Origin of the sequence: Bradyrhizobium sp. BRP19 (assembly GCF_020194195.1) — a bacterium.
Classification (GTDB): domain Bacteria; phylum Pseudomonadota; class Alphaproteobacteria; order Rhizobiales; family Xanthobacteraceae; genus Bradyrhizobium; species Bradyrhizobium yuanmingense.
This window is the reverse complement of record NZ_JADYVZ010000028.1, coordinates 1-57,671: the sequence shown is the minus strand read 5'-3', so window position 1 is coordinate 57,671 and position 57,671 is coordinate 1. Positions and strand designations below refer to the sequence as shown.

At 60.8% G+C, this 57,671-nt stretch carries 38 protein-coding genes and 11 pseudogenes (1 of these 49 running past the window's edge); 38 read left to right on the top strand and 11 right to left on the bottom strand.

Going from position 1 to position 57,671, the window contains the following annotated elements; translation table 11 throughout:
• On the bottom strand, positions 1–130 hold the start of the coding sequence (locus I6F36_RS36395; protein WP_225145746.1) for a hypothetical protein. Its footprint begins 170 nt before the window's first position; the window shows 130 of its 300 coding nt (coding positions 1–130); its start codon is at positions 128–130; its stop codon lies beyond the left edge, outside the window.
• Positions 131–212: 82 nt separating this feature from the next.
• Positions 213–639: pseudogene (locus I6F36_RS36390) on the bottom strand (Ku protein); the annotation flags it as partial.
• Between the two features lie 644 nt (positions 640–1,283).
• Here I6F36_RS36390 and I6F36_RS36385 point away from each other — a divergent pair.
• Entirely contained in the window at positions 1,284–1,652 is a 369-nt protein-coding gene (locus tag I6F36_RS36385; RefSeq protein ID WP_225173099.1) for a hypothetical protein, read from the top strand.
• Between the two features lie 829 nt (positions 1,653–2,481).
• On the opposite strand, the gene I6F36_RS36380 is transcribed toward I6F36_RS36385, so the two are convergent.
• On the bottom strand, positions 2,482–3,282 hold the full coding sequence (locus I6F36_RS36380; protein ID WP_225128634.1) for a glycosyl hydrolase: 801 nt from the start codon (positions 3,280–3,282) through the stop codon (positions 2,482–2,484).
• 1,110 nt (positions 3,283–4,392) lie between these two features.
• Here I6F36_RS36380 and I6F36_RS36375 point away from each other — a divergent pair.
• The 7 genes and pseudogenes from I6F36_RS36375 (at position 4,393) to I6F36_RS36345 (ending at position 15,854) form a co-directional block, all read left to right on the top strand.
• Positions 4,393–5,346, top strand: a complete 954-nt coding sequence (locus I6F36_RS36375; RefSeq protein WP_225145748.1) for an ArdC family protein — start codon at positions 4,393–4,395, stop codon at positions 5,344–5,346.
• A gap of 59 nt (positions 5,347–5,405) precedes the next feature.
• Positions 5,406–7,565, top strand: a pseudogene (locus I6F36_RS36370) (ParB/RepB/Spo0J family partition protein).
• A gap of 179 nt (positions 7,566–7,744) precedes the next feature.
• Positions 7,745–12,061, top strand: coding sequence for a strawberry notch-like NTP hydrolase domain-containing protein (locus I6F36_RS36365; RefSeq protein WP_225173098.1), 4,317 nt, complete (start codon positions 7,745–7,747; stop codon positions 12,059–12,061).
• Complete coding sequence (locus I6F36_RS36360) at positions 12,061–13,122, top strand: toprim domain-containing protein (RefSeq protein WP_225145691.1); 1,062 nt, start codon at positions 12,061–12,063, stop codon at positions 13,120–13,122. The genes I6F36_RS36365 and I6F36_RS36360 overlap by 1 nt, the downstream gene beginning before the upstream one ends.
• Positions 13,123–13,449: 327 nt before the next feature.
• Positions 13,450–14,373, top strand: a complete 924-nt coding sequence (locus I6F36_RS36355) for a DUF2493 domain-containing protein (RefSeq protein WP_225145690.1) — start codon at positions 13,450–13,452, stop codon at positions 14,371–14,373.
• Positions 14,374–14,510: 137 nt separating this feature from the next.
• Complete coding sequence (locus I6F36_RS36350; protein ID WP_225145689.1) at positions 14,511–14,960, top strand: hypothetical protein; 450 nt, start codon at positions 14,511–14,513, stop codon at positions 14,958–14,960.
• A 573-nt stretch (positions 14,961–15,533) separates the two neighbouring features.
• Positions 15,534–15,854, top strand: coding sequence for a DUF736 domain-containing protein (locus I6F36_RS36345; protein WP_128948358.1), 321 nt, complete (start codon positions 15,534–15,536; stop codon positions 15,852–15,854).
• Between the two features lie 66 nt (positions 15,855–15,920).
• On the opposite strand, the pseudogene I6F36_RS36340 reads toward I6F36_RS36345, so the two are convergent.
• Positions 15,921–16,123: pseudogene (locus I6F36_RS36340) on the bottom strand (helix-turn-helix domain-containing protein).
• 209 nt (positions 16,124–16,332) lie between these two features.
• Between I6F36_RS36340 and I6F36_RS36335 the strand changes: the two are divergent.
• From I6F36_RS36335 to I6F36_RS36235, 21 genes and pseudogenes are all read left to right on the top strand, one after another.
• Positions 16,333–16,562: pseudogene (locus I6F36_RS36335) on the top strand (DUF2285 domain-containing protein); the annotation flags it as partial.
• Between the two features lie 296 nt (positions 16,563–16,858).
• Positions 16,859–17,140, top strand: coding sequence for an AlpA family transcriptional regulator (locus I6F36_RS36330; RefSeq protein WP_008561544.1), 282 nt, complete (start codon positions 16,859–16,861; stop codon positions 17,138–17,140).
• Between the two features lie 22 nt (positions 17,141–17,162).
• The gene (locus tag I6F36_RS36325; RefSeq protein ID WP_225128623.1) at positions 17,163–18,044 is read left to right on the top strand and encodes a replication initiator protein A; all 882 of its coding nucleotides are present in this window, start codon (positions 17,163–17,165) and stop codon (positions 18,042–18,044) included.
• A gap of 289 nt (positions 18,045–18,333) precedes the next feature.
• Positions 18,334–18,798 carry a DUF2840 domain-containing protein gene (locus I6F36_RS36320; RefSeq protein ID WP_225145688.1) on the top strand — a complete coding sequence of 155 codons (465 nt, stop codon included), beginning with the start codon at positions 18,334–18,336 and terminating at the stop codon, positions 18,796–18,798.
• A pseudogene (locus tag I6F36_RS36315) lies at positions 18,795–19,298 on the top strand (S26 family signal peptidase); the annotation flags it as partial. The gene I6F36_RS36320 and the pseudogene I6F36_RS36315, both read left to right, overlap by 4 nt.
• Before the next feature lie 160 nt (positions 19,299–19,458).
• Positions 19,459–20,139, top strand: coding sequence for a lytic transglycosylase domain-containing protein (locus I6F36_RS36310; RefSeq protein ID WP_346656704.1), 681 nt, complete (start codon positions 19,459–19,461; stop codon positions 20,137–20,139).
• Positions 20,140–20,524: 385 nt separating this feature from the next.
• Complete coding sequence (locus I6F36_RS36305; RefSeq protein ID WP_225145686.1) at positions 20,525–22,288, top strand: DUF3363 domain-containing protein; 1,764 nt, start codon at positions 20,525–20,527, stop codon at positions 22,286–22,288.
• Between the two features lie 36 nt (positions 22,289–22,324).
• Positions 22,325–24,313 carry a conjugal transfer protein TraG gene (locus tag I6F36_RS36300; RefSeq protein WP_225145685.1) on the top strand — a complete coding sequence of 663 codons (1,989 nt, stop codon included), beginning with the start codon at positions 22,325–22,327 and terminating at the stop codon, positions 24,311–24,313.
• A 5-nt stretch (positions 24,314–24,318) separates the two neighbouring features.
• The gene (locus I6F36_RS36295) at positions 24,319–24,744 is read left to right on the top strand and encodes a CopG family transcriptional regulator (protein WP_225128617.1); all 426 of its coding nucleotides are present in this window, start codon (positions 24,319–24,321) and stop codon (positions 24,742–24,744) included.
• 135 nt (positions 24,745–24,879) lie between these two features.
• The gene (locus I6F36_RS36290; RefSeq protein WP_225128616.1) at positions 24,880–26,214 is read left to right on the top strand and encodes a nitrate/nitrite transporter; all 1,335 of its coding nucleotides are present in this window, start codon (positions 24,880–24,882) and stop codon (positions 26,212–26,214) included.
• Positions 26,215–26,444: 230 nt separating this feature from the next.
• Positions 26,445–27,359 carry a P-type conjugative transfer ATPase TrbB gene (gene trbB, locus I6F36_RS36285; protein WP_225145694.1) on the top strand — a complete coding sequence of 305 codons (915 nt, stop codon included), beginning with the start codon at positions 26,445–26,447 and terminating at the stop codon, positions 27,357–27,359.
• A 1-nt stretch (position 27,360) separates the two neighbouring features.
• On the top strand, positions 27,361–27,684 hold the full coding sequence (locus tag I6F36_RS36280) for a TrbC/VirB2 family protein (RefSeq protein ID WP_225128615.1): 324 nt from the start codon (positions 27,361–27,363) through the stop codon (positions 27,682–27,684).
• On the top strand, positions 27,684–27,947 hold the full coding sequence (locus I6F36_RS36275; protein ID WP_225128614.1) for a VirB3 family type IV secretion system protein: 264 nt from the start codon (positions 27,684–27,686) through the stop codon (positions 27,945–27,947). The genes I6F36_RS36280 and I6F36_RS36275 overlap by 1 nt, the downstream gene beginning before the upstream one ends.
• Positions 27,948–27,957: 10 nt before the next feature.
• Positions 27,958–30,399, top strand: a complete 2,442-nt coding sequence (trbE, locus tag I6F36_RS36270) for a conjugal transfer protein TrbE (RefSeq protein WP_225145684.1) — start codon at positions 27,958–27,960, stop codon at positions 30,397–30,399.
• The gene (gene trbJ, locus I6F36_RS36265; protein WP_225128611.1) at positions 30,396–31,127 is read left to right on the top strand and encodes a P-type conjugative transfer protein TrbJ; all 732 of its coding nucleotides are present in this window, start codon (positions 30,396–30,398) and stop codon (positions 31,125–31,127) included. Before trbE ends, trbJ begins: the two co-directional genes overlap by 4 nt.
• Positions 31,127–31,498, top strand: coding sequence for a putative entry exclusion protein TrbK-alt (gene trbK-alt, locus I6F36_RS36260; protein WP_225145683.1), 372 nt, complete (start codon positions 31,127–31,129; stop codon positions 31,496–31,498). The genes trbJ and trbK-alt overlap by 1 nt, the downstream gene beginning before the upstream one ends.
• Positions 31,495–32,721, top strand: coding sequence for a P-type conjugative transfer protein TrbL (trbL, locus tag I6F36_RS36255; RefSeq protein WP_225145682.1), 1,227 nt, complete (start codon positions 31,495–31,497; stop codon positions 32,719–32,721). The genes trbK-alt and trbL overlap by 4 nt, the downstream gene beginning before the upstream one ends.
• A gap of 92 nt (positions 32,722–32,813) precedes the next feature.
• Positions 32,814–33,494: a conjugal transfer protein TrbF gene (gene trbF, locus I6F36_RS36250; protein ID WP_225145681.1), complete on the top strand. Its 681-nt coding sequence runs from the start codon at positions 32,814–32,816 to the stop codon at positions 33,492–33,494.
• Positions 33,491–34,522, top strand: coding sequence for a P-type conjugative transfer protein TrbG (gene trbG / locus I6F36_RS36245; RefSeq protein WP_225145680.1), 1,032 nt, complete (start codon positions 33,491–33,493; stop codon positions 34,520–34,522). Before trbF ends, trbG begins: the two co-directional genes overlap by 4 nt.
• On the top strand, positions 34,519–35,730 hold the full coding sequence (locus tag I6F36_RS36240; RefSeq protein ID WP_225145679.1) for a TrbI/VirB10 family protein: 1,212 nt from the start codon (positions 34,519–34,521) through the stop codon (positions 35,728–35,730). Before trbG ends, I6F36_RS36240 begins: the two co-directional genes overlap by 4 nt.
• 4 nt (positions 35,731–35,734) lie before the next feature.
• A complete protein-coding gene (locus I6F36_RS36235) occupies positions 35,735–35,977 on the top strand; it encodes a DUF2274 domain-containing protein (RefSeq protein ID WP_128931751.1) in 243 nt (80 codons plus the stop codon).
• Positions 35,978–36,139: 162 nt separating this feature from the next.
• On the opposite strand, the gene I6F36_RS36230 is transcribed toward I6F36_RS36235, so the two are convergent.
• Both I6F36_RS36230 and I6F36_RS36225 read right to left on the bottom strand, forming a co-directional pair.
• Positions 36,140–37,048, bottom strand: coding sequence for a TauD/TfdA family dioxygenase (locus tag I6F36_RS36230; protein ID WP_225145693.1), 909 nt, complete (start codon positions 37,046–37,048; stop codon positions 36,140–36,142).
• Between the two features lie 694 nt (positions 37,049–37,742).
• Positions 37,743–38,178 (bottom strand): annotated as a pseudogene (locus I6F36_RS36225) (FMN-binding negative transcriptional regulator); the annotation flags it as partial.
• Positions 38,179–38,407: 229 nt separating this feature from the next.
• Here I6F36_RS36225 and I6F36_RS36220 point away from each other — a divergent pair.
• The 4 genes and pseudogenes from I6F36_RS36220 to I6F36_RS36205 form a co-directional block, all read left to right on the top strand.
• A pseudogene (locus tag I6F36_RS36220) lies at positions 38,408–38,639 on the top strand (transposase); the annotation flags it as partial.
• 2,572 nt (positions 38,640–41,211) lie between these two features.
• Positions 41,212–41,427 (top strand): cold shock domain-containing protein, encoded by a 216-nt coding sequence (locus I6F36_RS40100; protein WP_225145678.1) that lies wholly within the window; start codon positions 41,212–41,214, stop codon positions 41,425–41,427.
• Positions 41,428–41,859: 432 nt separating this feature from the next.
• Positions 41,860–42,036, top strand: coding sequence for a hypothetical protein (locus I6F36_RS36210; protein WP_225145677.1), 177 nt, complete (start codon positions 41,860–41,862; stop codon positions 42,034–42,036).
• Positions 42,037–43,665: 1,629 nt separating this feature from the next.
• Positions 43,666–44,516 (top strand): annotated as a pseudogene (locus I6F36_RS36205) (efflux RND transporter permease subunit).
• A 418-nt stretch (positions 44,517–44,934) separates the two neighbouring features.
• On the opposite strand, the pseudogene I6F36_RS36200 reads toward I6F36_RS36205, so the two are convergent.
• Positions 44,935–45,197 (bottom strand): annotated as a pseudogene (locus tag I6F36_RS36200) (IS3 family transposase); the annotation flags it as partial.
• Between the two features lie 761 nt (positions 45,198–45,958).
• On the opposite strand from I6F36_RS36200, the pseudogene I6F36_RS36195 reads away from it, so the two are divergent.
• Positions 45,959–46,144, top strand: a pseudogene (locus I6F36_RS36195) (transposase); the annotation flags it as partial.
• 296 nt (positions 46,145–46,440) lie between these two features.
• Here the strand turns inward: I6F36_RS36195 and istB are convergent.
• From istB to I6F36_RS36175, 4 genes are all read right to left on the bottom strand, one after another.
• On the bottom strand, positions 46,441–47,184 hold the full coding sequence (istB, locus tag I6F36_RS36190; RefSeq protein ID WP_158671197.1) for an IS21-like element helper ATPase IstB: 744 nt from the start codon (positions 47,182–47,184) through the stop codon (positions 46,441–46,443).
• An 11-nt stretch (positions 47,185–47,195) separates the two neighbouring features.
• Complete coding sequence (istA, locus tag I6F36_RS36185; RefSeq protein WP_225173101.1) at positions 47,196–48,728, bottom strand: IS21 family transposase; 1,533 nt, start codon at positions 48,726–48,728, stop codon at positions 47,196–47,198.
• Positions 48,729–49,259: 531 nt separating this feature from the next.
• Positions 49,260–50,453 (bottom strand): IS91 family transposase, encoded by a 1,194-nt coding sequence (locus tag I6F36_RS36180; RefSeq protein ID WP_225145750.1) that lies wholly within the window; start codon positions 50,451–50,453, stop codon positions 49,260–49,262.
• 9 nt (positions 50,454–50,462) lie between these two features.
• Positions 50,463–51,323 carry a site-specific integrase gene (locus tag I6F36_RS36175; protein WP_225145751.1) on the bottom strand — a complete coding sequence of 287 codons (861 nt, stop codon included), beginning with the start codon at positions 51,321–51,323 and terminating at the stop codon, positions 50,463–50,465.
• Positions 51,324–52,261: 938 nt separating this feature from the next.
• On the opposite strand from I6F36_RS36175, the gene I6F36_RS40095 reads away from it, so the two are divergent.
• From I6F36_RS40095 to I6F36_RS36160, 4 genes and pseudogenes are all read left to right on the top strand, one after another.
• The gene (locus I6F36_RS40095) at positions 52,262–52,423 is read left to right on the top strand and encodes a pantoate--beta-alanine ligase (protein WP_369424453.1); all 162 of its coding nucleotides are present in this window, start codon (positions 52,262–52,264) and stop codon (positions 52,421–52,423) included.
• Positions 52,420–52,931: pseudogene (locus I6F36_RS36170) on the top strand (pantoate--beta-alanine ligase). The gene I6F36_RS40095 and the pseudogene I6F36_RS36170 overlap by 4 nt, the downstream one beginning before the upstream one ends.
• Before the next feature lie 707 nt (positions 52,932–53,638).
• On the top strand, positions 53,639–56,743 hold the full coding sequence (locus tag I6F36_RS36165) for an efflux RND transporter permease subunit (RefSeq protein ID WP_225145752.1): 3,105 nt from the start codon (positions 53,639–53,641) through the stop codon (positions 56,741–56,743).
• 466 nt (positions 56,744–57,209) lie between these two features.
• Positions 57,210–57,398 carry a hypothetical protein gene (locus tag I6F36_RS36160; protein ID WP_225145753.1) on the top strand — a complete coding sequence of 63 codons (189 nt, stop codon included), beginning with the start codon at positions 57,210–57,212 and terminating at the stop codon, positions 57,396–57,398.
• Positions 57,399–57,671 lie beyond the last annotated feature (273 nt).

The following is a 57,671-nucleotide window of genomic DNA, read 5'->3' as shown; positions in this document are numbered from 1 at the left end:
TATTTCTCTTGAACACGCCGACTGCTTCGCGCACGCCGTTTTCGCTGACGTCGGACAAGAACTCGGCATAGGCGTCGCCCTCGATCCGCGCGAAAATGGCAGCGATGGGATCCGGCTCAAGCTGGGTCATGCCGCCAACCTAATGAGCGGTTGTGCTAGCGCTCTGGGAGCCCGAATTCGTGGCCGCCGCCCTGCAGAGGGGCAAGTCCTTGACGGATCTCGTCGAAGCATTCCAGCTCGCTGCGCACGCCATAGGGTAGCGCAGCAGAGTGCCGACAAGGCCTTTGTCCATCGGCTCGAGCGCAATGATATGCTCGCGGTCGGTCAGCACCACCCGGCCGATGGCGACCTTGTCCATCTCTCGAATGGTCTCGCGGATCACGGCCAAGGCGTCGTGGCCGACCTTGCCGTCCGGGCGCTGGCAGTAGGGGCGGATCAGGTAGCGGGGATCGATGTCGGGCCGGTCGACGAACTCGTCGATCTCGATGGTACGTGTCGATTCGAGCGCGATCTCCTCGAGCTCCTCTTTCGAGACCTAGATGTACTGACCCTTCTCGAGCTCGTAGCCCCGACGATGTCTTCGTTCGGTACCTCGTTGTCGGTGTCGGCGTCGACCTTCACGTACTTGATGCGGTGTCCCGGTCTGGCGGTTGAAGGCGATACTGTGTTTTCCCAAAAAGGCCAGGCCTTCTTCCTCAGCTCGCGAGGCTGCCGTCTGTCGGCGACCGGCCTGCAGAGCGCCAGCAAAGATTGCGTGAGCCAGCCACCACGTATGATTCCACGGCGCGGCCAAAATGAATGCGAGCGACGATAGCCGACCCATACGCTACTCAGAAGGAGGCAATCCGCGCCGCGGTCGATGCCGTCCAAGCGAACGGAAAGGCAGGGCACGACGCTTAGGTTCTCGTTCAAAGGGAGAACCACCAATTTAGAATCGAGTGGACACATGGCCACGACCCATACCCCACCAGCCGGCTAATCGCGGACCACACGAGATCGGCCGACCAATCCTGGTAGGTGCCTTGCAGTCCTTCTCCGCGATAATTGGCAGCACCCTTTGGGAGTTCAGCCTCTCGGGGGCCGAGGTGGCCAGCCTTGCTAACTCCGAGGGCGACGGCTGGTGGTAGGGACAGTGCTTTCGGGGGCGCGAGCGCCGAATCACCCCTGCGCTGGCCGTTTTTCGGAGCGGTAAGCCGCTTGAAGTCCCCGCCTTTCCGCTGAATCTTCACCAACGGTGCGAGCTGGAATCACTGCTTCCAACCACAGTCCAAAGGAAACCTGATATGATCCCTATTGAGCAGTCCTTTATTCGAGCGATAACGTTGCTTGACGGACCAAAACCGACCGAGCAACGGCCTGAAATCGTCGCCCACCTGGATACTATTGTAGACTATGCACGTGACGATGCCGAGGAGCGCCTAGCCCATAGTTTCAAAGCGATGGCCCTGCACCACCTCGACAGTATCGGTCGAGATACGTCGACTATTGTTAAGGAAAAAATGGAGCTGGCTCTGATCGCCACTGAAAAATTGATTATAGCTATCGTCGAGCGCAACTGGCGGGGAATAAGATCCGAGCGATGTCCATGCAGGAACGTTGCAACTAGGCAATACGCCGGCCGCTGGTCGCGATCAGATAAGCATGACCGATGACGACCTCCACCAAAGACATGCACGCAGCGCAGCCCGACGGGAATATAGTGCACTGCGTAAGGCTGCGCTGGTGAGGAGGCGGCTAAGCAGCGAGCGCAGCAATTAGCCGAGACCAACACGGTCGAACTTGGCAGCTCACTTGCAAGATTGCGAGCTATCCGTCGCGCGCGAACTGAGGCGCTTAGTTTGTGCAATTCTCGCCCTTACCCTTTGCCATGGCGTTTGTCCCTCACAGATACGATCCCGTTCGCCCGGCGCCGGCGCGTTCAGGTCTTCCTGGTAAAACTTCACCGCAGTTTAGCAATGCTCCATGCCTCATACTCGGATCGGCGGCTCTGACGCGTTCGTCTCAAATGTAATAAGTCGGCCCCGATTTCTGCGAAACGATAATAGGTCAAGTCATCGCCTCCGACATTGCGCAATGGGAGCCGGAGGCCGAAGCCTCAGGCGTCGCCGCGGATTGATCGCATGGCGTCACCTGCTGCAAAGGTGACCGTCGGCGACACGCTGAAGGGAGGATGGATCCTCTCGTTCTATGCGATGAGGGGAACGCCGGCCCCCCACGGGTGGCGCGCGCCGAAGGCGGAACGGGGCAGTGATGGCGATCGCCGAGAGGCGAGCCCCTTTCCCGAGTGCCGCTACCGGGCGCCCCGATTTACGGGCTTCGATGTTCGACGAAGAAGTCTTTTAACGCGGCAGTTAGGAGCTGGGGCAGCTTGTCAAGCGCATTGCTAGGCATTGCTTCAGTCTCCGCAGCCCATGCGCATGGAATTTAAATCCCGATCGTCGGCCCGGCGGCGTCGGGACCGAGGCGAACAGAACTGGATCTTCACTTTGAGGTCACGGTCCAGTTATTGAACTTGAAGTCCATTCCGCCTGGGGACGAGGTGATCTCGACGCCGTATTGGACGCTACCGACGTTTATGTCGCCGAAGTAGCCTTTCGACTTGATCCACTCTAGGATGCCCTTGATGTCCACTGTCCCGCTATTGCTCTTCGAAGTGGGCACCAGCGAGATGACGTTGTGACCATTGTTCCCTTGAAACACGTTCCAGGTCGTCCCTCCCACCTCGACGTTAGTGTAGACCGGGATCGCCGCCCCGGAGGGATCCTGCCGATAATGATAAGAAATCGGCTTAACGTTGCCGCTACCGTCCGAGTTTCCGGTGTAGTTTGTCCAGATCATGATCTCATGCTGGTTTGAACTGTCCCAAATATCATAGGCGGTGTCCCAAGCGCCGCTGTTAGGAACGTCCTGATTGAAGGTCGAGCTCAAGGTGTTGATTGCACTGAGCGGCTTCCCGATATGGACGGCCTCATGCGGATAGCTCTTGATGCCACCAGTTCGAGGCTGGTTCGACCACACGCTCCACCGGTTCGGTCCATACACTGAAATGGTCTGAGGCCCGGCACCACTGCCCCACACATCGTTGTTCCAGGAGTAGCCATCGCGTGCAAAGTTCCCGTATGGAGCGCTCGAACTCCAAATCGGGGGCTTTGCCGGTACAGCGGCGAGCGGCCGCCCGACGTCGTTTACAGCTTGTCTGAAAAGCTCATGATCCTCCTGTGAGCGGGCGTACCCCGTTGGGAACTCTGGCAAGCCGGCACCGTTTATCCGATTGGAATCCATTATGCTCTCCCTTGCTCCTATGAGAACAAACCCTCTTCGGTTGGCCCTTAAAGATCGGCTTCGAATTCTAGGACGGTTGGCTTTCGAGAAGCTGACTAGTGCGAGAGTGCACGGTGCGCGCCTGTCCGCTACTTTTCCAACCCACGCATGTGGCGCAACAAGGATGCCCTCGCCCTTTCGGTAGGGAGGGTACGTCCACCGATACCCGCACCGTCGCCGTATTCAAGGACGGCCGGGGCTCAGCGCGCCTTGATCTCCAGTGCCCATTGGGCACGGCGAAGCGTCAATCCACATGGTGCGCCGATCACCGCGCTCGGGGAGTGGAACTAGCGCGGTTTGGCGACTCACGTTACCCATCATTTTAAGCCCCTCACTACGCAATGGGAATGAAATGGTTGCAGCTACCCGTGAACCGCCGGCCTCTGGTTACGCACTCGAAGTGGATGGCCGACTCAAAGCCGAATTTGCAACCAGAGACGGCGCCAGGGCAGGTGGAGAAGAACTAAAGAAACGTTTTCCCATGCTTCAAATCAGGATCTATGACGCGCAGACGCCTGCGCGCGAGGAAATCTAGATCTTCAGGCTAGCGGATTTTTCCGCTTTGCGCGTGCGGCTTCCGCCGCACCGGGCTCTCGTGAACCGAGCCGCTTTGCGTCTCGGCCATCCGGCTTCGATCCCTCGCGCAAGGCCTGGGGAGTTCCTCGCCGGGGGCACTCGGGAAAGCGGCTCGCCTACGGCGATCGCTATCACTGCCCCGTTCCCGGGTGCCGCTATTGAACCGGTCTCGTCGCTGCACTCGGACCCGCGTGCCCTTCGGGTCGCTATGCTCACGCTCTCCGGGTGCCTTTTGTGTCAAGGCGATGCGCCCTTGGCGCACGCCTGTGGGGCCTGCGGCCCTAAAGCACCTCGAGGCCATCCCGAAGAATGGAACGAAAGACGGAGCGCGTCTCAGATTTCGCATTCTGTCATTTGTGTGGGTGAGGAGCTCTCGCGTATCGCGCGGCCTCGATTTCGCCTGAAGAAGGTTAAAGTGAGAGTGCCGGCCGGGTTTTGCCGTGACGGGTTACAACCTGCGAGAGAGGCTCGCGGCGCCCGTCGCGGAGATCCGTTATGTCCAGACACTATCTTCGGGCACGCGCCGGCGAGGACCGAACCAGCCTTTATGACAAAATCACCAACAAAATTATCGGCGAGCTTGAAGCCGGCCGCGTCCCGTGGGTGCAGCCTTGGGGTTCGGCGGCGGCGGCGGCGTCATTGGCCATGCCGAAAAGCGCCGCCACTGGCCGTCAATACAGCGGCATCAACGTCCTAATCCTTTGGGGGGCTGCCACCGAACACGCATTCACCAGTCAGAGCTGGCTCACCTTCCGTCAGGCGCTCTCGCTCGGCGGTCACGTCCGCAAGGGCGAGCGCGGCACGAGCGTCGTCTATGCCGACCGCTTTGTGCCGGCCGACGAAAAGCGGCGCGCCAGCGAAACAGGTGACGAAGCGCAGGCCATCCCGTTCCTCAAGCGGTTCACGGTCTTCAATATCGATCAGTGCGAGGGCTTGCCTTCGGAGATCGCAACGACGCCACCTCCGCCGCCTGGCCTGATCGAGCCAAAGATTGAATACCTGATCAAGGCGACCGGGATCGACTTCCGCATTGGCGGCAACCGCGCCTTCTACATGCCGGCAGAAGATTATGTGCAGGTACCGCCACCACAAGCCTATTTCGAGCCGATCAACTGGCATCGGACGGCCTTTCACGAGCTGGCGCATGCTAGCGGCCATACATCGCGTCTGAATCGCGATTTGTCGGGAAGCTACGGAAGCAAGAAGTATGCCTTTGAGGAATTGATCGCGGAGATATCATCCGCATTCGGATGCGCCTCGCTCGGCATCGTGCCGACGGTGCGACATGCCGATTATATCGGCTCCTGGCTTGAGGTGCTGCGAGAGGACAATCGTGCTATTGTGCGAGCTGCCTCGCAAGCCAGCAAGGTTGCGGATTATCTCCTTGGGTTCTTGCCGGAGGAGGTTGGCGACATGACGACGGAGAGAGCGGAACAGGAGGCAGCGTGAGGGTCTCCTCGGCCACCGCGGGTAAGCGAGTGAGAGGGCAGGGTCGTTTTCGCGACGGGTTGAAGGCCGAGAGAGAGGCTCGCGGCTGCCCGTCGTGGAGACTCGACAGCACGAAGGCCGTCCAGAAGATCACCCTGTCGCCCTCACGCGACATTCCGTTCAACAAGCTGGTGCTGAGCCAATCCAATGTTCGCCATGTGAAGGTGGGCATTTCGATCGAGCAACTCGCCGAAAGCATCGCGGCGCGCACGCTCCTGCAGAGCCTCAACGTCCTTGCCGTCGTTGATGCCGAAAGGAACGAGACGGGCATGTTCGAAGTGCCTGCAGGCGGCAGGCGCTATCGCGCCCTCGAACTGCTTGTGAAACAAAAGCGCATGGCGGAGACGCAAGCGGTTCCGTGCGTTGTTCGGGACCAGGGTATCGCGGAAGATGACTCGCTTGCGGAGAATGACGAGCGAGTCGGCCTCCACCCCCTCGATCAGTTCCGCGCGTTCCAGCGCCTCCAGCAAGGTGGCATGAGCGAGGAAGACCGCTGCGTGGCATTTTGTGACGCCGGCCGTCGTGAAGCCGCGGCTTCGACTGGCCTCGGTTTCGAGCAAGCTGCACGAGATCTATGCCCATGACGGTATGACGCTCGAGCAACTGATGGCGTTCTCGGTGACAGCCGATCATGTTCGCCAGGAGCAAGTCTGGGAGCAGGTCAGTCGTTCGGGTTACGACGAGCCATACCAGATCCGGCGCTTGCTGACCGAACTAACGGTCCGTGCGTCCGATCGCCGCCCTCGGTTCGTGGGCCTCGAGGCTTACGAACAGGCAGGCGGCGGCGTTTTGCGTGATCTGTTCGAGCATGACGATGGCGGATATTTGCAGGACCTTGCCTTGTTGGACCGTCTTGTTACCGACAAGCTGAAGCTCGAGGCGGAAAGCATCGCAACCGAGGGTTGGAACTGGATCTCAGTGGCGGTCGATTTCCCCTACGGCCATACCAACGGCCTCCGCGAACTCGAGGGCAAACCTATGGATCTCACCCCGGAGGAGCAGGCCACCATCGACGCACCCAACGGCGAGCATACCAAGCTTGAATCGGATTATCAGGATGCCGACGAACAGCCCGATGAGGTCGACCAGCGGCTCGGCAAGATCGAAGCGGCACTGCTCGCATTCGAACACCGATCGATGATCTACGAGCCGGCCGAGATCGTCCGCGCTGGCGTCTTCGTCAGCATCGATTCCGAAGGGCGCCTGTCGGTGGATCGGGGCTATGTTCGGTCGGAGGACGACATGTCCGCGATCGATTCTGACGTCAGGCAGGGCACCGATGCGCAGCCGGTCGAGGGGAAGGAGGGTAGCTCCATTCAGCGCACGTCATCGCGGTCGCAAGTAGCGCTGCTGACACTGAAGAAGATGATGAGGACGCGGCCAAACCTTTGCCGGATCGGCTGATCACCGAGTTGACCGCACATCGTACACTGGCATTGCGCGATGCGCTGGCGGAAAATCCGGCGATCGCGTTCCAGGCGGTGCTGCACAATTTCGTGCTGACTGCCTTCTACGGGTTCTCGTCGACGGGGAGTCCCCTTGAGATCGGACTTCGCACGCCGACCTTCCCCGCTCAAGCCCCCGGCCTGAGGGAGAGCGCGTCCGCGAAGACCGTCGAGGCGCCGCCTGAGTCCTGGAAAGCACGGTTGCCGAAAGGCGAGAAGGACCTGTGGGATGCGCTCACAGCTCTCGACGGTGCCGCTCAGGCGTCCCTGTTCGCTCACTGTGCGTCATTTGCGGTCAACGCTCTCTACGAGCCAGCCAACCACTACGATCAGGGCCGTGTCTCCGCCCATAGTGTTCGCGCGCGTCTCGACCAGGCCAATGTGCTGGCGCGCGCGGTCGGGCTGGACATGGTGCAGGCCGGCTGGCGACCCACCGTCGACAACTATCTTGGCGGGGTCATCAAGCCTCGCATTCTGGAAGCCGTGCGAGAAGCAAGGGGAGAATCTTCCGCGCAGCTGATCGCCCACTTGAAGAAGGCCGACATGGCCAAAGAGGCCGAACGTCTTCTCGATGGTTCGGGCTGGTTGCCGGAACCGCTGCGTCTCGTCGATCCTCATGCGGCGTCAGTGGAGCCGGAGGTTGAAGCAGGCCCGCTACCCGAATTTCTCGCCGACGATGAGCATCGGGAGAACGCCGGCGACGATGACCCGCAACAGCTCGACGCGGCTGAGTGACACAGAGCGGGATGGCTCGGGCCATCCCGCAGTTGCCTGGAGCCGGTGTGTAACGCCGGTCCCCATTTTATGGGCGAGCGCTGAGAGGGAGAGCAGGGCCGGGAAGGTTTGAATTGCCGTGGTCTTAAGGGGAGCGCCGCGCGGTTCGACCTGTTCCTGCTCTCCCGAGAAATCCTGCCATGACCGAATCTCTCGCCGGCGGCGCTGCCGCCGCGCCGCTCTCGATGCGTGCCGCCGCAAATCTCACCTCCGCCGCCATCAGGGCCGCGCGACAGCTCCTGACCGAGCTCGAACGCGGCCGTCGCATCGATGCCGCCGTCCTGCGTAGCGCCATGGAGGCAGCCTTCGGCGCCTCAGACGCGGCCGGCGTCTGGAGCTGGAAGACCGCCTATGACGTCTGCGAGGCGGCAACAGTTCTATTTCTTCGCAAGTTCGGTCCGGCCATGCGCGCCAAGGCTGGCTCGACGGCTGCCATGCTGCCAATGCTCGCGAGAATCGCGAGCTGTCTGCCGACCCATACGCGGCGTTCCGAAGACAGTCAGGCGTTCCAGCAATTCTCGACGCCGATCCCGCTTGGGCTGGCCGCATGCGTCGCAGCCGGCATTACGCCTGCCGACCGCGTTCTGGAGCCATCCGCGGGGACCGGATTGCTCGCGATCTTCGCCGAGCTCGCCGGCGGCTCTCTGATGTTGAACGAATTGGCTGAAGGTCGCGCGGCGCTGCTCGATCATTTGTTTGTCAACGTTGAGGTCACGCGGTTCGACGCCGCGCAGATCGATGATCACCTCGACGCGAACGTTGTGCCGAGCGTGGTTCTGATGAACCCGCCGTTCTCCGCGGTGGCGAATGTCGATCGACGGATGGCAGACGCCGCTTTCCGGCATATCGCTTCGGCGCTCGCGCGCCTTTGCGATGGTGGACGCCTCGTCGCCATCGTTGGCGCAGGCCTTGCGCCGGATAACCCGGCGTGGCTAGAGGCCTTTGTTCGCCTCCAGGAGCGCGGACGGGTCGTGTTCTCTGCCGCGATCGACGGCGCCGTCTATGCCAAGCACGGCACTCAGACGGACACGAGGCTGCTCGTAATCGACAAGTGGCCCGCTGCCGATCCGAAGGCTTTTCCTGCATCGCAGGGCATGGCCGGCGATGTTGCCATCTTGCTCAATTGGGTGACCCAGTACGTGCCTCCGAGGCTACCCGTCGCCGCGCCGGTCGTGGCCGACATCGTTAGCCGCCCTGCAATGCCCCGATCGGCGGGCGCTTCCGTATCATGTCTGTCGTCCACTTCGGAAAGCGCAGCGCCAAATCGCGTCGAGCTCACGTACGAGACCGTCGAATGGTCGCCGCCGGAAGGCGCCCGCCTCACCGATGCGCTATATGAGGAGTACGGATTACAGTCCATCCGTATTCCCGGATCGTGCTCACATCCGACGAAACTCGTGCAGTCCGCGGCGATGGCGTCCGTTGCGCCGCCGAAGCCGTCCTACCGTCCGCATCTGCCTTCAAGTCTGGTGGCAGATGGAGTTCTATCGGACGCCCAGGTCGAGAGCATCATTTATGCTGGCGAGGCGCATTCCGAATTCCTTGCGGGCTCCTGGACCGTCGATGCGACCTTTGATGTTGTGGCGGCCGCGCGCGACGACGCTGAGAATGCCGTCCGCTTTCGCCGCGGCTGGTTCTTGGGCGATGGCACCGGCGCGGGCAAGGGGCGGCAGGTCGCCGGCATCCTGCTCGACAATTGGCTCAATGGCCGCCGCCGGGCGGTCTGGATCAGCAAATCCGACAAGCTGATCGAGGATGCGCAGCGCGACTGGTCCGCACTCGGCATGGAGCGACTGCTCGTTACGCCTCTGTCCCGGTTTCGCCAGGGCACACCGATCCGGCTTTCGGAAGGCATCCTTTTTGCCACCTACGCCACGCTACGCACCGACGAGCGTGGCGAGAAGCTTTCGCGCGTAAGTCAGATCGTTGAATCGTTGGGCTCCGACTTCGACGGAGTGATCGTCTTCGACGAGAGCCATGCCATGCAGAATGCGGCCGGTGGCAAGGGCGAGCGCGGCGATCAGGCGGCCTCTCAGCAGGGGCGCGCAGGCCTGAGGCTCCAGCACGCTTTGCCCAATGCTCGGGTGGTTTATGTGTCGGCGACGGGCGCCACCACGGTCCACAACCTCGCTTATGCCCAACGCCTCGGCCTTTGGGGCGGTGCCGACTTCCCATTCGCCACACGTGCCGAGTTCGTTGAGGCAATCGAGCAGGGTGGGGTCGCGGCGATGGAGGTTCTGGCGCGCGACCTCAAGGCGCTCGGTCTCTACGCCGCCCGCTCATTGTCCTATGAGGGCGTCGAGTACGAACTCGTCGAGCACCAGCTTACACCGGAGCAGGTTCGCATCTACGACGCCTATGCCGATGCGTTCAGCATCATCCATAACAACCTCGATGCGGCGATGCGGGCCGCCAACATCACCGGCGAGACCGGAACGCTGAACGGGCAGGCAAAATCCGCGGCTCGATCCGCCTTCGAGAGCGCCAAACAGCGCTTCTTCGGTCATCTGCTGACCTCGATGAAAACGCCGTCGCTCATCCGGTCGATCGATCGCGATCTCGACGCCGGCCATGCCGCCGTCATCCAGATTGTTTCAACAGGCGAAGCGCTAATGGAGCGCCGGCTCGCCGAGATCCCGACCGAAGACTGGGGCGACGTCCAGGTCGACATCACTCCGCGCGAATATGTGCTCGACTATCTCGCCCATTCCTTCCCGGTCCAGCTCTACGAGCCCTTCACCGGCTCGGAGGGCAATCTCTGCTCTCGGCCTGTCTATCGCGATGGCCAGCCAGTCGAGAGCCGGGAAGCCGTCGCACGACGCGGCCGCCTCATCGAGAAACTCGCCTCGTTGCCCCCGGTACCCGGCGCGTTGGATCAAATCGTCCAGCGCTTCGGCACCGACATGGTCGCCCAAGTGACCGGCCGCTCGCGCCGTATCATTCGTAAGGGCGACCGGTTGGTGGTCGAAAACCGAGCCGGTTCGGCCAATCTCGCTGAGACATCGGCCTTCATGGACGACGTCAAGCGAATCCTCGTGTTCTCCGACGCGGGCGGCACGGGGAGGAGCTACCACGCCGAGCTGTCGGCCCGGAATCGCCGCTTGCGGGCCCACTATTTGCTTGAGCCCGGCTGGAAGGCGGATGCTGCGATCCAGGGGCTCGGCCGCACAAACCGGACCAATCAGGCGCAGCCCCCGCTGTTTCGGCCCATCGCGACCGACGTGAAGGCCGAAAAGCGCTTCCTCAGCACCATCGCGCGCCGGCTCGACACATTGGGGGCCATTACGCGCGGCCAGCGCCAGACCGGAGGACAGGGCCTCTTCCGGCCCGAGGACAATCTCGAAAGTCAGTACGGGCGCGATGCTTTGCGTCAACTCTACATGCTGCTGGTGCGTGGCAAAGTCGACGGCTGTTCGCTCGAGAAGTTCGAGGATGCAACCGGCCTGAAGCTGACAGATGCCAATGGGCTCAGGGATGACCTGCCGCCGATCACGTTCCTGAACAGGTTGTTGGCGCTCACCATCGACCTGCAAAATGTCCTGTTCACTGCTTTCGAGCAGCTCTTGACCGCCCGGATCGAGGGCGCGGTCGCATCGGGCACGTACGATGTCGGATTGGAAACGCTCCGCGCCGAAAGCTTTGTCGTCAGCGGCCGGCGGACGATCTATGTCCATCCGCGCACAGGTGCCGAGACGCGGCTGCTCAGCGTCATCCAGCGCCAGCGTAACCATCCCGTTGGTTTGGATGACGCCCTTACTCGTCTTTCCAATCCTGCCGTCCTGCTGATCAACGAGCGCTCAGGAAGGGCCGCCGTGCAGGTTCCGGCCGCGAGCATCATGCTCGACGACGGCGACATCGAGCGCCGCGTCCGCCTGATCCGCCCTATGGAGCAGCACCAAGTCCGACTGAACATGATGGCGGAGAGCCATTGGGTCGAAGCGGATCGCGAACGTTTTGCCGCGGCCTGGCTGGCGGAGCTCGCCGAGGTGCCTGAGTTCACGGAAAGCACGATCCACGTAGTGGCCGGCTTGCTGTTGCCCATCTGGAAATGCTTGCCGAACGAATCGACCCGCGTCTATCGGCTCCAGACCGATGCGGGCGAGCGCATCATCGGCCGCAAGGTTTCTGCGGCGTGGGTCGCAAACGCCTTCGCGGCGGACGCGCCCACGCTGACGCCGGATGCTGCGTTTGCCGCGATGATGGAGGGACGTACCGTCCTCGACCTCCCGGAGGGGCTCCAGCTTCGCCGCGTCCCGGTGATGGGCGCTTGCCGCATCGAGCTGTCGGGATTCAACGACACGATGCGCGATCGCCTCCGTGCTTACGGCCTCTTTGGAGAGATCATCTCCTGGAAGCTGCGGATGTTCGTGCCTACGGACGAAAGCGGCATAGAAATCCTGACAAAGGTGCTCGACACATATCCGGTCGCGCGAGTCAGTGAGCGGGAAGCCGCGTGATGTCCCCCGCGCCTTGCGAACTGGCACGCCGTCTCGCGCGCGAGGCCGAGGCAGTGTGCCGATACTATCTCTCCAATGGCAAGCGGGCGGGGCGGTACTGGGTGGTCGGTGATGTCCACAACACGCCGGGCCGCTCGATGTTCGTGCGGCTCCAGGAATCGCCGAAGGGCCCAGCCGGCAAATGGACTGACGCTGCAACCGGCGAACATGGCGACCTCCTCGACATCATCCGCGAATGCCGAGGTTTGCGCGACTTCCGCGAGGTTGCCGAGGAGGCGAGGCGCTTCCTAAAGCTGCCGCGTCTCGAGCAGCAAGCTGCTCCGAAACCCGTTCGTTCGCTTGCACCGGCCGGATCGCAGGAAGCCGCCCGCCGGCTCTTTGCGATCTCTAGCCCGATCGAAGGTACCGTGGTCGAGACGTATCTGCAGCGTCGTGGAATAGCCCGCATCTACCATGGGGGCAGTCTTCGCTTCCACGCTCGTTGCTACTATCGGCCGGACGAGCACTCGCCGACCGAAACCTGGCCGGCGATGATTGCCCGCGTCACGGACCTTGAGGGGCGGATCACGGGAGCGCACCGAACCTGGCTCGATCCACACGGCTTTGATCGCATTCGTCTCGGCAAGGCTCCGATCGACACGCCACGACGGGCCATGGGCGACCTGCTCGGCAACGCCGTCCGCTTCGGCGTGGTGGACGACGTGCTCGCCGCGGGCGAGGGGATTGAGACCATGCTTTCATTGCGTTACGTGCTGCCGACCATGCCTATGGCCGCGGCGCTCTCGGCCAGTCACCTGTCAGCCATGTTGCTGCCGTCTGGCCTGCGTCGGCTCTATATCGCCCGCGACGCCGATGCCGCCGGAGATGCCGTGCAGGCTGCTCTCACCCAGCGCGCGCAAGAAGCCGGCGTTGAAGCGATCACCCTGTCGCCCCGGCTGGGGGATTTCAACGAAGACCTGCACATCTTCGGTCTCGAGGCCCTCCGAGCAGAGTTACGGCTTCAACTCGCACCAGAGGACGTCGTCCGCTTCCTGCATTCGTCGACAGTAGCCGCAGAATAGGCCGGTGCTTCGATCGACGTTGATAGCTCGGTCGTTCCAAGGCCATTGCCGGAAGAGGACGCGACCTCGGCCTTCTAGAGGGCGATCGGACGGCAAGCGGACCGGGCCGGCAATGGCTACGCCCGGCTATTTTCCGCCGCGCGCTGGCGATGAGAAGACATCAGCCATTAGACCGGCGCGCTTTGCATCGCGAAGCAAAATAGCCGGCCTCCGCCATCCTCCGCTGCCGCTTCGGCCCTTGCGGGTTCTGGCCCGTTCCGCCCGCCGTCTGAGTGATCGCCACGAAGGCCGCGATGGGCGCGGCCGATCCGGAAAAGGATCACTCCAATGACCGACAACGACGATATCGAACCGCCGCACGCCTCTTCTCCAACTGACCACGTGCTGACCGAACTACAGCTCTTCGGCTACCGTCCCTTCGACGACCAGCCTGACCCACGACCGCTCCCCGAGGGCAAGATGATCGCTGGCGCCGTCGCCGATGTGTTCGACGCCCTGGTCGCGACGTTGAGCGACACGCGGCTCGAGCCGGACCTGGGCGATCTGCTGTGGTCGACCGTCAACCTGTTCCATCGAGCCGTCGACCGCATCGAACGCCATCTAGACGATAACGAGCAGGCGCAGCAGAAGAGCCAGCGCGAGCAGAATGGCTCTGAGGTCCGATCAGTCGAACTCGAGCGCTTGACGGCTGAGGGCATCACTTTGATCGAGCGCCGCAACTGCCTGGAACTCTTCCGCGATCAGGCCATCGAACGCTTTGAGACTCACACCGGATCCTCCTGGCGCCCTCGATCGGGATCACTGGTGAATCATCGCACGCTGACCGCAGCAATGATCGACTCCCGCGACTTCATCGCAGCAAAACGTCGCGCTGAAACCGAGGTCTTGTTGGCGGAAGGACCGAAGATCGCACTCACCGGCGGGCTAGACTTTAATGACTACCACCTCATCTGGGACCGCCTCGACAAGGTTTACGCCAAGCATCCCGACATGGTCCTGCTCCATGGCGGCTCGCCGAAAGGTGCGGAGCTTATCGCCTCCAAATGGGCGACTAATCACAAGGTGCCTCAGATCGCATTCAAGCCTGACTGGACCAAGTACGCCAAGGCAGCCCCATTCAAACGCAACGACGCCATGCTCGAACTCCTGCCGATTGGCGTCATGCACTTCCCGGGCACAGGAATCCAGGACAACCTGGCGGACAAAGCAAAGCGCCTCGGCATCCCGGTCTGGAGGTTCGGCGGCACATAAGCCGTCTTCTCGCCTCCAAACAGTTGGAGCGGGGGCATGCGCCGCAACTCCGCCTCCTTTCGGTCTCATGTTCAGAGTTGCGCCGTGGTGGTGGTGGAAGGCGCGACTGGTACATCTATGCACATGGAGCCACCACCATGCTTGCCCTTGGGCTTGCCATCAACACACTCGGCATCGGCTTGTTCTGCTGGGCGATCTTTGCGCTCGCTGTGTATGCACTGCCGTTTTTCGTCGCTCTCAGTATCGGAATGACTACGTTTCGGAGCGGCGCCGGCCTCATTGGTGCGGTACTTATCGCGACGGCCGGCGGTGCGCTGACGCTCGTCCTCGGCCAAGTCGCCGTCGCAATTACCCGGTCCTTGGCTTTGCGCATCGCGATCGCGACAGCATTTGCTATTCCCGCCGCCGTTGCCGGCTATCATGTGGTGTTCGCCCTGTCCCAGATTGGGGTGCCTTCGTTGGTTTGGCGTGAAGTCTCCGCTTGCCTGGGCGCGGTTTGCATTGGCGTTACGTCATGGACGCGCTTGATCGTTCCGGCGGAGACCCGCCCGTTCGAGCCGGGTAGGGTGGTGGAGAGTCCGTCCTAACCAGTTCTTACGGCCGGAAGGCCTGAGAGATGACCATTTACCTCCTTCATCGTCGAACAGGTTCGCATAGATCGGCGCGCTGAACGGGAGCGATCGAGCGCGGTAGAGGCAGTCCGCCTCGGAGCTCTCGATCAAGCCGCCGGCGTTCGGGTCTGGCCCACGCAGCCGCGGCGGAGCGGTGTTGCGCCGATCCATTCGTGGGAGACGATACCGCCCTTTGCAGAAAATTGTTTCTCTTTCTGCGCTGAATGGTTCCGACCTCTTGTTCAGCAAAGCCGATATGAGTCATGTCTTCTCCTGAGATTGCGGTTCAGCACGCCGACGCACGTGGCCTCATGGATGGCTTGATCTGGCCGAAGACCGGCTTCGCCTCGATCGTCTGAGCCGCAACGCCGTTGATGCGACTTTCTTCCCCTGGGCTTCGCCCATTCCTCGCGAGTCAAGAAAGTCGCCACAACGGCGTCCTCCGCTGCGCTCCGGCCCGCGGGCGGGTGCGTCGCCGATCGTCTTCGCCCCTAGATCGCCATCGAGGCCGCGGTGGTCGCGGGCTCGAAACACAACAGGAGAAGTGACATGGCTAACATCGGTTCTTTCAAGAAGGTCGGCAACGATTTCCAGGGCGAGATTGTCACCCTGAGCCTGCAAGCCAAGGGCGTCCGCATCGTCGCCGAGACCAACCGGTCCAACGACAACGCCCCCAGCCACCGCATCTATGTGGGGCGCGCGGAGATCGGCGCAGCCTGGTCGAAGCGTTCCGAGGAAGGCCGCGACTACCTCTCACTCAAGCTCGACGACCCCTCGTTCAACGCTCCGATCTATGCGAACCTCTTCGAGGACGAAAGCGGCGAAGGCTACACGCTCCTCTGGTCGCGGCCGCGTAAGAACGGTGAGTAAGCTCGCTCAATCAAGCCCCGCCCGGTTCGCCGGACGGGGCACTTCGCGCCCGGGCTGAGGTGCGGATTACGATTTGCTAAGCCGCGCAGCCCTTTTGAGCGGGTCTTCCGGCTCGCCCCCTAATGCTTCAGCAATCTGCCCGAGCACGGTATCGCTTGCTGATGCGTCGCCGATGGCGCCGACATAACGGCGATTAGACCCGCACGCTCGGCCAGCTCCTCCTGCGTCATTTGTAGATCATGGCGTTTCCGACGCAGAGTCACAGCCATGATCTCTTGAGATCCATGGCGATATGGGAAACTGACCGGAACGATCGTTCTAGCAACGATCGTTTCTATTCGTGTCCGAACATGCTATCGATGTGACGACGCTACGTGCGCGACCGAGCTCGGCCGTGTGTCTACCCAAGGGCTATCCTGGATTCCAACGCGCATCGGAGACCATGGCGTAGCTTATAGGCGTTCTAAAAGCGGGTATGATGCAGGAGCGAGCCCCAGATCCAGACGTAGCTGACAGTGCGCCGAACGAGCCGACGTTGACGGCCTATAACGAACAGCATGTCGTCACGTACGTTCGCCTTCTGCACGGCCGACGGTGAGGGGGCGGACTGGGGCGAAGTGGCTCAAGTGGTCCGACCGAGAGCCGGACCGTGCGCGGCGCGCATATCAGAGTCATCTTGCTCGTGCCAAATGGGTGACTGAGCAAGGGCGACTCTTACTCGGCGCCTGTCCGGCAAGAACCGCGTCCCCGATCGCGCTTAGAAGACCCACGATCTGCGTAATCGAACGATCCGCCTGGTGCAAGCCGGCCTCGCGTTGATGCGCGGTGGTCACCGCAAAAAATTCTGCGGCCCGGGCGCAGGGATGGGTAGCGTCGTTCCCAAGGCGTGCCGAAAACCGCTCCCTCCATATTCGGCATCCCCCTCCGAGAACCTGCTCCTCCATGATGGCCGCACACACGCTAGCGCCGCCATCCGTGGTGCGCTGTCATCCTGGAATCCCCAAATGCCCGATCCGATGGCCGGTCTACCCCCGCGCTTCCTGCGTACCCCGGAGGCCGCGCGTTACCTCGGTCTCTCCGGTCGCACGCTGGAGAAGCACCGCACGTACGGCACCGGACCAACATATCGGAAGATTGGCGGACGTGTCGTCTACGCCGTCGATGACCTGAAAGCGTGGGCCGACCGCGGCGCCAAGACCTCGACATCCGATCCCGGCAAGGGGACCGTGCTGCCCGCCAAGAAGCATCCGGCCCTGCGTCCCTATGCAGGTCAGGAACGTCGCTGATAGCCGCGTGAGAGCAGTGACCATGCGGCGCAAACACCATTCCGAGCGCGGCCAGCTTGAGCTCTTTCGGGCGCTGCCCGGCGATCTCGCGCCGCGAGATGCGCAGGATCTGATGGCCTATCCGTTCTTCTCGCTCGCAAAAACGAAGCGGATTGTGCCGATCGATTTCCGCGCAGGTGCGATCTCAATTCGTGTCGAAGCTGTTCCGGAACACGGCATGGCGACCATTTGGGATGCAGACGTTCTGATCTGGGCCGCGTCTCAGATCGTCGAAGCCCGGGATGCGGGCCTGAAGACGTCGCGTCTGATGGCTGCAACGCCATACGAGATTCTAACGTTCGTTGGCCGCGGCACCAGCGCACGCGACTATCACCGTCTGAAGGCGGGCCTCGACAGACTTCAGTCAACGACGGTGCTGACGTCGATCCGCCAGCCGATGGAACGACGACGGCATCGCTTCTCCTGGATAAACGAGTGGAAGGAGACGGCGGATGCAAATGGCCGCCCATTCGGGCTCGAGCTGATCCTGCCGGATTGGTTCTATGCCGGCGTCATCGACGACGCGCTCGTGCTGACGATCGACCGCGCCTATTTCGAGCTCACCGGCGGACTTGAGCGGTGGCTTTATCGTCTTGTGCGCAAGCACGGCGGTCGGCAGGACGATGGCTGGAGCTTTGACCTTGCACACCTCCATGCCAAGTCCGGCATCCTCTCGCCGCTCAAGCACTTTGCTTACGACGTACGTCAGATCGTCCAGCGCCAGACATTGCCCGGTTATCAGCTCGTGCTCACACGGGATCTGAACGGCATCGAGCGGCTGAACTTCGCGCCAACGCCTGTTGATCCCCTGACGGCACGCTTGCGCCGGCGCGGTCTCATTCCAAATTCGGAGGACAACCTGTGAATCAGTTCGTGCTATCGAGGACCGCAATGCTCGTGCTATCGGGGACCCGATCCTCGTGCTATCGGGGACCGGAATCGACCTTAAAGGCTTGTTTCTCTGCGCTTTCCGGCCGCTCTAACTTTACTAACCAGAAATCCTTCGGATTTCTTCTAACGGACCAGGCCGCAAAGCGCTTGGGAGGTGGCCGGCAAAGCCGGCCCGTTCGCCCTGCTGGCCTTCACAAGCCGTACACGCACTTCCCGGCCGTCGAAGCGAACGGCTCCGAGGTCGAGCGTAGGGGAGCGGCGGTATGAGTGATCTTACCGAAGTAGAAGTGCTGTGGCTCGACCAGCGTATCGAAAACCGGATTCGGTTCGGTCGTGTCGTCAAGGAAAGGGAGCTTGAGCGCCATCGGCGCGTCCTGTCATTTGCGCCGGGCAGCATCTTTGCTTTCGCCCGATGGACCTCCAACGACTTTGGGGCAATCATTTCGCGGATCGACATCTTGCGCGCAGTCGCTCCGGGACAGCGCTGCTCGACCGTGCCGTATGTGAAGCCCGGCGGAGAGATTTTGCTGCGTCTGTCCGGCTGGCCGAAGGTCGAACGAGTGCTGCAAATGATCGATGCCGTTGAGGCACTCGGCATCGATCCTGCTGATGTCGCGCCCGATCATTGGCATCACGTTCATAACCGCCTGTCGGTTAACGAAAACCCGCGCCCGTATACGAAAGCGCGCCACCAGGCTTGGCTTCACCGTCAGAGGATCATGCGATGACGGGCCGCATGAAGACGCTGACCACCACGTTTGGTGTCGCTGCTGCGCTCATCGCGACGATCGTCCTGGAGCCGCTTCCGCTTTACATCTGGAACGCATCCGCAAGCGTGCCAATCGGTCTCTACCGCCTCCGACCGGCAGACCAATTCCAAGTTACTGAATTAGTCGCCGTGCAGCCGCCGGAGCCGCTCGCGACCTTCCTCGACCTAAACGGCTATTTACCCATTGGCGTCCCCATGCTGAAGCGCGTGCTCGCCCTTCCGGGGCAAAGTGTTTGCAGAACCGGCCTCGCGATTTCGGTCGACGACGTCGCGGTGGGCGAGGCGAAGGATCACGACAGACGGGGCAGGCCGCTGCCGAAATGGCAGGGCTGCCGCGTCGTTAGCGACGGCGAGCTGTTTCTGATGAACTGGCAGTCGGACGACTCTCTTGATGGCCGGTATTTTGGATTTCTTCCGGCGTCTAGCGTGATCGGCCGTGCGATGCCGGTGTGGACGTGGAGGAGTAATCATGCGTATTCGAGGTGTTCTCCTTGCCATTCCCTTGCTCGATCGATTGTGGGATCATTCCGTCGTCTCGATCGATGTCTGCAAGGCTGGCGCGAGCCCGACCGCGTCCTTTGGTCGGTTGGGCACGCGTGTTTGCGCTGTCGTGCCCCCGATGCTTCTTCTGACCGCGGGTGACAGTGCTGCTTTGGCCCAGAGCGGATCAGCCGCCCAGCCGACGATCAGTCAGACCGCTCACTCATTTGCCGGTTTCATCAATGAAGCCTCACAACGCTTTGCGATCGCGCCGAACTGGATCCGATCAGTCCAAAGCATCGAGAGTGCTGGTGACGTGCACGCCAGATCGCCAAAAGGCGCAATGGGCCTGATGCAAATCATGCCGACGACTTGGGCGGAACTTCGCGAGCGCTACAATCTCGGGAACGACCCCTACGACCCGCACGACAACATTCTGGCCGGCACGGCGTACTTGCGTGAACTGTTCGATCGGTATGGCTCGCCTGGCGTGTTCGCCGCGTACAATGCGGGACCATCTCGCTATGAAGAGCATCTCGCAGGCGGGTCTCTGCCAGAGGAGACGCGAGCATACGTCGCAAAGCTTGCAAATTTGCTTGCCATCGAACTGCCGCCGGGGTTGACGTCCAGCGCACAGTCATCAGCAGCTGCGACGCTATTCGTTACTCGACCCGATCTCATGAAGACGCGCGATCGGTTGCTGGCGCTTGTGCCATCGAGCGGTGTCATGACCGCAATTTCGGCGCCCGATGTTTCGCGCATGGTCCCCCGACCTATTGGCGTGTTCGTCCCTCGATCGGATTCGGGAGCATCGCAATGACCAAGTGTGCGGGTTCGCAAGCTGATGGCGTGTGGGCGATGCCTTCGGCCCGCGCTCTACTCGTCGCTTCGCTCCTCACCGAGCCACCCTTCGGGTGTCTCGGCCCTTCGGGTAACGATCGCTATCGCAAGCGCTCGGAAGCAGCGGGTGCTTCGCGAGGTGGCTGCCAAGTCGCGGCGGCTCTTTCGGGAACCGACGACCGGGAGACCACGACGGCAGGACGGCGAGATAAAAGGGGCTCGCCGGTCGAACCGCAAGCCATTGGCATGGCTTGGGTTCTGGCGTGCCGGTCGGTCGGCGCGCGTGCCGCGCGTTGCATTTTGGCGAATGCAATCAAAGGCGTTTTCGGCACTATGCGTGCTTTTGATCGTTTGGAGGCCCGGCCGTGAGCGTGGGCGACAGTGATCTGCGTGTTCGGCCGGGGCGCATCCGCAGCACACGCTCGCCTAAGCCGAAGAGCTTCATCAACCAGGTGCTGCGGGCGGCGAAGAAAGCAGGACACACCTCGGCTCACGCCGTCGTCGGCAGGCGTTCTGCAGCCCATGGGCGCTCGACCTTTGGCCGCGGGCGCCTCGCCTTTAGCCGCGCCAGATTGTTTAGCCCGACGCGGCGCGTCGTGGTGAAGGCCCGCGTGGTTCGTCACAAAGGGCGAGCCTTCCGCTCCGCGCCACTGACCGCCCACCTCTCATATCTGAAGCGCGAAGGCGTGACCCGGAGTGGTGAGCGGGCCGAGATGTTCGATGCCAGCAGCGACCGCGCCGATAGCGCGGCTTTCGCCGAACGGTGCAAGGACGACCGGCATCATTTCAGGTTCATCGTCTCGCCGGAGGATGCCGGCGACATGACCGACCTGAAGGCCTTTGCCCGCGATCTCGCCAGGCAAATGGAGACCGATCTCTCCACGCGGCTCGACTGGGTGGCTGTCGATCATTGGAACACCGACAACCCTCACGTCCATCTTCTCGTTCGCGGAATAGATGAGGAAGGGGCGGACCTCGTGATCTCCCGCGACTACATCAGCCAGGGCCTGCGCTCACGCGCCGAGGAACTGGTCGCCATCGAACTGGGACCAAAACCCGAGCACGAGATCCGCAATACGCTGGAGAGGGAAGTCACGGCGGAACGGTGGACGCGGCTCGACCGGGAGATCCGGCTTGCAGCAGATGAGACCGGGTACATTGATCTTCGCCCAGAGAATCCCGGCAAGTCCGATCCCGAGATCAGGCGCCTGATGGTCGGTCGCCTTCAACACCTGGAGAAGATGGGCCTTGCCGCACCCACCGCACCAGGCGAATGGATGGTCGGCCTTGAAGCCGAACGTAGCTTGCGCGATCTCGGGATGCGCGGTGACATCATCAAGACCATGCACCGCGCCTTTGCCGAGCGTGCGGAGGCGCGCGGTATTGCCGACTTCGTCATCGAGGGCGGCGAGCCGACATCCCAGATCGTCGGACGGCTGGTCGACCGTGGACTGCATGACGAGCTGACCGGCGAGGCCTTCGCCCTGATCGACGGAACAGATGGACGCGCGCACCACGTGCGCTTCCGAGGGCTCGAGGCGTTCGAATATGCACCGCCCGTCGGCGGCATCGTCGAAGTCCGGAGTTTCGGTCCACCCGGCGATCCGCACCCCACCGTGGTGCTCGCGACCCGTTCCGATCTCGATCTTGGTGGTCAGGTCAAGGCAAGAGGGGCAACTTGGCTCGACCACAGGCTCGTCGAACGCAAGGCCATGCCGCTCGCCATGGGCGGCTTCGGCCGCGAGACACGCGACGCCATGGAAGCCCGTACCGAGCATCTGATCCAGGAAGGCCTGGCGCGGCGGCAGGGCCAACGCATCATATTGCAGCGCGACCTCTTGAACACTTTGCGCCGGCGTGAACTGGATGAGGTGGCCGCAAAAGTCTCGGCCGACACGCGCCTCCCTTACATGAAGCGTGACCCCGGGGAGCATGTGGCGGGCACATATCGCCAGCGGCTGACGCTCAGCTCAGGACGCTTCGCCATGATCGATAACGGGCTCGGCTTCCAGCTCGTGCCTTGGTCGCGCGAACTCGAAAAGAAACTCGGCCAACACGTCACCGGCGTCGTGAAGGACGGCGGTGGCATCGAATGGGGTTTTGGTCGGAAGCGCGACCTTGGCCTCTAGCAGTCTCTCCAATTCAGTTGCGGAAGGGCGTTCGGGATGTCCGGAACCAAAATCCTCTGGGGACAGGTGATCGTTGTCGGCCTGATCGTCTTGCTGGCCATCTGGGGAGCAACCGAGTGGACGGCCTGGCGGCTCGCCTGGCAACCGGAGCTTGGGCGGCCCTGGTTCGAACTGTGGGGCTTCAAGATTTACTACCCGCCAGTGTTCTTCTGGTGGTGGTTCGTTTACGATGCCTACGCGCCACAAATCTTTCTCGAGGGTGCCTTCATCGCGGCGTCGGGAACCTTTGTTTCGATCGCGGTGGCGATCGGCATGTCGGTGTGGCGCGCGCGTGAAGCCAAGAATGTCGAGACCTATGGTTCGGCGCGCTGGGCTGGTCTGGAGGAGGTTCGAGCGGCCGGACTTCTCGGTCAGGATGGTGTGGTGCTCGGCAAGCTCGACCGGCACTACCTCCGCCACGACGGACCGGAGCACGTCTTGTGTTTTGCGCCCACTCGGTCCGGTAAGGGTGTTGGCCTAGTCGTTCCCTCGTTGCTGGCCTGGCCGGGCTCGGCCATCGTGCACGACATCAAAGGTGAGAACTGGCAACTGACGGCCGGCTTTCGCTCGCGACATGGCCGCGTCCTACTGTTCGACCCCACCAACCCAAAGTCCTCAGCCTACAATCCGCTGCTCGAGGTCCGGCGCGGCGAATGGGAAGTTCGCGATGTCCAGAACGTGGCCGACGTTCTCGTCGACCCCGAAGGATCGCTCGACAAGCGGAACCATTGGGAGAAGACGAGCCATTCGCTCCTGGTCGGCGCCATCCTCCATGTTCTCTACGCGGAGGTGGACAAGACCCTAGCCGGCGTCGCCTCCTTTCTGTCCGACCCGAAGCGGCCGATCGAGGCAACGTTGAAGGCCATGATGACCACGACGCACCTTGGCGAGCAGGGTGCGCATCCAGTGGTCGCCTCGACCGCGCGCGAGCTGCTCAACAAGTCGGAGAATGAACGTTCTGGCGTCCTATCCACCGCGATGTCGTTTCTCGGGCTGTACCGCGATCCTGTCGTGGCCCAAGCAACCCGCCGCTGCGATTGGCGGATTGCCGATCTGATCGCAGATAGCCGTCCCACGACGCTTTATCTCGTGGTGCCGCCCTCCGATATCTCGCGGACCAAGCCGCTGATCCGCCTGGTGCTGAACCAGATCGGCCGGCGCCTGACCGAAGATTTGCACGCCCGCGACCGCCGGCATCGAGTCCTGATGATGCTCGACGAGTTCCCGGCACTCGGTCGGCTTGATTTTTTCGAGTCCGCGCTCGCCTTCATGGCAGGATACGGCATCAAGAGTTTCTTGATTGCGCAGTCGCTCAATCAAATTGAGAAGGCCTACGGGCCTAACAACGCGATCCTCGATAACTGCCACGTCCGGGTCAGCTTCGCGACTAATGATGAGCGGACCGCCAAGCGGGTCTCCGACGCGCTAGGCACGGCGACCGAGATGCGCGCGATGAAGAACTACGCCGGGCACAGGTTGAACCCATGGCTTGGGCACCTGATGGTCTCACGGCAGGAAACTGCGAGGCCGCTGCTGACCCCAGGCGAAGTCATGCAGCTTCCGCCGGCAGACGAGATCGTCATGGTGGCAGGGACGGCGCCGATCCGGGCGAACAAGGTCCGCTACTACGAGGATCGGCGATTCACCGAGCGGGTTCTGCCGCCGCCCGATCCTGGGACAGCCGGCCGATCATCGCGAACGGACGGATGGTCAGCGCTCCAAGTGCTGAAACCAACTGGAGGTCCAACTGCCAAAGCTGCGGAGGCCGAGGAAGACACAGCAAACAGCGGGCTCCGTCGTGAGCCCGAACTCCCCGATCACATCGCGATCGCCAAGGAGACGACCGAACCAACGCCGGCAGAGGAATTCGCCGCCGTTCTTGATGATGACGAGGACACGGTCCGGCAGTCCCGGGTTATACGCCAACAGCTCCGTGGTGTCGCCCGTCAAGTCGCCATGGACCCTAATGACGGTATGGAGCTCTGAGCAGTATGCGCGACCGGATGAACGTCTATTTTCCGCCAGAGCTTCTGAAACAGATCTCGGAACTCGCCGATCGCAAGAAGCTTTCCCGGTCCGCGATCGTAGAAGCGGCTGTCGCTTCATTTTTGTCACCGGACGGCGCGGACAGACGGGAGGCGGCGTTTACCCGGCGCCTGGATCGGTTGTCGCGTCAGATGCAGAGGCTCGAGCGTGACGTTGGTTTGGCGGCTGAGACCTTGGCTCTCTTCATCCGTTTCTGGCTGACGATCACGCCACCGTTGCCCAACGACGCGCAGGCGGCCGCGCAAGTAAAGGGAAGGGAGCGCTTTGAAGGATTTGTCGAGGCGCTAGGGCGCCGTTTGCAAAAGGGGCAAAGCTTTCTGCGCGAGATTCCGGAAGATATTCGCCGTCAGGAACCGGTCGAAGAAGCTTAATTGAATCATGGAGAAAGACCGTTTCGCCGTTCCCTTCTTTTTGTTCGCTAACTTACGCCCGCAGTGATTTAGCTGAACTAACGAAAAGCTGGTCACGCTATCGGCTTGCACCAGCTGACAGCAAGAGGGGCCAGCATGCAGATTTCCGGGGCATGGCGCCTCACCGCGCGCGTATTTCTCCCGTTTGCGGTCGGATACTATCTTTCGTATCTGTATCGTACGATCAACGCTTTGATCGCCAGTCGTCTCAGCTCGGATACCGGGCTTGGGACTGCCGACCTCGGGTTGCTTACGTCGGTCTATTTCCTTGTTTTCGCGGCGGCCCAGATCCCCGTCGGCATATCGTTGGACCGCTTTGGTCCTCGCCGCGTACAGAGTGTTTTGCTCTTGCTCGCAGCAGTGGGCGCTTGGCTGTTTGCGGTATCGACCGGCTTCCTGTCACTTTTGATCGCACGTGCAATGATCGGGCTCGGCCTCGCGGCGGCGCTGACGGCTGGACTGAAATCCATGATCCTTTGGTTCCCCAGGGAACGCGTTGCCTTGCTGAACGGCTATATGGTCATGCTGGGCTCGCTAGGAGCGGTGACCGCTACGGCTCCCGTCGAACATCTGCTGGCTTGGATGGGCTGGCGGCAACTCTTTGAGGTCTTGGCGGCGGCTACCGGTGTGACGGCCGCTCTCATCTATGTCGTGGTACCCGAACGAGGCATTGTCTCGTCTATGGCGTCAACCCCCGCGACCCTTAGCTCCGTTTTCGGCGATTGCCGCTTTTGGCGAATGGCCCCGTTGTCGGCGACTTGCATTGGATCGGCCTGGTCCCTGCAGGGATTGTGGGCATCGCTATGGCTGGCCGACGTGGAGGGGCTTGATCGCGCAAGTCTCGTCAGACAGCTTTTCATGATGTCGATCGTACTTAGCGGTGGCGCTTGGTTATTCGGTATGACGGTCCATTGCATCAAACGAAGGGGAATTGGGGCGGAAACAGTATTGGCGCTGGTTGCAGCGCTATTTATCGCAGCTGAGTTTGCTTTGATCTTGCGAGCGCCTCTGCCATCCGTCTTGCCCTGGTCCGTTGTCGCAATTGTCGGAACGGCAACCGTGGTGAGCTTCGCGGTGATACTGGATTACTTTCCGCCGGAGCTTGCCGGTCGTGCGAACGGCGCCTTGAACGTTTTGCACTTTGGTTGGGCCTTTCTGGCACAATACGCGACAGGTCTTATCCTGGAGCAATGGTCTGCGAATGATGGCCGTAGGCCCGTCCAAGCTTATCAAGTCGCGTTCGGTCTCTACATAGCACTGCAGATCGCAGCGTTGGTCTGGTTCGCGCTGCCTTGGCGCCGATCCGTCGCTTCATGGATAAGTTCAATCGTCTTCTTCGAGCCGACCGATGTTTCCTACGCTGTCGAGACAGTTCGGCTCTATGAGGACTCGGTCATCCTCCTGCCAGCGGATGATGATGCGGAGTGGTGAGCAGCAATTCGCGGCGAGCGGATAAGATTAAGTAGCCGTCAAATATCGGTTTCTCAGTCTTTCTTTTTCTACGCCAGCCTACGATCACCGAAAGCGCTTGTTGCGCCAAGTCCATTGGTGCCTTTTCTAATCCTCCCCATATGAGGGAGTCTGAGGACGCTCTCATTCGGTGGGGGCGAACAGTGGCAATCCATTCCATTCAATCCGAAGCGAGCTCACGCGGTGCGCGAATGCTGCGTAGCGCGCTTGGCTCCGCGATTGCCGGCTACCTCGAAGACGAAGCGATCGTCGAGGTGATGCTCAACCCAGATGGGCGGCTGTGGATCGATCGGTTGTCGGATGGTCTGATCGACACAGGCGAAACTCTGTCCGCGGCGGATGGCGAACGCATTGTTCGCCTGGTAGCGCATCACGTGGGTGCCGAGGTGCATGCCGGTTCGCCACGGGTCTCGGCCGAATTGCCAGGGACCGGCGAGCGCTTCGAAGGTCTCTTGCCTCCGGTCGTTGCAGCACCGGCCTTTGCTATCCGCAAGCCCGCCGCCGCCGTGTTTACGCTTGACGACTACGTCGCCAGGGGGATCATGACCTCGGAGCAGGCCAAGATCCTGAGAGGCGCGGTCGACGCAAGGAAGAACATCCTCGTCGCCGGTGGGACATCGACCGGCAAGACAACGCTGACGAATGCCCTCTTGGCCGAGGTAGCAAAGAGCGCCGATCGGGTCGTTCTGATCGAAGACACGCGCGAACTCCAATGCAAAGCGCCCAATCTCGTGGCGCTGCGGACCAAAGATGGCGTGGCTACGCTATCCGATCTCGTTCGGTCCTCGCTGCGACTGCGTCCTGATCGTATTCCGGTTGGCGAGGTGCGCGGTGCGGAAGCACTCGATCTGCTCAAGGCCTGGGGCACCGGTCATCCCGGTGGCATCGGCACTATTCATGCGGGCACCGCGCTCGGCGCACTGCGGCGGCTCGAGCAGCTCATCCAGGAAGCCGTCATCACGGTTCCGCGGGCCCTGATCGCCGAGACCATCAACGTTATCGCCGTGCTGGCAGGGCGCGGCGCCGGCCGTCGCCTCGCCGAGCTTGCCCTCGTCACCGGGCTAGGGGCCGCCGGCGACTACGACCTTTCATCAGCAGGAGACTGACATGCGTCAGCAATTTCGCTTTCTTCGAGGTGCATCGTTGGCCGCCTTCGGCACGGTGGTCTTGGCAGTTCAGCCAGCATGGGCGGCTGGCTCGAACATGCCCTGGGAGCAGCCACTCAACCAGATCTTGCAGTCGGTCGAGGGACCGGTCGCCAAGATCATCGCCGTCATCATCATCGTGGTGACCGGTCTCACGCTCGCGTTTGGGGACTCGTCGGGTGGTTTCCGCAGGTTGATTCAGATCGTGTTCGGTCTGTCGATCGCGTTTGCCGCCTCGAGCTTCTTCCTTTCGTTCTTCTCCTTCGGCGGCGGCGTGGTTATCTGATGGATGAACCCCTCACAGGCTTTGCCGTGCCCGTTCACCGCGCGCTCACTGAGCCAATCCTGATGGGCGGCGCGCCGCGATCAGTTGCAATCGTGAACGGCACGCTTGCGGCAGCCCTTGGGCTCGGACTTCGGCTGTGGATCGCGGGACTTGTCCTCTGGTTCATCGGCCACATGGCCGCCGTCTGGGCCGCCAAGCGCGACCCCGCATTCGTCGATGTGGTGCGCCGACATCTGCGCATTCCCAGTCATCTCAATCTTTGAGTTATCGGTCATGTTGAACCTTGCCGAATATCGTCATTCCAGCGCGCGCCTCGCCGACTTCCTGCCCTGGGCAGCCCTCGTCGACGAGGGAATCATCCTGAACAAGGACGGCTCGTTCCAACGGACAGCAAAGTTCCGGGGGCCTGACCTCGACAGCGCGGTGCCGGCTGAGCTTGTAGCCGTCGCCAGCCGTCTGAACAACGCCGTGCGTCGCCTGGGATCGGGCTGCGCCGTGTTCGTTGAGGCGCAGCGTCACTTTGCGGGGGCGTACCCGCCTAACGTCTTTCCCGACATCGCGTCAGCGCTGGTCGATGCGGAACGAAGGGCTCAGTTCGAAGAGGCGAGTGCCCACTACGAGTCCAGCTACTTCTTGACCTTCCTCTATCTGCCACCCGAAGAGGGAGCCGCCAGGGCAGAGCGCCTGCTCTATGAGGGACGCGATCGGACTGTGGGAGCAGACGCCCGCGAGGTGCTCCGCGGATTTATCGACCAAACCAACCGTGTGCTGCAGCTCGTTGAAGGATTTATGCCGGAATGCGCGTGGCTCGATGATCAGGACACGCTGACCTACCTGCACTCGACGATCTCGACCAAGCGTCACCGCGTTCGCGTGCCTGAAATTCCGATGTACATCGACGCGCTGTTGTCCGACCAGCCGCTGACCGGCGGGCTAGAGCCGATGTTGGGCTCAGCCAATATTCGGGTCTTGACGATTGTCGGCTTTCCGGGTGCGACGACCCCGGGTATCCTGGACGATCTGAATCGTCTGGCATTCTCGTATCGTTGGTCGACGCGCGCAATCATGCTCGACAAGACCGACGCCACCAAACTGCTGACCAAGATTCGGCGGCAGTGGTTTGCCAAACGAAAGTCGATTGGCGCCATTCTCAAGGAGGTCATGACGAACGAGGCGTCGACGCTGCTCGATACCGACGCCCACAACAAGGCGCTTGATGCCGACGCAGCGTTGCAGGAACTGGGGTCGGATCAGATCGGACAAGCCTTTGTTACGGCGACCATCACTGTCTGGGACCGCGATCCCAACACTGCCGATGAAAAGCTGAGGCTGGTCGAGAAGGTCATACAGGGCCGCGATTTCACCTGCATAATCGAGACCGTGAACGCCGTCGAAGCCTGGCTCGGCAGTCTGCCCGGGCACGTCTACGCCAATGTGCGGCAGCCTCCGATTTCGACCCTCAACCTCGCCCATATGATTCCGATGTCGGCTGTTTGGGCCGGCGAGGCGAGGGATCTGCACTTCAAGGGTCCGCCGCTTCTGTTCGGCAAGACCGAGGGATCGACGCCCTTCCGATTCTCGCTCCACGTCGGCGATGTCGGCCATACGCTAGTAGTGGGACCGACTGGAGCCGGCAAGTCGGTCCTGCTTGCCCTGATGGCGCTACAGTTCCGTCGTTACCCGAATTCGCAGGTCTTTGCCTTCGATTTCGGCGGTTCGATCCGGGCGGCCGCGATCGCCATGGGTGGCGACTGGCATGATCTCGGCGGTGCATTGTCTGACGGGGACGAAAACCCAGTCGCGCTGCAACCTTTGGCCTGGATCGACGATCCTTCCGAGCGAGGGTGGGCGACGGAATGGATCGGCGCGATCCTGGCACGGGAAAAGATCGAGATCACCCCTGAGGTCAAGGATCATCTGTGGTCGGCGCTAACATCTCTCGCTTCGGCGCCGAGGGAGGAACGCACCCTCACGGGCCTGTCAGTCCTTCTTCAATTGAACTCCCTGAAGCGCGCCCTGCAACCATACTGCCTGGGCGGACCTTCCGGGCGCTTGCTCGATGCCGAATTCGAAGATCTCGGCGAGGCGTCGGTCCAGGCGTTTGAGACCGAAGGCTTGATCGGAACGAGTGCTGCGCCGACCGTGCTGGCGTATCTCTTCCATCGCATCGGGGACCGCCTCGACGGTCGGCCTACACTACTTATTGTCGATGAAGGCTGGCTTGCCCTCGATGACGAAGATTTTGCCGGCCAGCTCCGGGAATGGCTGAAGACGCTTCGCAAGAAGAATGCGTCCGTTATCTTTGCGACCCAATCGCTTTCGGATATTGACGGGTCCGCAATCGCGCCGGCGATCATCGAAAGCTGCCCAACGCGGCTGTTGCTGCCGAACGAGCGGGCGATCGAGCCGCAAATCACAGCGATCTATCGCCGCTTTGGCCTCAATGACCGCCAGATCGAGCTTCTGAGCCGCGCTACGCCCAAGCGCGACTACTACTGCCAATCTCGCCGCGGCAACCGGATGTTCGAACTTGGCCTTGGCGAGGTCGCTCTGGCCTTTACCGCAGCCTCTTCCAAGACAGACCAGGCAGCCATCTCGCAACTCCTCGCCGAACATGGACCTGACGGCTTCGTGCCGGCCTGGCTACAGCACCGTGGCGTCGCCTGGGCCCTCGACCTGATCCCCAATCTCGTCAATCTGGAGAAATCGGTATGAGGCGTCTTGGCCTATTGGCGGCCGCTGGCATGGTCGCGCTGATGCTCGACCTCAGGGTGCCCGCGCGGGCGCAGTGGATCGTCTTCGATCCCAACAACTACGTCCAGAGCGTCCTGACTGCCGCCCGTGAGCTGCAGCAGATCAACAACCAGATCACCTCGTTGCAGAACGAGGCGCAGATGCTGATCAATCAGGCAAAGAATCTGGCAAACCTGCCGTATTCATCCCTGCGCCAACTGCAATCCTCGATCCAGCGGACCCAGCAATTGCTGGCCCAGGCCCAGCGGATCGCCTACGACGTCGATCAGATCGATCGCGCGTTCTCGACCAGCTACGCGCCAGCGACCAGCAGCCAATCGAACCAGTTACTGATCTCCAATGCTCAATCGCGTTGGCAGAATTCCTATGCCGCAACGCAAGACGCGCTTCGCGTCCAGGCCGGCATCGTTGGCAATCTCGACACCAACCGTGTCCAGACCTCCGCGCTCGTCATGTCTAGCCAGGGCGCAAGCGGCGCTCTGCAGGCAACACAAGCTGGTAACCAGATTCTCGCGCTTAACGCGCAGCAGCTCGCCGACCTCACCGCTGTCGTGACGGCGCAGGGCAGGGCGCAAAGCCTTGAAGCAGCGCAACGCGCCTCGGCCCAGGACCAGGGCCGCGAGCAGCTTCGACGGTTTCTTACGCCAGGGCAGGGTTATCAATCATCCAGCGTGCAGATGTTCCACTGATGACGGACATTCGGGCATTCAAGGCGTTGTCGCTGCTGACGACAATCGGCGTTTTGGTGGTCACAGCCTGCACGATTCAGCTTCGCGGTAGTGACGAGTCGCCCGCGCTGCCGAAGACGGAGCGGACGACAGATGCAGCCAACCCTGATCTCGCACGCTGCCGCAGCGTCACTGCTGAGGAAACAGCAGGTTATCGGCATTGCCAGCAGATTTGGGCCGAAAACCGGCGCCGCTTCTTGGGCAGGAAGAACGTTCCCGCAGATCCTGGCCAAGACGATTCCACCGCAGGCTTGGCGTCCACCCGAAAGGATCAGAGCCGGATGCCGCAAGGTTATCCGGGACCGGCGATGCCTGAGGCGAGCAAGCCATGACTGGTACGGGGATCATTGACCAGTTCCTTGAAACGTTCACGCGTTATATCGATAACGGCTTCGGGCTGCTGGGGAGCGAGGTCGGATATCTCGCAACGACCCTTGCTGCGGTTGACATTACGCTCGCAGCGTTGTTCTGGAGTTGGGGAACGGACGAGGACATCATCGCGCGCCTCGTCAAGAAAACGCTCTTCGTAGGCGTCTTTGCCTACCTGATCGGCAACTGGAACAGCTTGGCGCGCACCGTCTTCGAGAGTTTCGCCGGTCTTGGACTGAAAGCATCGGGCGCAAGCCTCTCCGCGGCAGATTTCCTGCGACCGGGAAAGATCGCCCAAGTCGGCCTCGATGCCGGTCGACCATTGCTTGATTCGATCTCCAACCTGATGGGCTACATCAGCTTCTTCGAGAATTTCGTCCAGATCGTCGTTCTCCTATTCGCCTGGATTGTGGTGCTGCTCGCCTTCTTCATTCTGGCGATCCAGCTCTTTGTCACCCTGATCGAATTCAAGCTCACGACGCTGGCCGGCTTCGTGCTCATTCCCTTTGGCTTGTTTGGCAAGACTGCCTTCGCGGCGGAGCGCGTTCTGGGCAACGTCATATCTTCCGGCATCAAGATCCTGGTCCTGGCCGTCATCGTCGGCATCGGCTCCACCCTGTTCTCGCAGTTCACCGCAGGTTTCGGCGGTGCACAGCCGACCATCGAAGACGCGATGACACTGGTGCTCGCGGCGCTTTCCTTGCTGGGCCTCGGCATCTTCGGTCCGGGTATCGCAAACGGCCTAGTGTCGGGCGGACCTCAACTTGGCGCCGGCGCCGCGATTGGAACAGGCCTTGCTGCTGGCGGCATTGTTGCAGCTGGCGCGGGACTTGCCGCTGGCGGTGCCGGTCTCGCTGGCGGTGCGGTTGCAGGCGCCGCGCGCGGTGGCGGCGCTGTCATAAGCGGAGCAACAGCCGCCTATCGAAGCGGCGGCCTTGCCGGCGTCGCGGAGGCTGGCGCTTCGGCTGCGTGGAGTCCATTGCGCCGGGCAGCGGCTACCTTCGGAGGTAGCCAAGCGGGCGACCAGGGCGCGAGCGCTCCGGCCGACGGGCAGCCTGATTGGGCTCGCCGCATGAAGCGTGCTCAGATCATTCAGCACGGTGCCTCGGCTGCTGGCCACGCCGTCCGCTCGGGCGATCATGGTGGCAGCGGCTCTTCCGTCGATTTGTCCGAAGGAGAACGCTGAGACGCACCACTACACCTCCGCCGCACAGCAGCGCCTCAAATCCTTCTATCGCACACTTGAAACCGATCACTCGATATCAGGGGCACCCATCGATGTTCAAACGACCAACAGTTCACTACGGGCGCATGCCCGAGCCGATTACGCCTTATCAAAAGGCCGCTCAGGTTTGGGACGAACGCATTGGATCAGCGCGCGTGCAAGCTAAGAACTGGCGCCTGATGGCGTTCGGCTGTTTGATGTTGTCTGCCGGTCTCGCTGGCAGCCTTGTCTGGCAATCGAGCCAAGGCTCGATCACGCCCTGGGTAGTTGAGGTCGATCATCTCGGTCAAGCAAGGGTTGCGCCGGCCAACATCGACTATCAACCTACTGACGCTCAGATAGCCTACCATCTGGCGCGCTTCATCGAGGACGTCAGAGGTTTGCCGGCAGACAGTATCGTTCTGCGCCAGAATTGGCTCCGGGCCTATGATTTTACGACGGATCGTGGCGCGGCTGCACTGAACGACTATGCGCGCAACAATGACCCCTTTGCCAAGCTGGGCAAGGCACAAATCTCAGTGGACGTCTCAAGCGTCATTCGCGCGTCTTCGGAGAGCTTTCGAGTCGCCTGGACCCAGCGCATCTACGACAACGGCTCGTTGAGCGCGACTGAGCGTTGGACCGCAATTCTCTCGATCGTGATCGAGACACCCCGCGATGCCGAACGCCTGCGCAAGAACCCCCTTGGCGTCTACGTCCGCGCCATCAACTGGTCAAAGGAGTTGAGCCAGTGACCAAGATGCCATTTGACGTTCATTCGAAGCGTTCCCTCCAGCAAAGCAGGCTCGGCTCGGCTTGGCCCGAGTTCGTGAGCTCGAAGCGTGCATTTCTATCCGCTTTCCTGCTTTGTTCGTCCGCGCTCGGAGGCTGCGCGACCTACATTCCGCCGGAGATCAGCTATGACGCTGATGTTCCTCCGCTGCCGGCGGCGCCAGTGGCTCTCGACGACAGATCGCGACCGCTTCACGTTCCACCTCTCTGGAAGCCTGCTCTCGGCGGCAAGTCAGGCGCGAAAGAAGACGCTGAGCCGGTGAGCCGCGTAGAGACGGCAAACAGCGCAGCCCGGGTCGAACCGCGCAAGCGGGGCTATTTCAACGCAGCGCAAATCTACGCCTACAGTCCCGGGGCGCTCTATCAGATTTACGCCGCACCGGGGCAGATCACGGATATCGCGCTCGAGGAGGGAGAGCAGTTGACGGGATCAGGACCGATCGCGGCCGGAGATACCGTACGCTGGGTCGTGGGCGATACCGAAAGCGGGAGCGGCGACACACGGCGGGTCCATATCCTGGTCAAGCCGACCCGAGCTTCGATTGAGACCAACTTGGTGGTCAATACGGACCGGCGCACCTACTTGATTGAGCTCCGCTCCCGCGAACGGCCATACATGCCGTCTGTTGCTTGGTACTATCCAGAAACTGCACGGGAACGATCGCGTTCGGTCGCGCAGCCTGTTCTTCCGGACCCGGCGCAGCGCACCTTCCGCTATGCCATCGAAGGGGACAGTCCTCCCTGGCGGCCGCTCGCCGCATATGACGATGGCCGCAAGGTCTATGTCGAATTCCCGGCGGGGATCGTGCAGGGCGAGATGCCTCCGCTTTTCGTCATCGGTCCAGACGGCAAGACTGAACTCGTCAATTATCGCGCTTACGGCAACGTATTGATCGTCGATCGGCTGTTTGCTGCCGCCGAACTGCGGCTTGGCGGCGAGCACCAGCAGAAGGTCCGTATTGTCAGGACCGATGGGAGACCGTCGTCATGAACACTCGGAATATGAACGATCAGGAGCAAGCGGCTCCGCCTGAGACACAAGAGGATCAGTCCAGGGGCTTCCGCTTGAGAGCGGAGCACCCGCGCGTGACACGGTTGTCACGGAAAGTACTGGCGGGAGGGAGCGCGGTCGCCCTGCTTGTCATCGGTGGAGCCGTGCTGTGGTCGCTGCAGAAGAATCGCCCTCGAGACCAGGCGGCCGATGAGCTTTACAGTACCGACCATCACAATGTCGCTGACGGTATTACGGCGCTGCCGAAGGACTACACTGGCATTCCGCGCCAGCCAATCCCGCAACTGGGTCCGCCCCTTCCCGGGGACCTCGGTCGGCCGATCCTTGCGGCCCAAGGCCAGTTGCCGACGATCGGCGCTGATCCAGAACAGCAGCGCCGGGATCAAGAGACCGAAGCAGCCCGCATCAGCCATCTATTCGCTTCGGCGAATGGACGAGAAGTGCGTCCCCCCGCCGCTGCGGCGGTTGGAAACGAGCGCGTCGTGCCTGCGAGCGCGACGAGCACCGGCGACGACGGAAATGCGCAAAACGGTCAGGACCGCAAGCTTGCCTTCGTGAACGCTTCTGTGGACCGTCGCACGGTAAGCCCTGATCGCGTCACCAAGCCGGCTTCACCGTATATCGTGCAGGCTGGGACGGTTATTCCGGGAGCCCTGATCACCGGAATCCGGTCGGACCTGCCGGGCCAGATCACGGCGCAGGTGACCGAGAATGTCTATGACACGCCGACCGGCCGCTCTCTGCTTGTCCCTCAGGGAGCGCGTCTGATCGGCATCTACGATAGCCAGGTCACTTTCGGCCAGTCCCGTGTCCTGCTCGTCTGGACCCGGCTGATTATGCCGAACGGACGTTCCATCGTTCTCGAGCGGCGGCCTGGCGCTGACGCTGCCGGGTATGCAGGCCTCGAAGACCAGGTCGACAATCACTGGGGTGAGCTGTTCAAGGCTGCGGCACTATCGACGTTTCTGGCGGTCGGGACCGAACTGGGGGCCGGCTCGGACACCAACAGCAACGACAGCGCGATCATCCAGGCATTGCGGCACGGCGCCTCAGACTCACTGAATCAGACCGGACAGCAGGTCGTTCGCCGCAGCCTCAACATCCAGCCCACTCTGGCTGTACGACCTGGCTTCCCGGTTCGTGTTCTTGTCAATCGTGACCTCATACTTACGCCCTATAGAGGGTGACAACATGCCAAAACTCAAAATTGGAGAGCTTCCAGACGACAAGCCGGTCAAAGTGAGTACCGAGCTGCCTGCGGCCGTGCATCGTGATCTCATTGCATATGCGGAAGCGCTTACGCGTCAGGGTGGCCAAGTGGTCGATCCGACTAAGCTCATCGCTCCCATGTTAGCGCGCTTTATGGCCACGGATCGAGGATTTTCTAAACTGAAACGTGAAGGCCACGTACCGGCCGCTGGCGAAGGACAGTGATGCTCAAGGTTTCCGAAACTGTTGGTCGATGCTAATTCTAGGCGCTGCCGAGCTGGCGCCAAGAGCCGAGATATCTTGTCGGAAAGGTGTGTTCGCGCCGGATACAACTCCGATTATCAGGTTTTCTCGGTTTTCAGACGCGAGGCGCTGGGCCAACTGCAGTTATTCGGTCGCCTTGAAGCGCGTTACACTGCTCCGGCCATCGACGCTGACAGGCACGTCACCCTCGACCGTGGCCCGCCGTACGACGCGATGCTGGTCCCCGTAATCGTTGACCGCGTAATGCTGCGTTGCGCGGTTATCCCATATTGCAATATCGCCCTCTAGCCAGGTCCAGCGCACAGTGTTTTCGGGCGCGGTGATGTGAGATTGGAACAGATCGAACAACTTTTGTCCGTCGTATTTGCCGACCCCAACAAAGTGCTTCACCAAGGCGCCGAGCACTAGCGTCCGCTCGCCTGTCTCGGGGTGGACGCGTACAGCGGGATGCTCGGTCTCAAAAGCCGTTCTGGTGAACACCTCGTCAAAGTGCTTCTTGTCGACCTCGCGGACACGCGCGATCCCGGCGTAATCGAAAACGTTACTGTGAACGGCCCATAGGCCGTCGGCAAGGCGTTGTAGAGGCGGCGGCAGATCAAGATAAGCGGCAGCTGTGTTCGACCACACGGTGTCGCCTCCGAACCTTGGCATTACAACGGCCCGCAGGACCAAAATCTTGGGATAGGCGTCGGCGAAGGTCCCATCCGTATGCCAAACGTCTGCGCGACCGCCGCCGCGAGTGGAGTCCAGTTCGAGGAGCGACGCCATCCCCTTGGTGGCACCAAGCATCGGATGCGGCACTAACTTTCCGAGACGAGCGGCAAAGCGCTCCTGCTCGGCGTCATTGAGATGTCCTTGATTACGGAAGAAGATCACCTTGTGCTTGAGCAATAAGCTGTTGATCGCAGCGATCGCGTGATCCGGTAAATCGCCTGATAGCTTGATATTTTTGATTTCGGCGCCGATGCGCGCTGCTCGTTTCACCACATCGGTGCTCGGAATGACGCCACCGATCAAAGCCGTTGTGCTCATGTTGCTTTTGTAAGCCCTTGCAGTTTCTCTCTCTCGCCTCTCGGAGCGAATGATCTTCAGCAAGCATCGTGCCAGGCGAAAGACGACCATGTACCGCCAATGGGCACTGAACGAATCGTGGTATTCGGCGCGAGTCATCGAACTGAGCCGATGGTTGGACCGAGTGACGAAAAAACTCGATCACCGACCTCCCCCTTCTAATGTCGAACCGTGAAAGCCGAAGCGGACAGCAGGAGGCGCCAACCCAGGCGGCGCTGGCAAGCCACAAGGCCGAATGGACTTTCGATATTCGCGCTGTACTGGACCTGACACGAGATTGTGCCTCTGTCAGAATACAGACAAGTGTCTACAGCGCGGTAAGCCCGAGCTGACTGTTCGGTTAATAAATGTCGCGAGGTAATTGTATGCCCGGGTTAATCTCTACTAATGCCGCTGGAGCGTGTGAGAGCTGCAGATGTAATGTCCATCGGCGCTGTTGGCCACGGTCATGCACATTATCGTCTCAGTCCTGAGCCAGGATAAGAGCTGCAACTTCCAGGTCCTGTGCCAGTTTGCTCGCCGCTAGGCCGGTGGCGACACCAACGCGATCGGGCGCAGGGCGGTTCTGGCTCATCTTGCGCTTGCCTTCGACCATGGTGATCGGGATGCGCACGCCGACGATTTCACGCAACTGGACGGCAATGAAATCCGCGGGCGCATCGCTGACGGCCCAGGGCGTCGCACGTGACGTCTCATGGATATTCGTCAGACGCGTCACGATCTCAAGCAGGCGTTTAGGATCCTCGAAGAACTCAATCGGTCCATGGGCGTGGACCGCGATGTAATTCCATGCAGGCACCACGTGTTCAGTTTGACGCTTGCTTGGATACCAGGATGGTGTCACATAAGCCTCTGCGCCACTAAAGATCGCCAGAGCTTCTCCAATCGGGGCCGTGCGCCATTGCGGATTGCCCTTCGCCAGGTGCCCGTAAAGCGCCGTGTTTGCCTTCGCTCTCATCGAGGAAGAGCGGAAGAGGCGTCGCAAGTGGCCCATCTGATGTCGCTGTGATCAGGTTGGCCAATCGGGCGCAGCGGATTGTCGCTTGAATGCTCTTGAGGTCGTCATCTCGAAAGTGGGATGGTATGTACATAGAGGGTCTCCGTTGGCTGTCGTCCAGATAAAACCCAAGTCAAGAAGCTAGAAAACCGCCAGTTTCGGTAGCTCCCGTAGAGGTGCTCCGCTTCCTCTTTTGACGTGAAGTTTTCGGATTTGTCCTGGACGTGACCCGCCACTAAGTATTTGTTCCAGAAGGCGAAGGAGTTAGAGTCCGGCCCGAAGAGGGACGGACAGATGAGGCGAGCAAGGTTCAGGAAGAGCAGATTATCGCGGTATTAAAGGAGGATGAGGCTTGGGCGAAACGGCTGACCTGGCTCGCAGGCATGGGATCTCCGAAGCGACGATCTACAATTGAAAGGCTAAATTCGGCGGCATGGATGTCTCTGAGACCAAGCGCCTGAGGCGCTGGGAGAGGAGAGCGCGAAGCTGAAGAAGCTTCTGGCCGAGCAGATGCTCGACGCGGCCGCCCTTCGCGAGCTGCTTTCAAAAAAGCGATAGGGGCCGTCCACGCCGGGGATCTGCCGCGTGCCGATCTCCGCGCCTGCGTCCACCAGCCGACGTTAGCTCCTTGCGCAATGCAGGAAGCTTCCCCCCGGTCCGGCAGCGCGACAACGAAGTAAGCGCGCGACGCGAGGGAGAGCCCTGGTTTAAGTGAAATACAGCCAGCCCCGGTTTCACCAACGCTACGGCGTGCACCGGTTCCGACTCCATACATGTGAATCGAAAGTTAGGGGCGTGAGGGAAGGCCCTCCGGGGCTGGCTGGCGGACCCTCGACCCCGAGCCTGAGCACAAGGCCGTGCATGTCCTCACGGCTCGTCCCAAGAGCAAACTGCAGATTCTTGCTAACGATCGGCTAAGATCCTCACCGGGTTAGCGCGCGATGTGCTAGGTCAAGCCGCAGCGCCCATCGTGCGGAACGTCGCGGCACAGGCCCCAGGAGCTGTCTTGAGGCCGCGACTGCGGTCTTCTCGCCCGGCCTTCTGAGAAGTGTTCGCTTTGTAACACGGCTGACCGCCCCCGAGAGGGCGTGGTATTCTGCCGAATGCCAGACCGATCTCCCGCCGAATTATTCGCACCGCTCGCTTGAACTGCTCGGCCGGCACCAGGCCGCCCTAACCGGCAATCCGAAAGCGAAGCGCGAGCTCGAGCAGATGGCCCGCGAGTACAAACAGATGGCGGATTGGCACGACCACAACCCCCAGCATCGAGAGTAAGGCCGCCTCGGCCTGTCCTGATTCACGGCTGGGGCCGGATTAACCGCCTTCGTCCAGTGTTAGTACACGTATGGATCGAAATGATCCTGTATCGGCAATTGGCGGTACAGCGGTCTGCGCGGCGACCTTCGAGATCAAGGTGGCAATGGATCGTAGGCGCTTCAAAAGTAGCGCCGCCTCATGGCGCAGCTATCGTTTACGAACTTGTGGCGAAGGGATTGGATTGTTGATGCGCCCTGGCCGATAGCCCCCGCCGTGCCAGAGCACAACGGCCCCGGCTGTCGCCGATTGGCTGGGGCCGCTTTTATGCGGGCGAGGCGCACTTGGGGCTTGCAATGCGAGGGGGCGCAAATGACAAGCGCGGGCCACGCTTTCGGTAAGCGCCTTCACGCCGACCTTGCCGCACAGCATCAATCCCCTTTGAGATTCGCTCTGGAGGCCAACAAGGATCGCCTGATGGCAACATAGCTATTTCCTTAGGTGCAGCGGTTCGGGATTGGCCCGACGGGGCGCTATGCCACTTTGATCCGATCGAAAGGGATGAGGTGGCAGTTTGAACAGCATTCCCGCGTTCGGCTCAGTGCGGCAGGACTTCCATGTTCTTCACCTCACTACGACGTCCCTTGGCAGGCAGGGAATCGCTGAAGTCAACTGGAGTGATGCGAATATTCCTGCCTCATTCCCTGGATCGTAGCGCAACTGTATCGCAACATTTCTCGTTCGGCTGCCGGTCCGACGGACTTTGAGACGATAGCCGTAGCCATCCAGCGTACTGGCTCTGACTCACTTCAGATGAAGTTCGACGGACGTCTGGCACTTTGATTGGAGAGGATCTCACAGTTCTGCTTCAGAAAGTCGGTTTGAAGCTCAGGAGCCGCGGTGATTGCGCAAACGCGCCCGCAAGGACCTACCAAGAATGGCCGGTCGCACTGTCGCGGGAAGTTGGTTATACTGTCGCTCTCAACGGAGGGGGATCCGTGTCCTACAGTATTAGGTGTCATCGAACGGGGTTTAGCCGGAGGCATTTTTCGGTTCAAAGTTTGAGCGCAAGAGAAGCCCTGTGTAAGGCGGAGTGTCTTGAGAGATCGGGAGTAGACATAGACTATATTGATACTCCCTCAGGCGGACGTGTCGACCTCCGCACGTTCCGGAAGCTGGCTGAGACGGAGGGCGGCTTCGAACAAGAAATTCCCAGCCAATGATGATGATCATACCTGCGCTTTCAGGAAAATACTCAAACATTTGAGCTCGCACCTACGAAGCCCTGTCACTTCAAAGCTGGCGCCTTCACGTTTCGATGCGTCGCGTTTCGGCCTGGAATCTCCCAGGCCCTTCGGATACCCTGGGCCGGCCAATTTGCGTTGTCTCGAATACGCGCATCGTTGCCCTCGCTAGCATCCATCAACTTCGCGCAGATTCCACCATGCACAAGAACTAACAAGACGAGCGGCTGCCATGAACGATGGACATTGATTTGGTTCACTCTCAAGAAAGCGGCTTCTCAAGCGACTTCAGTATTGCGAGCTGCCTCGGACTGCCACCGATAAGGCATCGCTGCCTCGATGTGTTACAGTTGGTTCAAGGAGTTGTCTGACGACGGACGTCAGCTCTCAAACGAATGTCGACAACTTGACCCTGCAGCCCGCTACGAAGTCCCTGCTGAACCTCCAATTCTCAATTCGGCACGGCCCTTGCTTGGTTAGGGGTACCATCACGTATTGCTCCAGATACGGCGATGTTAGGGGCGGGCTCGGCGTCGCGAGCGTCTGGTCCGCCCCGCCGATTTGCTGTGGCTTGCGACTCCGGCGCCTAAGCGGCCATGCCATAGCCTCGAACACACGTTAGATCAGAGATGCAGACTGGAACAGCAGTCTCCTACAGTGTTGAGAAGGGCTGGGGCTTCATCAGACCCGACAGCTGCGACGGCATGGATTTGTTCGTTCACATTTCGGACCTTTGCGACTGCACAGGGGCTGATCTGGTGCCGGGGACGCGCGTGTCTTTCGATCGTCGCTTCAACAAACGCCGCTCAAAGTACAGAGCCGCCGAGGTCAGACTAATCAATTGAGATGCCGTATTTTCTGAAGCACGCGTTGCTTATCATTTGATATCGGAACGGCGATGCAGGAGCGCTTCCCTTGCAGGGCGCATTAAAATTTACGGTCGATCTTCTGAAGAATCTTGCCAACTCCAAGACTCCTTTTGGCGTAGTGACGTGCCACCTGGATGTCGTGCGCAAACCTGGTCAAAATCGTTCAATGAAGCATCGAAGATGTTGAACCAGTTTAGAACGACGGCGTCATCTGACGGCAGCGTTTTGGCACGGACCTCGTACAAATGCGATCGTCCCCAAACAGCCGAAACTGGACGGCGGCGCCGACCGAAAGACTATCATACACGGATTCGGCGACGCCCGCGGTGACGCTCAGCGTATTGCGGTCGACGATCTTGACGAGATCCTAGCCACGCCGCGTGTATTGGCCATCGGTATATTCCAGGCATGCCAACAACGCCGGCGTTGAGCGTAGCGAAGATCAGAGACGAACAGGCTCGGCACGATTTGCCGGTCGAGGTGGACGATGCGCGCTTTCACTTGCTCGCTCTCGACATTAAGCTCGGCCAGCCGCTGATCGAGTTCTCGGATCGAGTTAATTACCTCGAGGCCGAACTTGCGTGAGCCCGCGACGGAGTCTTCATCGGGAGCCCTACAATGATGCTCCTTCGCTGGGTCGAAGTGCGCAGCACCTCCAGCGCTTTAATGTCACCGTGATTGTTTCAGCTCTCGCAGGAGAGCCAGATCTCGGCTGCGCGATTGGGAGTACTGGACGCGTTATCTTCACCGGCGTCCCGATCGCACAATTCCGTCGGTTTCTTACGCGCTACGGGCTCTGATGCTGCTGCCCTCACGACTCTTTGCGGCTTTCCACGGCCTTTGTCGCCGTACTTGACGCCGATTTCGTTTTGCAGACGCCGCTTTCAGAATCGGGCTCCGCCTTACCGTCGTTTCGTTGCTCAATCCGACAAAATGGTATTGGCGCGCTCTTCTGGGAGTGGCTGCCATAGTGTCTTAGCGCCATGTGGTTCGCCGACGCTTGTGCCACTCGACTGGACTGCGACGCGCTTCCCCATGCGGACTTAATCGAGCGAACGTTGGCACTGTTTAACGAGCCGAGCGTTGGTCGAGTTGAGGATTCGCATGCTCGAAGCTCTACTGTGCCGTCCTCGTCCATTGCGACTCGAATCAACCCGGACCTAACGCCTTATCGTGGAGGAATACGGTGAACTGTTGCGGTACTCGAGCGCGGGTTCCTATCGACGAACAGATACTCTTCAGATCGTCCCACAGCTATTTGGGGGATCAAGGCGGGCTGGAGGACAGGCGCAGTCTGCCCCTGCCATAACTTGCGCGATCGACGATGCTTGTCAAAGTAGAGATCCAAGACAGCGCGTCGGCCAAGTCGGCAGCGTCCTTCATCAAAAGCCCCGTGAAGGTGACGTTGCCCTGGCATGCGGCCTGCCCGGTCACAACACCGATCACAGTCCATCCGAACCCATCGCGTCAGATCGCGTAGCGAGCTAATCTGGGTGAGAGCTCGATCGCGTTTCACCACTGCTGCTCATAGCCGACGTGGTGCTACGGGATGCTTTGCCACTCAGATAAGTCTCGCGGGATACCCATCTTTGTAGGATCTCCAGCCCACGGCCAATGACATCTCCCGTTCGCTAACTCTTCTGCTGCGATGACTGGCGAGATATACTGGCCTAAAACCTGACCATCAAACAGGAGAGCGCATCCTCCCGGCACGATAATGATCTCGGCTAGACCGGCGTATGTTTCATACCTCCATTTCATAGCTAACTACCGGGTTAACCCCTTTGATATTGACGGCAACGCAGGTGCGACTCGGCGCCTTCACTCAAGAGAACTCGACGCTGTCCCTGCCGCGCCCACGCTGCCGGTGAAGTTAGCCCGACGTGACTCGGCGCTTGTGCTGGTTCGAAAAAGCGCTGTCCCTACCACGCCCACTAACTTCAGTGGCCAACCTTGCCATAACAACGCTAACCACCCTCGCCTTCGCGGGAGTGTCTCAAGCTCCCACGGGCTGCGGAATTGTAGCGCCAAGAGCGATCATGGGACGCCTACCAGGATTGGTGGCTGGCCCACGGCGTAAAGGCGCACTATCGGTGTGGTAATGGCCGCACGAGATGGGCACATGTACATACACGATTGCCCGCGCCAAGCTTGGGCAACTACGGGCGCTCACCTCAGCCACGTAGAAACGGGCCCCGAGCATATCTGGCGAGGATGCAGACAAGCCGGCACTACAACCGTGGTGATACGGGGCGCGGCGTGTGCGATGCGACGAGCCGCATGCAGGTTGACGACGTGCTCAAGCTTTACGTCAGCAACAATGCGGGCGCTACGGTGTCCTTGTCAGAACTCGTCACACCGGTCATGGAAACCAGTCCCCTCCAGTTCGTGCGCTCCAACGGCTACCCGGCCATGCGCATTGCCGGCAAGGGCTGCACCCGGGATAGCCAGCGGCGACGCGATGATGGAAATGGAAAGACTAGCCTCAAACTGTCCCCAGGTTTCACAGTCGAGTGGATTGGACAGTCTCTGCACGAAAGCAATCTGCCTCGCAGGCGCCAATCCTGCTTGCTCTCCATGTTGGTCGTCTTTCTGGTGCTGGCTGCGCTTTACGGGAGCTGGTCAATTCCGTTCTCGGTGACGCTTGTCGTGTCGCTTGGAATAATCGGTTCCGTTCTCGCGGCCCATCTGCGCGGGCTCGAAAATGACGTCTTCTTCACCATCGGCTTTACTACTATAATAGGTTTTTCGGCCAAGAACTCGATCCTGATCGTCGAATTCGCCAAGAACCTTCGCAGTCAGGGCGTGGGCTTACGAACGCCGTCGTCGGAGCAGCCAGGCTTCGATTGCGTCCGATCCAAATGACCTCACTGGCCTTTCCACTCGGTGTGGTCCCATTGATGCTTGCCCGCGGCGCTAGCGCCGAAACCCAGCGCGCCATCGGGACCGGGGTATTCGGTGGCATGATTTCAGCAACGCTCCTCGCTGTGTTCTTTGTGCCCGTCTTCCACGTCTTCGTCACGGAACATTTCGGTGCACGCAAAGACCGGGCCTCCATGCAATAAGCGAAGGGTGACCTCGACTCTGGAAGAGATCTCAGGGTCAATTCAAGGTGATCGACACGGTGCGGGAGAAGTTCAGTTGTCGGACTACGAGGCGATCACGCACCCGCAGGCGATACTTGTTCTGCCGTCGCTTCGCCCGGTTTGGACTTGTGGTTCATCTTCGCTTCTGATGGCTACGATGAACCACAAATCTCCTCGTAGAGAACTTGGGCAACTCGTCCGAGCAGATGGCCGGTGGACGTCATCCGCCGCCGGCCATCCTACGCTGCCCGGGGCCTGGGGGCTGGATAGGGCAGCGGTCGACTTAGTGCTCGAAGCCTGCCGATCGCCGATTCGCAACCCGCCCACCATTCCGGCAAGCTCCGAACCCGAGAAATCGGTGGTCTTACGCGTCCAGCAAGCGCCTGAGCTTTCCGGTTTAATGGACACGGGGTTCAGCTAAACCCGTCTTGCGTCCGAACTCAACCGGGCTGACATAGGCGTGGTCGAGTCCCTGCGGGTATTGTTGCAAAATCTTTCAGTTTAGCTGAACCCATCGGCGCGTGCCTTGTCTCTGGTTCTGTAGATCTTTCCTGCCGTCCGTTCGGTCTTGAGAAGAGAAGAAGCTCTCCGTGGCCGCATCGTCCCACACTTCCCGGAACGGCTCATGCTGCAAACGATGCCATGGTCGGCCATCAGGCGCTAGGAACTGCTCGCTCGTGTGCTGGCGCACCAGTCGGGTGCTTCGTGATGATGGATGATACCTGGGCGACAACGCTACTTTCACGCCGCCACCAAATATCTCGCTGGTTGCCGACGCATTCCTCGGGATCGCGACAGCAAATGACGCCGCATGGCCGGCGCTACGGGCGACCTCATCAGTTCGAGAGGTCGCCGGGCCCAAAGATATCGATTTGGCCCTGCTTAGACTACGCATCCTCACGATCCGCAAACAGCATTGGGAAAACGGCCTTAAACTGGCTCCAAGGCTGCAAGCCAATTCCGCTGTCGATCGTGTTTTGAACCCAGCACCAGTTCCCCCGGTTCGGTGGACATCAATGCCAATCACCCGTCGCATTCGCACCTCCTGCCAGACACGATGAGCCGAGAACTTAGGGCTGGTCGCCTCCGACTCGCCCGGTTGCGCCAAGAGTGCGAATGCGTAGTTGTCGTGTCGCCCGCAGCTCTCGTCGGGTCATTTGGAACCGAGAGTTTTTAGGCGCGAGCCGCCTTTTCGGAGTTTGTGCTGAAGCCGATGCCGCGCCCTCAGCTAGCGCGTGTAGCAGGGACAGCGTGGGGTTCTCACTCACTCGAGGCGTCGAGGCACGTCCGCGCTGCTCCGGAAGCTACATGCGTGCATCGACAGCTAGGAGTCCAAGCCGAGGCACCGGAAGCACGGTGCGGGCAGCCCGATACACACGACACATGCAGGCCGCATTGTATCACGCGGACTGCGCTGCAGGATCAGCCGGTTCAACAGCCCGCAGAAGCTGGTGAGCGATTTCGGGCTCAACACGCGGGTGCGGCTGTCGGGACTGGGAGCTGCCCCTCACGGCCGCATCAGCAAGATCGGCCGCAGTTATGCGCGCGCCATGCTGGTCGAGCCGGTCTTGGCTGCGACCAAGGCGCCCGGTCCACTGCATGCGTTTGGTACTGCCGGTTCCGGCCGTGGCGGGCGATCCTAGCGATAGGCTGCGGATTCCGACGAAGTCGCCCAGGCGTACCGATATGAAGTCGCCCGTGGATTCCGAGACGATGTCGCCCACCTTTCCGATTTGATCTCGCCCAGCGGCGAGGCGTTCTGGCCGGCTGGTTCTCTGGCATCGGTCAAGCCGCGCGGTCAATCTGGAATCGCGACTTCAACCTTTTTTCTTCTTCTGCGGTTGCTGTGGGCATGTGGGCAACGCGATTGCGTTGTCCAAGCGCAGCGGCATGTCCACAGCGCTCAGGTCTTTCGGGCGGATTGCCGGGTTCGGCGCAGGCTCTCACCGGTGAGGTCGAGCCGATGGGCATTGTGGACGAGGCGATCGAGCACGGCGTCGGCATAGGTGGGATCTCCAATGAGCAGATGCCACTGGTCCACGGGGAGCTGGCTGGTGACGATGGTGGAGCGATGACCGTAGCGATCTTCGAGGATTTCCAGGAGGTCGTGACGGGCGCCGGCATCGAGCGGCTCGAGCCCCCAATCATCGAGGATCAGCAGATCGACACGGCCAAGGCTGCGCAACAGGCGTGGGTGACGACCGTCGCCGCGGGCGAGCGCCAGATCGTCGAACAGGCGCGGGACGCGCTGATAGAGCACGGAGCGATTGTCGCGACAGGCCTTGTGGCCGAGCGCCGAGGCGAGCCAACTCTTGCCGACGCCTGCCGGGCCGCAGATCAGGAGATTGACGTGGTCGTCGATCCAACGGCCCTCGACAAGCTTGGCGAACAGCGGGCGGTCGAGACCGCGCGGGGTGCGATAGTCGATGTCCTCGACGCATGCCTGCTGGCGCAGCTTGGCGTAGCGCAGGCGAGTGGCGAGCCGTTTGTCGTGCCGCAGCGAGGCTTCACGTTCGAGCAGCAGAGCAAGCCATTCGGCGTGACTGAGGCTGCCAGCCTCACCGGCGGCTTCAATGTCGGCGAAGGCCTTGGCCATGCCGTGGAGGCCGAGGGCGTTGAGGCGGTCGAGGGTCGGATGGGTGAGCAAGGGACGGTCTCCTAATTGTAGTAGCGCGGTCCGCGGATGTTGGCATGCAGGATCGGCGCATCGTCCGCGGAGCGCTGGTGAGCGGGACGCCGATCGAGATTGTTGGCGAGGATCGACTTGACCGAGCCATAGGTGCGCGCGCCGATGTCGATCGCCCGCGCAGCCGCCGCGTCCAGCCGTTCGCGCCCATAGGAGGCGGCGAGCCTGAGGATGCCGAGGCAGGCGCGGAAGCCTTGTTCGGGGTGCGAGCGCTCGTCGAGAATGAGGTCGCACAATGCGCTGGTTGCCGGCCCGATCGCGGCGGCGTCCTGACGGATACGCCCGATAGTCCAGCCGGCGTAGCGCCGATGGCTGGAGGCCATGTGCTCCGGCACGGTGGTGTGCTTGTGATTGCCACTCATGCGCTGATGCGCGGCAATCCGCTCGCCCTTGTGGAAGATCTCGACGGTGCGGGCGGTGAACCGCACCTCGACCTCGGCACGCGCGAAGCGATGCGGAACGCTGTAATAATGCTTCTCCACCTCGACGTGGTAGTCGAGGCTGACGCGGCGGATCCGCCACTCGGCGAGCACGTATGGGCTTGTCGGCAATGGCTTGAGCGCCGGCCGGTCGATCTCCTCGAGCAGCTGGCGGCGCGTCACGCCGAGCCGCCGGATCGGCCGCTCCTCGTTGAGCCTGGTGAGCAACTCGCCAATCGCCGCGTTGACCTCGGCGAGGCTGTAGAAGATGCGATGGCGCAGGCGGCCGAGCAGCCAGCGCTCGACGATGAGGACAGCCTGCTCGACCTTGGCCTTGTCGCGCGGCTTGCGTGGTCGCGCCGGCAAGACGGCCGTGCCGTAATGCGCCGCCATCTCCGCATAGGTGCGATTGATCTGCGGGTCGTAGAGGCTCGCCTTGATGACCGCGACTTTGGTGTTGTCAGGCACCAACAGCGCCGGGACGCCGCCGATCGCCGCCAAGGTGCCAACATGGGCGCTGATCCAGTCGGCGAGCCCCTGCGTCCACGTCGCCTGCGCGTAGGTGAAGCTTGAGGCGCCGAGCACGGCGACGAAGATCTGCGCCGTCCTCCGCTCGCCGGTGAGGCGGTCGACCACCACCGGCACGCCGTCGCCCGCGTAGTCGACGAACAGCTTGTCGCCGGCCGCGTGCGCCTGGCGCATCGTCACCGACAGGCGACCCTCCCAGCCGCGGTAGAGCTCGCAGAAGCGCGAGTACCGGTATCCGCTGGGCTCGGCGGCAATGTACTCCTCCCACAGGATCGACAGCGTCACGTGCTTGCGCTTGAGCTCGCGGTGCACCGCCGCCCAGTCGGGCTCGACGATGCGGCGATGACCCTGCCGGTTACCGTTGCCGGTCTTGGCGAACAGGCGGGCCTCCAGGGCCGCGTCCGTGAGTTCGTCGGGCAACGGCCAGCTCAGGCCTGCGGCCTCGAATCGCCGGATGGTCAGCCGCACTGTCGAGGGCGCCGCGCCCATCCGCCGAGCAATCTCGCGGCTCGGCAGCCCAGCCGCCTTCATCCTGATCACATCGCGCACACGGCGCATCGCAAGCCTCTCCGTCGGCATCCAGGGTCCCCCTTCGCAAAACCGAAAGGTTGACCCTATGGGAGCCAGAAGAGGTCTCGTCACCCGGGCGACATCATCCCGGAATGGTGGGCGACATCATCTCGGAACGGGTGGGCGACTTCAAATCGGAATGGTGGGCGAGATCATCTCGGAATACTGGAGGGTTCAAATAGGTCCCGCGTCGCAGATCTCGCCGCAAGTCCAGCGCGGGACCTATTTGAAGCTGGATTGAACGAAGCCGCGTCTTGTGAGCGCGGACCTATGGGGGCTCGATCTAGGCGCCGGTAGGCGCGATTGACCCGATGTCGGGCCCGCGAGCGAGTGTGGCCGCAGATTGTCGCTGATGTTGGCAGCAAAGGATGCCGCCGTCGATAGCGTCGAACGGCGCGTCAAGCCCAGACGGCTGACTATCGCCCGTTCGCCGGGCGTTGTGAGCGTGCTTGATCGTTCCGACGGAGAACGTCGGCAGGGCAGCGCGTGCAGTGGGAGCGAACAAGTCGAGGTCGTCGGTCATGATGTGTCGCAGCGAGGTGCTGCGCGTCGCTGCGCTGGCGCACGCGGCACAGGCCCAATCTCGACCATGCGGCCTCCGCAGATGGGGCATAAGTCGAGGCGGTGACCAAGGAGGATGGCGCAGCGCTCACGATAGTCGACAGCTTCGGCAGGCGGAGGTGGCTGTGGCGCCTCAAGCGCGCCTCGGATGCGCGCGAGTTTGGCGGCGCGGCAGGCGTTCGCCAGGAAACCAAAATGACGGATGCGGCGGAATCCCTTCGGCAATATGTGGAGCAGAAAGCGACGAAGGAACTCCTCAGTATCGAGCGTCATCACTTTGGATTTGTTGCCAGCGCGATAATCCTTCCACCGGAAGCGGACGTGGCCCTGGTCACAGGTAAGGAGCCGGCCGTTGGCGATCGCAACGCGATGGGTGTAGCGCCCGAGATAGGCCAGGACCTGTTCTGGTCCGCCGAAGGGACGCTTGGCGTAGACGACCCACTCGACCTTGCGGAGGGCGTTTAGATGGCGGGCAAATGCCGCTGGCTCGACGAGGTGCGCGAGATGGCCGAAGAACTGGAGCTTGGTGCCATCGAACGCCGCCTGCAGGCGCTCCAGGAACAGCCGACGATACAATCGTGACAGGACGCGAACGGGAAGGAAGAAGCCGGGGCGACAATGAACCCAGCTTCCATCCGGGGCGATCCCGCCGCCTGGCACGAGGCAATGGGCATGCGGATGATGCGTCAGGGTCTGGCCCCAGGTATGGAGAATGGCGATCATCCCGGTCTCGGCACCGAGATGCTTTGGGTCGGCGCTGATGAGACGGATCGTCTCGGCTGCTGCCTTGAGCAGGATGTCGTAGAGCACCGTCTTGTTCTGCAGCGCGATGGCGGCCACCGGCGCCGGCACGGTGAAGACGACATGGAAATAGGGGACCGGCAGCAGGTCGGCCTGGCGCTCGGCGAGCCATTGGGCGCGCGCGAGCGCTTGGCACTTTGGACAGTGCCGATCGCGACAGCTGTTATAGGCGACGCGGACCAGGCCGCAGTCGTCGCACCGCTCGACGTGGCCGCCGAGCGTCGCTGTGCGACACGCCTCGATGGCCGCCATCACACGGCGCTGATCGGAGGACAGCCGAGGACCCTGCGCGGCACGGAACGCGCCGCCGTGGCGGCGGAGGATGTCCGCCACCTCGAGCACGGGGCGCATATGCGCAGCTCAGTCGGGTGGGATCACCCTGACGGAGAGTCCATCGAATGGGCTGGTCGTGCGGGCGAGCAGATTGGTCGCAACCTGAGCGTAGCGCGCGGTCGATCCCAGCTCGGCATGTCCGAGCAGAACTTGAATGATGCGAATGTCGATCCCGCTTTCGAGGAGATGGGTCGCAAACGAGTGCCGGAGCGTATGGACAGTAATCGGCTTGGCAAGCCGAGCGCGGCGGCGGGCGGCGCGGCAGGCCGCCTGGACGCAGCGGACGCTGACATGTTCACTTGGGTCTTGGCCTGGAAATAGCCACAGCCCCGGTCGGGCTCGCATCCAGTACGTACGCAGAATCTCCAGCAGTCGCGGAGAAAGCATCGCGTAACGATCCCTGCCGCCCTTGCCGTTCTCGATGTGGATCAACATTCGCTTGCTGTCGATCGAGCTCACCTTCAGGCGGACGACTTCACTAACCCGTAAGCCAGCCGCATAAGCCGTCGCCAGCACGACGCGATTGCGCACCCCTGTAACCGCGTCCAGGAAGCGCTCGATCTCTTCGGCACTAAGCACGAGCGGGAGCTTGTCGGGCTTCTGGCCACCGATGATCCGCTCGAATGCCTCCGTCTGCCCGAGTGTGACGCCGTAGAAGAACCGCAGCGCGCAGGCCACCTGATTGATGTGGGACCACGAACGCTTTTGACCGATGAGATGCAGTTGGTAGGCGCGGACCTGCTCGAAACTCAACCGGTCCGGGGCGTAGCCGAAATGCCGGCTAAACTTTGCGATCGCATAGATATAGGATTGTTGAGTCGACGGCGACAGATTGCGGACCGTCATGTCCTCGATCATGCGCTGCCGAAGAGGGCTCATCATAGCCATCTGGGTCTCCTGTCTTGAGAGGGGTGGTGCGAAGACCAACATCCTCTCAGACAGGACACCTCAGTTCAGCAGGCTTGCCCCCACTCCCGCGTAGCGGGTTCGTTCAATCCTGGGCGACATCGATCGGAATCCGCAATAGGCTATCGCACGCAGGTTCACTCCAGGGCCGCACGCCCATCTCACAGGTTGTCCGTCACGGTCTGGGTGAGTCCTAGTGGCTCCAAAATTTCGTTGGCATAGGACCAGCTCGGCTATGCCAACGTATAGCTTTCGAAGGAATTCCTCCACCGGCATTGTTGAGGAGGACACGATCATTGGGAGAGCCGAGGCGACGCTATCGGAGGCCATACAGTTGATCACACTTAAATCTGTTCAGATGAGTTTTGTCATCCTGATTGGGACTGTACTGCGCACTCCAGAACACGAACGCGGAGATCGCAGGCCAAGCTTGGCAATGCGCTCGGCACGGAACAGGCTCGCCGGGGCTGGCGGACAGTTCTTCTCTAGAACCGCATGAATTCAGGGCTAAGAGGCTAAATTGAAGGCGGCTCTCCGCTCTCCTCGCTGGACCAGACGGGAAGATGAACTGTTGCGCGAGCTTGTTGATGCAGGCGCGCCTGTGGAATCCATTTGCGAAACGCTCCACAGGTCCGAGCCGGAACTTCGGAGGCGTGGCTACTACATTGGCCTACCAAGGAAATGGTTTAAGCGAAGAGTCGCCCTCTGACGTTGAGGCCGCGCTCGACTGCGATCCTGGTTTTGGCAAAGTAAGGCCACTAACTGAGGCCACCCCTTTCATTCAGTAGAAGAGGGCGACCTCGACTTCCGGGCCCGCCGGCATACGAGGATGATGAGCGCGCGCATTTTGTCGCGCGGCTATGCGCTCAGTCGGGCCGGCGCCGGGCTGGCTTGATTGAGCCCGGCGATCGAACGTCAGCATCTTCGTCGACCCCACTCAGTTCGGACTGAACGAGGATCTCAGCACCTACACGCCCGACTTCTTGCAGGATGAGGGACTGTGCCGCGACGCCGGTGTTGCCTTCCACTTTGCGCCGGATGCACAGGAAGTTTATCCGAGTCATTTCGAGACCTTACATTGAACCGGGCGACCTCGCCAAAGCTGTGCGGAGGCTTCAGGCGTGGACATTTTCGCGGTGTCGCTACTGTCGTATGTCAGTTGTTGAACATGGTGCAGCCCGACGTGCTGTTTTTTTTGGCCAGAAGGATTTTCAGCCAATGCGCAGTCGTGCGTCGCATGGCGCGGTTGATCTCAATCTCCCAATCGAGATCGTCACCGTACCGACCGCTGCCGAGCAGGATGGGCTCGCGATGAGCAGTCGCAACCAGTATCTCGGCAAGGAAGAACGTCAGCGGGCCCTTGCGTTCAATCGTGGACTCTCCGCCGCGCTCGATGAATTCCGCTCGGGAGAAAGGCCAATTGCGATCGCCAAGGGGCATTTAGAGACAGTTGACCGACTCCAGTATCTGGAACTTGTGGACGGTGCCGCCGACAGTCCACTGCGACGCCCCGCGGCGCTTTGTGCAGCAGCCTACGTTGGATCGACTCGGCTGACCGACAAGGTAATACTGGCGTTGCCAACTCCATAGCGCACTGCGTAGCCAACATTACGCAGCATGTTGAGCTGGAAGAAGTGCTCAAGCCAACTGTTCCGACAGACGTGTCGATTGGTGCCAAGGGCGAACTCCGAGCAAAGTTGTTCAGCGAGTTAGCGATGCGAGAGGGGGGCTTGCGGAATATTGTAGGCCCGAGAATTTTGCCTCTGGCAAGGTCACACTTCGCGGGGCTGCGACCAGCGAGCGTTTCGACAAACCTTGGTATAGTGTTTTGCAGCCCATTCTATATTTCCCACTTACCTTTGTAGAGTTGAGCACCCGTCGGGTCGTTTGTACTTTAGATCTCGAACCCGGATCATTCGATCGACGGGGCGGCGCGAAGCCCGAAGTGACGCCTTGCTAGAAGTCGTTGCGTTCCAATCAGGTGTGAGGACGAACATCTTGAGTCTGACCGTTAGCCGGTTGCACGCAAAAAGACTTGGGGGGCTGTGCCTTAAGAAGGTGCCCACTATTCGAGATCGCGATGAGCGATCAGAACAGCGCAACCAACCTTCATTCAAGCGACGAAGATGAAGAAGCGGAGGATCGGGCACGCTATGCTCAGCAACGTGTGATTCCTTAGAGTAGCCGATAACGCTTCCCTCATATTACGGGCTTTAGCGCAGTCGCCGCATTAATGATCATTGCTGTACCGCAATTTGCTGGCGTATTTGCATCCCCCTCTGGAAATGCGAGTCGAGATGGCATTTACCGAGCTCTTCATCAAACGTCCGGTATTGTCTATTGTCGTTAGCCTCCTGATCTTGCTGATCGGCTTTCGGGCGGCGACCGTACTGCCGATCCGGCAATATCCCAAGCTATCTAATACGGTCGTCAATATTACTACTTCCTATCCTGGCGCCTCCGCCGACATGATCCAGGGGTTCATCACGACTCCCCTCGAGCAGGCCGTCGCTTCCGCCGAGGGCGTCGACTACATCAGCTCCTCATCGGTGCTCGGTACCTCGACGATCCAAGTCTACATCAAGCTGAATTTTGATCCCAACGAGGCGCTCACCGAGGTGCTCTCCAAGGTCAACTCAGTCAAATATTTGATCCCAAAGGAATCAAACGATCCGGTCATCACCAAATCGACCGGTCAAACCACCGCTGTCATGTATATCGCGTTCTCCAGCGAGGAATTGACGGCAAGCGCGATCTCCGACTACCTCTCGCGCGTCGTGCAACCCGTTATGGCAACCGTGGATGGCGTCGCAGCGGCGGACATCCTGGGCGGTCAGAGTTTTGCGATGCGGCTATGGCTCGATCCTGCGAAAATGGCAGGGCACGGCGTCTCGCCGGCTGAAGTTTCGGCTGCAATCGCCGCTAACAACTTCCAGGCTGCGGCCGGCCAGACCAAGGGCAATTTCACTATCTCCGATGTTACTGCAAACACGGATCTGCGGAGTGTCGATGACTTCAAGCGCATGATCGTCAAAGCCAATGACGGCGGCTTTGTGCGCATGGAGGACATTGCCGTAGTCGAGCTTGCCGCCCAGACCAGAGACATTAGCGTCACCATGAACGGCGAGCACGCGGTCTTTATCGGCGTTCGGGCCAGCCCGCAAGGCAATCCGCTAAACATAGTGCGAGGCGTTCGGGCTCTGTTTCCAGACATGGAGCGTAACTTGCCGCCGTCACTGAAGATGAAAGTGGCCTACGACTCCACCAAATTCATTCAATCGTCGATCGATGAAGTAGAGAAGACGCTCATTGAGGCCGTCGTTGTCGTGGTGGCGGTGATCTTCCTATTCCTGGCCTCTCTGCGGTCGGTCATCATTCCTGTAGTCACCATTCCTTTGTCGCTCGTTGGTGTCTGCAGCATGATGCTGGCGCTCGGGTTTTCATTGAATCTCCTGACCCTTCTTGCCATGGTTCTCGCGATCGGTCTCGTGGTCGACGACGCGATCGTGGTGGTGGAGAATATTCATCGCCATTTAGAAGAAGGTGCGCCGCCTGTCCAAGCGGCTACGAGGGGCGCGCGAGAGATCGTCGGCCCCGTTGTGTCCATGACGATTACCTTGGCTGCGGTATATGCCCCAATCGGATTTCTCGGCGGCCTCACCGGTGCCCTGTTCCGCGAGTTCGCGTTTACGCTAGCCGGAGCGGTGATCGTGTCGGGCGTGATCGCATTGACGCTGTCGCCGATGATGTGCTCGCTCTTCCTGCAGCGCGCTGAGGAGGGGCGGGTCGCAAGATTTGTGAGCCGCGGGTTCGGCGCCATGACACGATGGTACGGCCGCAAGCTCGACCGCTCGCTCGACTATCGTCCGATTACCGGGCTGTTTGCGCTGACCATGTTGGGCCTCGTCGGCTTTCTCTATATGAATATTTCCAAGGAACTGGCACCCGAGGAGGATCAAGGTATAGTATTCGCTCTAATCAAGGCGCCAAAATACGCCAATATCGACTACCTCGACTACTATGGTACCAAGCTTGAGAAGGCGTTACGGAAATTTTCCGAAACTGATTTGAGTTTCGTGCTCAATGGCGTTAGCGGCCAGCAGAGTGGCATGGCCGGCATGTTGCTCAAGCCATGGGACGAGCGCAAGCGATCATCGACCGTCCTAAAGTCCCTTCTCCAAGCGGAGCTGTCGAAAATCGAAGGGATTAACGCGTTTGCCTTTAGCTTGCCGCCACTTCCCGGCGGCACTGATGGCCTACCAGTGCAGATGGTGATCAATTCGACGCTTGGCTTCCAATCCGTCTACGAGCAGATGTCGAAGCTGAAGGATGCCGCGCGCAAGAGCGGTCTGTTCATGGTGAGCGACTCCGACCTCGAGTTCAACCAGCCGGTGGTACGAATCAAGGTTGATCGATCCAAGGCCAACGAGCTTGGCATCACCATGCAGACCATCGGGAGCGCGCTCGCCACCTTACTTGGCGGTAACTACGTCAATCGCTTCAATTTGCAGGGTCGCTCCTACCAGGTGATCCCGCAGGTGCCACGTGGGGAACGCCTGGCGCCGCAAGCAATCGGGAGCTATTATGTGAAGACTGCGACGGGAGCGATGCTCCCGCTGTCTACTGTGGTCTCCATCGAGACTGCGACCGATCCGAACGCGCTCACCCACTACAATCAGCTCAACTGCGCGACCTTTCAGGCCGTGCCGATGCCCGGCGTCACGATCGGTCAGGCTGTGGACTTCCTAGAAGCCGAGGCAAACAAACTTCCGGCTGGCTTCAGCCACGACTTTCTCGCCGACGCCCGCCAATATGTGCACGAGGGTAACCAACTGGCGATTACCTTTGCTTTTGCAATCATCATCATCTTTTTGGTGCTTGCGGCGCAGTTCGAAAGCCTGCGCGATCCCTTCATCATCATGATCAGCGTACCGATGGCAATCGTGGGCGCCTTGATCCCGCCATTTTTTGGCTGGGCAACTATGAACATCTACACCCAGGTCGGACTGTTGACACTGGTGGGGTTGATTTCCAAGCACGGCATCCTGATGGTTGGGTTCGCCAATGAGCTGCAGCTCAAGGAGAGACTTGACCGTCGCTCGGCTATAGAGATGGCGGCGCGCGTCCGACTGCGTCCAATCTTGATGACTACGGCGGCAATGGTCACGGGCTTCATACCCTTGTTGACTGCAACGGGAGCTGGCGCCGCGAGCCGCTTCTCGATTGGGCTCGTGCTCGTCGCTGGCATGACTGTCGGCACGCTGTTCACGCTTTTCGTGCTGCCGGCGGTCTATGTCGTGTTCGCGTCGGACCACCGCGCCGACGCGAGCTCCGGCCGCGCGAAGAACACCGCCGAGTTCGGCCTCACCGGCGCTGCTGATCCCCAGCTGGCCAAGCAATGACGATAAATTCAATCCAGGTTCGCTCAGTGTCAAGCGAGGGAGCCTGCGATCGCTTCACGCTCCGTTACGCATTGAGATCTTCACGCCCGTGGTGCCGAGCTTGGCGGCTATCGCGGGCTCGGAAGAACACATCGGTGATCCCCGGCTGCTCCGCTAAGGTGAATTTCACCGTACATTTCAAGGCAGCGGAATGCCCAAGCTCGACATCGCCGGGGGAGAAGGGAATTGATCCTCGCTGACAAAAGGTGCGTTGCTATTTATCCAAGGGCTCTTGAAGGAGAATTGTTTGGTTCCGTCTAACCGCGTTGCGTTGCTAGCCGAAAAATGATGGCGCTGAACCGCTTAGGGGTCGACACGCGTTCAATTCCGTGGGAACGGCCCGTATCCATGGCCGACGCACTTACGGCTTTCGATACCAGGACCATTGATCGACAAGCCGAGAAACAAGCCGACGCGTTTTGGCTGAATGATCGTTGCCGGGTATCGGGAAGTGCAGCACAGCTTGACGTTGCACGATCGAAGTCGAGAACAAGAGCAACTGCTGAACGCAAAAACGGCCGCTGCCATTGTGAAGAAGGGCGGAGCTGCTAAGGGAATGTTCAGCATCTGCCGCAACCCGATGACCAATGGCCGCGCTGGCTCCCCCGACGTGTGACCCGACCTTCTGGAGTGGGAAAATTAAGGAAATGCCTGAGTTTGATGCTGCTATCTGGTTTCTGGCCGCAACGACGTGTTTTGCTGCCTTTGTAAATGGAGCCATTGGCTACGGCTTTTCGTCGCTCACTGTACCCTTTGCGCTAGGGTCTGTACCTAATTAGCGAACTCTGATTCCCTCGCAGCGGGTTGATTCCACGCGGGGGACTTCGATGCGCAAAGGACTGTTCTGGCTCAACGACAAGCAATGGACTCTGATAGAGCCGCATCTGCC

Coding starts and splice junctions, on each gene's coding strand:
- I6F36_RS36385 (WP_225173099.1), top strand. CDS start 1,284: ATGATCCCTATTGAGCAGTCCTTTATTCGAGCGATAACGTTGCTTGAC.
- I6F36_RS36380 (WP_225128634.1), bottom strand. CDS start 3,282: ATGGATTCCAATCGGATAAACGGTGCCGGCTTGCCAGAGTTCCCAACG.
- I6F36_RS36375 (WP_225145748.1), top strand. CDS start 4,393: ATGTCCAGACACTATCTTCGGGCACGCGCCGGCGAGGACCGAACCAGC.
- I6F36_RS36365 (WP_225173098.1), top strand. CDS start 7,745: ATGACCGAATCTCTCGCCGGCGGCGCTGCCGCCGCGCCGCTCTCGATG.
- I6F36_RS36360 (WP_225145691.1), top strand. CDS start 12,061: ATGTCCCCCGCGCCTTGCGAACTGGCACGCCGTCTCGCGCGCGAGGCC.
- I6F36_RS36355 (WP_225145690.1), top strand. CDS start 13,450: ATGACCGACAACGACGATATCGAACCGCCGCACGCCTCTTCTCCAACT.
- I6F36_RS36350 (WP_225145689.1), top strand. CDS start 14,511: ATGCTTGCCCTTGGGCTTGCCATCAACACACTCGGCATCGGCTTGTTC.
- I6F36_RS36345 (WP_128948358.1), top strand. CDS start 15,534: ATGGCTAACATCGGTTCTTTCAAGAAGGTCGGCAACGATTTCCAGGGC.
- I6F36_RS36330 (WP_008561544.1), top strand. CDS start 16,859: ATGCCCGATCCGATGGCCGGTCTACCCCCGCGCTTCCTGCGTACCCCG.
- I6F36_RS36325 (WP_225128623.1), top strand. CDS start 17,163: ATGCGGCGCAAACACCATTCCGAGCGCGGCCAGCTTGAGCTCTTTCGG.
- I6F36_RS36320 (WP_225145688.1), top strand. CDS start 18,334: ATGAGTGATCTTACCGAAGTAGAAGTGCTGTGGCTCGACCAGCGTATC.
- I6F36_RS36310 (WP_346656704.1), top strand. CDS start 19,459: ATGCTTCTTCTGACCGCGGGTGACAGTGCTGCTTTGGCCCAGAGCGGA.
- I6F36_RS36300 (WP_225145685.1), top strand. CDS start 22,325: ATGTCCGGAACCAAAATCCTCTGGGGACAGGTGATCGTTGTCGGCCTG.
- I6F36_RS36295 (WP_225128617.1), top strand. CDS start 24,319: ATGCGCGACCGGATGAACGTCTATTTTCCGCCAGAGCTTCTGAAACAG.
- I6F36_RS36290 (WP_225128616.1), top strand. CDS start 24,880: ATGCAGATTTCCGGGGCATGGCGCCTCACCGCGCGCGTATTTCTCCCG.
- trbB (WP_225145694.1), top strand. CDS start 26,445: ATGCTGCGTAGCGCGCTTGGCTCCGCGATTGCCGGCTACCTCGAAGAC.
- I6F36_RS36280 (WP_225128615.1), top strand. CDS start 27,361: ATGCGTCAGCAATTTCGCTTTCTTCGAGGTGCATCGTTGGCCGCCTTC.
- I6F36_RS36275 (WP_225128614.1), top strand. CDS start 27,684: ATGGATGAACCCCTCACAGGCTTTGCCGTGCCCGTTCACCGCGCGCTC.
- trbE (WP_225145684.1), top strand. CDS start 27,958: ATGTTGAACCTTGCCGAATATCGTCATTCCAGCGCGCGCCTCGCCGAC.
- trbJ (WP_225128611.1), top strand. CDS start 30,396: ATGAGGCGTCTTGGCCTATTGGCGGCCGCTGGCATGGTCGCGCTGATG.
- trbK-alt (WP_225145683.1), top strand. CDS start 31,127: ATGACGGACATTCGGGCATTCAAGGCGTTGTCGCTGCTGACGACAATC.
- trbL (WP_225145682.1), top strand. CDS start 31,495: ATGACTGGTACGGGGATCATTGACCAGTTCCTTGAAACGTTCACGCGT.
- trbF (WP_225145681.1), top strand. CDS start 32,814: ATGTTCAAACGACCAACAGTTCACTACGGGCGCATGCCCGAGCCGATT.
- I6F36_RS36240 (WP_225145679.1), top strand. CDS start 34,519: ATGAACACTCGGAATATGAACGATCAGGAGCAAGCGGCTCCGCCTGAG.
- I6F36_RS36235 (WP_128931751.1), top strand. CDS start 35,735: ATGCCAAAACTCAAAATTGGAGAGCTTCCAGACGACAAGCCGGTCAAA.
- I6F36_RS36230 (WP_225145693.1), bottom strand. CDS start 37,048: ATGAGCACAACGGCTTTGATCGGTGGCGTCATTCCGAGCACCGATGTG.
- I6F36_RS40100 (WP_225145678.1), top strand. CDS start 41,212: ATGCAGACTGGAACAGCAGTCTCCTACAGTGTTGAGAAGGGCTGGGGC.
- I6F36_RS36210 (WP_225145677.1), top strand. CDS start 41,860: ATGCCAACAACGCCGGCGTTGAGCGTAGCGAAGATCAGAGACGAACAG.
- istA (WP_225173101.1), bottom strand. CDS start 48,728: ATGCGCCGTGTGCGCGATGTGATCAGGATGAAGGCGGCTGGGCTGCCG.
- I6F36_RS36180 (WP_225145750.1), bottom strand. CDS start 50,453: ATGCGCCCCGTGCTCGAGGTGGCGGACATCCTCCGCCGCCACGGCGGC.
- I6F36_RS36175 (WP_225145751.1), bottom strand. CDS start 51,323: ATGGCTATGATGAGCCCTCTTCGGCAGCGCATGATCGAGGACATGACG.
- I6F36_RS36165 (WP_225145752.1), top strand. CDS start 53,639: ATGGCATTTACCGAGCTCTTCATCAAACGTCCGGTATTGTCTATTGTC.
- I6F36_RS36160 (WP_225145753.1), top strand. CDS start 57,210: ATGATCGTTGCCGGGTATCGGGAAGTGCAGCACAGCTTGACGTTGCAC.